The 54,951-nt window shown below is 70.6% G+C and carries 57 protein-coding genes (1 of these 57 only partly in view); 28 read left to right on the top strand and 29 right to left on the bottom strand.

Annotated features, from left to right (window positions below):
- The 3 genes from DFR72_RS32715 to DFR72_RS32705 all read right to left on the bottom strand — a co-directional run.
- Positions 1-332, bottom strand: the beginning of a protein-coding gene (locus DFR72_RS32715; RefSeq protein WP_342768698.1) for a cobalamin B12-binding domain-containing protein. Its footprint begins 685 nt before the window's first position; the window shows 332 of its 1,017 coding nt (coding positions 1-332); it begins with the start codon at positions 330-332; its stop codon lies beyond the left edge, outside the window.
- Positions 333-337: 5 nt separating this feature from the next.
- Positions 338-1,798, bottom strand: a complete 1,461-nt coding sequence (locus tag DFR72_RS32710; RefSeq protein WP_245983712.1) for a PP2C family protein-serine/threonine phosphatase — start codon at positions 1,796-1,798, stop codon at positions 338-340.
- Between the two features lie 80 nt (positions 1,799-1,878).
- Positions 1,879-2,709: a PhzF family phenazine biosynthesis protein gene (locus DFR72_RS32705; RefSeq protein WP_090070397.1), complete on the bottom strand. Its 831-nt coding sequence runs from the start codon at positions 2,707-2,709 to the stop codon at positions 1,879-1,881.
- Positions 2,710-2,842: 133 nt separating this feature from the next.
- Between DFR72_RS32705 and DFR72_RS32700 the strand changes: the two genes are divergently transcribed.
- Positions 2,843-4,075, top strand: a complete 1,233-nt coding sequence (locus DFR72_RS32700; protein ID WP_090070399.1) for an extracellular catalytic domain type 2 short-chain-length polyhydroxyalkanoate depolymerase — start codon at positions 2,843-2,845, stop codon at positions 4,073-4,075.
- A gap of 46 nt (positions 4,076-4,121) precedes the next feature.
- On the opposite strand, the gene DFR72_RS32695 is transcribed toward DFR72_RS32700, so the two are convergent.
- Positions 4,122-4,970: an endo alpha-1,4 polygalactosaminidase gene (locus DFR72_RS32695; protein WP_090070401.1), complete on the bottom strand. Its 849-nt coding sequence runs from the start codon at positions 4,968-4,970 to the stop codon at positions 4,122-4,124.
- Positions 4,971-5,143: 173 nt separating this feature from the next.
- Between DFR72_RS32695 and DFR72_RS32690 the strand changes: the two genes are divergently transcribed.
- The 12 genes from DFR72_RS32690 (at position 5,144) to DFR72_RS32635 (ending at position 16,344) form a co-directional block, all read left to right on the top strand.
- Entirely contained in the window at positions 5,144-6,412 is a 1,269-nt protein-coding gene (locus tag DFR72_RS32690) for an ABC transporter substrate-binding protein (protein ID WP_090070402.1), read from the top strand.
- On the top strand, positions 6,409-7,296 hold the full coding sequence (locus DFR72_RS32685) for a carbohydrate ABC transporter permease (RefSeq protein ID WP_090070404.1): 888 nt from the start codon (positions 6,409-6,411) through the stop codon (positions 7,294-7,296). The genes DFR72_RS32690 and DFR72_RS32685 overlap by 4 nt, the downstream gene beginning before the upstream one ends.
- Positions 7,293-8,099, top strand: a complete 807-nt coding sequence (locus DFR72_RS32680) for a carbohydrate ABC transporter permease (RefSeq protein ID WP_090070405.1) — start codon at positions 7,293-7,295, stop codon at positions 8,097-8,099. The genes DFR72_RS32685 and DFR72_RS32680 overlap by 4 nt, the downstream gene beginning before the upstream one ends.
- A gap of 23 nt (positions 8,100-8,122) precedes the next feature.
- Positions 8,123-9,034, top strand: a complete 912-nt coding sequence (locus DFR72_RS32675; RefSeq protein WP_090070407.1) for an SIS domain-containing protein — start codon at positions 8,123-8,125, stop codon at positions 9,032-9,034.
- Positions 9,031-9,918 (top strand): 1-phosphofructokinase family hexose kinase, encoded by an 888-nt coding sequence (locus tag DFR72_RS32670; protein WP_245983711.1) that lies wholly within the window; start codon positions 9,031-9,033, stop codon positions 9,916-9,918. The genes DFR72_RS32675 and DFR72_RS32670 overlap by 4 nt, the downstream gene beginning before the upstream one ends.
- 3 nt (positions 9,919-9,921) lie before the next feature.
- Complete coding sequence (locus DFR72_RS32665) at positions 9,922-10,743, top strand: class II fructose-bisphosphate aldolase (protein ID WP_090070408.1); 822 nt, start codon at positions 9,922-9,924, stop codon at positions 10,741-10,743.
- A 3-nt stretch (positions 10,744-10,746) separates the two neighbouring features.
- On the top strand, positions 10,747-12,033 hold the full coding sequence (gene melA, locus DFR72_RS32660; RefSeq protein ID WP_090070410.1) for an alpha-galactosidase: 1,287 nt from the start codon (positions 10,747-10,749) through the stop codon (positions 12,031-12,033).
- A complete protein-coding gene (locus DFR72_RS32655) occupies positions 12,033-12,959 on the top strand; it encodes a carbohydrate kinase family protein (RefSeq protein ID WP_090070411.1) in 927 nt (308 codons plus the stop codon). Before melA ends, DFR72_RS32655 begins: the two co-directional genes overlap by 1 nt.
- Before the next feature lie 53 nt (positions 12,960-13,012).
- The gene (locus DFR72_RS32650; RefSeq protein ID WP_090070413.1) at positions 13,013-13,771 is read left to right on the top strand and encodes a DeoR/GlpR family DNA-binding transcription regulator; all 759 of its coding nucleotides are present in this window, start codon (positions 13,013-13,015) and stop codon (positions 13,769-13,771) included.
- Between the two features lie 161 nt (positions 13,772-13,932).
- Positions 13,933-14,625 carry a GntR family transcriptional regulator gene (locus DFR72_RS32645; RefSeq protein ID WP_090070414.1) on the top strand — a complete coding sequence of 231 codons (693 nt, stop codon included), beginning with the start codon at positions 13,933-13,935 and terminating at the stop codon, positions 14,623-14,625.
- 124 nt (positions 14,626-14,749) lie between these two features.
- Positions 14,750-15,304: an RNA polymerase sigma factor gene (locus tag DFR72_RS32640; protein ID WP_090070415.1), complete on the top strand. Its 555-nt coding sequence runs from the start codon at positions 14,750-14,752 to the stop codon at positions 15,302-15,304.
- An 11-nt stretch (positions 15,305-15,315) separates the two neighbouring features.
- Positions 15,316-16,344, top strand: a complete 1,029-nt coding sequence (locus tag DFR72_RS32635; protein ID WP_245983710.1) for a hypothetical protein — start codon at positions 15,316-15,318, stop codon at positions 16,342-16,344.
- Positions 16,345-16,385: 41 nt separating this feature from the next.
- On the opposite strand, the gene DFR72_RS32630 is transcribed toward DFR72_RS32635, so the two are convergent.
- Positions 16,386-17,228: a helix-turn-helix transcriptional regulator gene (locus tag DFR72_RS32630; RefSeq protein ID WP_090070419.1), complete on the bottom strand. Its 843-nt coding sequence runs from the start codon at positions 17,226-17,228 to the stop codon at positions 16,386-16,388.
- 85 nt (positions 17,229-17,313) lie between these two features.
- On the opposite strand from DFR72_RS32630, the gene DFR72_RS32625 reads away from it, so the two are divergent.
- A complete protein-coding gene (locus DFR72_RS32625) occupies positions 17,314-18,081 on the top strand; it encodes an SDR family NAD(P)-dependent oxidoreductase (RefSeq protein ID WP_090070421.1) in 768 nt (255 codons plus the stop codon).
- 56 nt (positions 18,082-18,137) lie between these two features.
- Here the strand turns inward: DFR72_RS32625 and DFR72_RS32620 are convergent, their stop codons facing one another.
- The 3 genes from DFR72_RS32620 to DFR72_RS32610 are packed head-to-tail and all read right to left on the bottom strand — an operon-like array spanning position 18,138 to position 21,489.
- Complete coding sequence (locus DFR72_RS32620) at positions 18,138-19,418, bottom strand: dihydrolipoamide acetyltransferase family protein (protein WP_090070423.1); 1,281 nt, start codon at positions 19,416-19,418, stop codon at positions 18,138-18,140.
- Positions 19,415-20,413 carry an alpha-ketoacid dehydrogenase subunit beta gene (locus DFR72_RS32615; RefSeq protein WP_090070425.1) on the bottom strand — a complete coding sequence of 333 codons (999 nt, stop codon included), beginning with the start codon at positions 20,411-20,413 and terminating at the stop codon, positions 19,415-19,417. The genes DFR72_RS32620 and DFR72_RS32615 overlap by 4 nt, the downstream gene beginning before the upstream one ends.
- Positions 20,410-21,489 carry a thiamine pyrophosphate-dependent dehydrogenase E1 component subunit alpha gene (locus tag DFR72_RS32610; RefSeq protein ID WP_090070427.1) on the bottom strand — a complete coding sequence of 360 codons (1,080 nt, stop codon included), beginning with the start codon at positions 21,487-21,489 and terminating at the stop codon, positions 20,410-20,412. The genes DFR72_RS32615 and DFR72_RS32610 overlap by 4 nt, the downstream gene beginning before the upstream one ends.
- A gap of 161 nt (positions 21,490-21,650) precedes the next feature.
- Here DFR72_RS32610 and DFR72_RS32605 point away from each other — a divergent pair, with 161 nt between their 5' ends.
- A complete protein-coding gene (locus DFR72_RS32605; RefSeq protein WP_090070429.1) occupies positions 21,651-22,088 on the top strand; it encodes an Lrp/AsnC family transcriptional regulator in 438 nt (145 codons plus the stop codon).
- 88 nt (positions 22,089-22,176) lie between these two features.
- Positions 22,177-23,094: an NADP-dependent oxidoreductase gene (locus tag DFR72_RS32600; RefSeq protein ID WP_090070541.1), complete on the top strand. Its 918-nt coding sequence runs from the start codon at positions 22,177-22,179 to the stop codon at positions 23,092-23,094.
- A 6-nt stretch (positions 23,095-23,100) separates the two neighbouring features.
- Here DFR72_RS32600 and DFR72_RS32595 read toward each other — a convergent pair whose 3' ends face one another.
- From DFR72_RS32595 to DFR72_RS32575, 5 genes are read right to left on the bottom strand one after another with little or no spacing between them, the layout of a single operon-like run.
- A complete protein-coding gene (locus tag DFR72_RS32595) occupies positions 23,101-23,490 on the bottom strand; it encodes a MerR family transcriptional regulator (protein ID WP_342768696.1) in 390 nt (129 codons plus the stop codon).
- Between the two features lie 10 nt (positions 23,491-23,500).
- Positions 23,501-24,367, bottom strand: a complete 867-nt coding sequence (locus tag DFR72_RS32590) for an ATP-binding cassette domain-containing protein (RefSeq protein ID WP_090070432.1) — start codon at positions 24,365-24,367, stop codon at positions 23,501-23,503.
- Positions 24,364-24,762: a GntR family transcriptional regulator gene (locus tag DFR72_RS32585; RefSeq protein WP_211335626.1), complete on the bottom strand. Its 399-nt coding sequence runs from the start codon at positions 24,760-24,762 to the stop codon at positions 24,364-24,366. Before DFR72_RS32585 ends, DFR72_RS32590 begins: the two co-directional genes overlap by 4 nt.
- A 45-nt stretch (positions 24,763-24,807) precedes the next feature.
- Positions 24,808-25,800 (bottom strand): ABC transporter permease subunit, encoded by a 993-nt coding sequence (locus DFR72_RS32580; RefSeq protein WP_090070436.1) that lies wholly within the window; start codon positions 25,798-25,800, stop codon positions 24,808-24,810.
- Positions 25,797-26,492, bottom strand: a complete 696-nt coding sequence (locus DFR72_RS32575) for an ABC transporter ATP-binding protein (protein ID WP_245983709.1) — start codon at positions 26,490-26,492, stop codon at positions 25,797-25,799. The genes DFR72_RS32580 and DFR72_RS32575 overlap by 4 nt, the downstream gene beginning before the upstream one ends.
- A gap of 250 nt (positions 26,493-26,742) precedes the next feature.
- Between DFR72_RS32575 and DFR72_RS32570 the strand changes: the two genes are divergently transcribed.
- The 3 genes from DFR72_RS32570 to DFR72_RS32560 are packed head-to-tail and all read left to right on the top strand — an operon-like array spanning position 26,743 to position 29,811.
- Positions 26,743-27,876 carry an acyltransferase family protein gene (locus tag DFR72_RS32570; protein ID WP_170176514.1) on the top strand — a complete coding sequence of 378 codons (1,134 nt, stop codon included), beginning with the start codon at positions 26,743-26,745 and terminating at the stop codon, positions 27,874-27,876.
- A 19-nt stretch (positions 27,877-27,895) separates the two neighbouring features.
- Positions 27,896-29,185, top strand: a complete 1,290-nt coding sequence (locus DFR72_RS32565; RefSeq protein WP_342768695.1) for a sensor histidine kinase — start codon at positions 27,896-27,898, stop codon at positions 29,183-29,185.
- On the top strand, positions 29,182-29,811 hold the full coding sequence (locus DFR72_RS32560; RefSeq protein ID WP_090070442.1) for a response regulator: 630 nt from the start codon (positions 29,182-29,184) through the stop codon (positions 29,809-29,811). The genes DFR72_RS32565 and DFR72_RS32560 overlap by 4 nt, the downstream gene beginning before the upstream one ends.
- Positions 29,812-29,826: 15 nt before the next feature.
- Here DFR72_RS32560 and DFR72_RS32555 read toward each other — a convergent pair whose 3' ends face one another.
- Both DFR72_RS32555 and DFR72_RS32550 read right to left on the bottom strand, forming a co-directional pair.
- Positions 29,827-30,858, bottom strand: coding sequence for a flavin-containing monooxygenase (locus DFR72_RS32555; protein ID WP_090070444.1), 1,032 nt, complete (start codon positions 30,856-30,858; stop codon positions 29,827-29,829).
- 55 nt (positions 30,859-30,913) lie between these two features.
- Complete coding sequence (locus tag DFR72_RS32550; RefSeq protein ID WP_090070446.1) at positions 30,914-31,750, bottom strand: helix-turn-helix domain-containing GNAT family N-acetyltransferase; 837 nt, start codon at positions 31,748-31,750, stop codon at positions 30,914-30,916.
- 99 nt (positions 31,751-31,849) lie between these two features.
- Between DFR72_RS32550 and DFR72_RS32545 the strand changes: the two genes are divergently transcribed.
- Together DFR72_RS32545 and DFR72_RS32540 are read left to right on the top strand one after the other, a co-directional pair.
- Positions 31,850-33,181: an FAD-dependent oxidoreductase gene (locus DFR72_RS32545; protein ID WP_090070448.1), complete on the top strand. Its 1,332-nt coding sequence runs from the start codon at positions 31,850-31,852 to the stop codon at positions 33,179-33,181.
- Positions 33,171-34,358: an MFS transporter gene (locus DFR72_RS32540; protein WP_090070450.1), complete on the top strand. Its 1,188-nt coding sequence runs from the start codon at positions 33,171-33,173 to the stop codon at positions 34,356-34,358. Before DFR72_RS32545 ends, DFR72_RS32540 begins: the two co-directional genes overlap by 11 nt.
- Here DFR72_RS32540 and DFR72_RS32535 read toward each other — a convergent pair.
- The gene (locus tag DFR72_RS32535; RefSeq protein WP_090070452.1) at positions 34,355-34,756 is read right to left on the bottom strand and encodes an arsenate-mycothiol transferase ArsC; all 402 of its coding nucleotides are present in this window, start codon (positions 34,754-34,756) and stop codon (positions 34,355-34,357) included. The genes DFR72_RS32540 and DFR72_RS32535 overlap by 4 nt on opposite strands.
- A 29-nt stretch (positions 34,757-34,785) precedes the next feature.
- Positions 34,786-35,427 (bottom strand): arsenate reductase/protein-tyrosine-phosphatase family protein, encoded by a 642-nt coding sequence (locus tag DFR72_RS32530; protein WP_090070454.1) that lies wholly within the window; start codon positions 35,425-35,427, stop codon positions 34,786-34,788.
- Positions 35,428-35,512: 85 nt separating this feature from the next.
- On the opposite strand from DFR72_RS32530, the gene DFR72_RS32525 reads away from it, so the two are divergent.
- Genes DFR72_RS32525 through DFR72_RS32515 form a run of 3 tightly spaced genes read left to right on the top strand, consistent with a single transcriptional unit; the run spans position 35,513 to position 37,901 of the window.
- Positions 35,513-35,842 carry an ArsR/SmtB family transcription factor gene (locus DFR72_RS32525; RefSeq protein WP_245983708.1) on the top strand — a complete coding sequence of 110 codons (330 nt, stop codon included), beginning with the start codon at positions 35,513-35,515 and terminating at the stop codon, positions 35,840-35,842.
- Between the two features lie 24 nt (positions 35,843-35,866).
- Positions 35,867-36,940, top strand: coding sequence for an ACR3 family arsenite efflux transporter (gene arsB, locus DFR72_RS32520; protein WP_090070459.1), 1,074 nt, complete (start codon positions 35,867-35,869; stop codon positions 36,938-36,940).
- On the top strand, positions 36,927-37,901 hold the full coding sequence (locus DFR72_RS32515) for an ArsO family NAD(P)H-dependent flavin-containing monooxygenase (RefSeq protein ID WP_090070460.1): 975 nt from the start codon (positions 36,927-36,929) through the stop codon (positions 37,899-37,901). The genes arsB and DFR72_RS32515 overlap by 14 nt, the downstream gene beginning before the upstream one ends.
- On the opposite strand, the gene DFR72_RS32510 is transcribed toward DFR72_RS32515, so the two are convergent.
- Positions 37,891-38,244 (bottom strand): ArsR/SmtB family transcription factor, encoded by a 354-nt coding sequence (locus DFR72_RS32510; protein WP_090070461.1) that lies wholly within the window; start codon positions 38,242-38,244, stop codon positions 37,891-37,893. The two genes, DFR72_RS32515 and DFR72_RS32510, sit on opposite strands and share 11 nt — an antisense overlap.
- Positions 38,245-38,323: 79 nt before the next feature.
- Between DFR72_RS32510 and arsM the strand changes: the two genes are divergently transcribed.
- Complete coding sequence (gene arsM / locus DFR72_RS32505) at positions 38,324-39,082, top strand: arsenite methyltransferase (protein WP_090070462.1); 759 nt, start codon at positions 38,324-38,326, stop codon at positions 39,080-39,082.
- On the opposite strand, the gene DFR72_RS32500 is transcribed toward arsM, so the two are convergent.
- From DFR72_RS32500 to DFR72_RS32480, 6 genes are all read right to left on the bottom strand, one after another.
- Complete coding sequence (locus DFR72_RS32500) at positions 39,072-39,695, bottom strand: DUF1345 domain-containing protein (protein WP_090070463.1); 624 nt, start codon at positions 39,693-39,695, stop codon at positions 39,072-39,074. The two genes, arsM and DFR72_RS32500, sit on opposite strands and share 11 nt — an antisense overlap.
- Positions 39,696-39,762: 67 nt before the next feature.
- Positions 39,763-40,557 (bottom strand): alpha/beta fold hydrolase, encoded by a 795-nt coding sequence (locus DFR72_RS32495; protein WP_090070465.1) that lies wholly within the window; start codon positions 40,555-40,557, stop codon positions 39,763-39,765.
- Positions 40,558-40,566: 9 nt separating this feature from the next.
- On the bottom strand, positions 40,567-41,400 hold the full coding sequence (locus DFR72_RS32490; protein WP_090070467.1) for an alpha/beta fold hydrolase: 834 nt from the start codon (positions 41,398-41,400) through the stop codon (positions 40,567-40,569).
- A gap of 80 nt (positions 41,401-41,480) precedes the next feature.
- Positions 41,481-44,231: an ATP-binding protein gene (locus DFR72_RS32485; RefSeq protein ID WP_090070469.1), complete on the bottom strand. Its 2,751-nt coding sequence runs from the start codon at positions 44,229-44,231 to the stop codon at positions 41,481-41,483.
- Between the two features lie 184 nt (positions 44,232-44,415).
- Positions 44,416-44,565: a hypothetical protein gene (locus DFR72_RS45855; RefSeq protein ID WP_170176513.1), complete on the bottom strand. Its 150-nt coding sequence runs from the start codon at positions 44,563-44,565 to the stop codon at positions 44,416-44,418.
- A gap of 245 nt (positions 44,566-44,810) precedes the next feature.
- The gene (locus tag DFR72_RS32480) at positions 44,811-45,653 is read right to left on the bottom strand and encodes a MerR family transcriptional regulator (protein ID WP_090070470.1); all 843 of its coding nucleotides are present in this window, start codon (positions 45,651-45,653) and stop codon (positions 44,811-44,813) included.
- Positions 45,654-45,800: 147 nt separating this feature from the next.
- On the opposite strand from DFR72_RS32480, the gene DFR72_RS32475 reads away from it, so the two are divergent.
- On the top strand, positions 45,801-47,342 hold the full coding sequence (locus DFR72_RS32475; protein WP_090070472.1) for a hypothetical protein: 1,542 nt from the start codon (positions 45,801-45,803) through the stop codon (positions 47,340-47,342).
- A gap of 58 nt (positions 47,343-47,400) precedes the next feature.
- Here the strand turns inward: DFR72_RS32475 and DFR72_RS45850 are convergent, their stop codons facing one another.
- Together DFR72_RS45850 and DFR72_RS32470 are read right to left on the bottom strand one after the other, a co-directional pair.
- Complete coding sequence (locus DFR72_RS45850; RefSeq protein ID WP_170176512.1) at positions 47,401-47,565, bottom strand: hypothetical protein; 165 nt, start codon at positions 47,563-47,565, stop codon at positions 47,401-47,403.
- A gap of 109 nt (positions 47,566-47,674) precedes the next feature.
- A complete protein-coding gene (locus DFR72_RS32470; protein ID WP_090070473.1) occupies positions 47,675-48,577 on the bottom strand; it encodes an NAD-dependent epimerase/dehydratase family protein in 903 nt (300 codons plus the stop codon).
- Positions 48,578-48,804: 227 nt separating this feature from the next.
- On the opposite strand from DFR72_RS32470, the gene DFR72_RS32465 reads away from it, so the two are divergent.
- Positions 48,805-49,443 carry a TetR/AcrR family transcriptional regulator gene (locus DFR72_RS32465; protein WP_090070475.1) on the top strand — a complete coding sequence of 213 codons (639 nt, stop codon included), beginning with the start codon at positions 48,805-48,807 and terminating at the stop codon, positions 49,441-49,443.
- Positions 49,444-49,557: 114 nt separating this feature from the next.
- Here the strand turns inward: DFR72_RS32465 and DFR72_RS32460 are convergent, their stop codons facing one another.
- Complete coding sequence (locus tag DFR72_RS32460; RefSeq protein WP_090070548.1) at positions 49,558-50,220, bottom strand: TetR/AcrR family transcriptional regulator; 663 nt, start codon at positions 50,218-50,220, stop codon at positions 49,558-49,560.
- Positions 50,221-50,321: 101 nt separating this feature from the next.
- Between DFR72_RS32460 and DFR72_RS32455 the strand changes: the two genes are divergently transcribed.
- Positions 50,322-50,807, top strand: a complete 486-nt coding sequence (locus tag DFR72_RS32455; RefSeq protein WP_090070477.1) for a YybH family protein — start codon at positions 50,322-50,324, stop codon at positions 50,805-50,807.
- Positions 50,808-50,942: 135 nt separating this feature from the next.
- On the opposite strand, the gene rph is transcribed toward DFR72_RS32455, so the two are convergent.
- Both rph and DFR72_RS32445 read right to left on the bottom strand, forming a co-directional pair.
- Complete coding sequence (rph, locus tag DFR72_RS32450) at positions 50,943-53,534, bottom strand: rifamycin-inactivating phosphotransferase (RefSeq protein WP_090070479.1); 2,592 nt, start codon at positions 53,532-53,534, stop codon at positions 50,943-50,945.
- A 230-nt stretch (positions 53,535-53,764) separates the two neighbouring features.
- The coding region (locus DFR72_RS32445) for a penicillin-binding transpeptidase domain-containing protein (RefSeq protein ID WP_114773843.1) at positions 53,765-54,951 on the bottom strand (1,187 nt) is incomplete at its 5' end.

Below are 54,951 nucleotides of genomic sequence, written 5' to 3'. Positions count from 1 at the left end.
AGCACTTCCGCGAGCAGGCGCGCGGGCAGCGCGTGCCACTCGCCGTCCACGCAGGCCACCGTCACGCGACCGTGCTCCGGTCGCCGCCGGGGCTTGGTGATCGACAGCGCGGTGACGGCGCGGTCGTTGATGGCGGTGATCGCGTGCTCCTGCGCCACGCTGATCCGGTTCGCGGCCCACTCGCGGCCGACCCGGTGCTGCACCGCGCCGATCACCTCGAGCAGCACGGTCTCGTGGCCCAGTTCGGCGGCGGCGCCCAGCACGACGTCCGCCGCGCGGTGCTCGTCGCCGGCGAACGCGGCTTCCCACAGGGCGTCGGCCGTGGTCACCACCGAGTTCAAGAAGACCTCCTGCGCGGCGCGGTGATCGAGAGGACCGCCATGTCGTCGTGCTCGTTCTGGCCGACCCACTGAGCGGCGAGCATGTGCACGTGCTCGACCAGCGCCTCGGCCGGCATGCCACCGCAGGCCGTCAGGGCGCGGCGCAGACGTTCCTCGCCGAACTCCTCGTCGCCCAGCGGGCCGCCGTGGGCCTCGGTGATGCCGTCGGTGTAGAGCAGGCACGAGTCGCCGGGCGCCAGCACCACCTCGTCGGTCGACGTCATGATCCGCGGCAGGATGCCGACGAGCGTGCCCTTCGTCCTGGCCGCCTCGACCTCGCCGTTCGCCCGCACGATCAGCGGCGGCAGGTGCCCGCCCGAGGTCAGCTTCACGCGGAGACCCTCGTCCACCGGCCGCACGGTGCCGACGACGGTGGTGATGAAACGGGACTTGTCCGTCGTGAGCAGCGCCTGGTTGAGGGCGTGCAGCATCTGGTCGTGGTCGGTGACGACCTGCAGGAGCGCGTGCACGGCCGTGCGCACCTTGCCGGTCTGCGCCGCCGCGTCGAGTCCCTTGCCGCAGACGTCGCCGAGCACGACGAACAGCTCGTCGTCCGGCAGTTCGTGCACGTCGTAGAAGTCGCCTCCGACGCGTTCGGTGTCGGCCGCCGCGCGGTAGCGGCCGGCCAGTTCGACGTGCTCGTAGCGGCGCAGCGTGGGCGGCAGCAGGTCGTTGGTCAGCCGTTCGGTGATCACGGCCTGCTGGGTGAACAGGCTCGCCGCCGAGATCGCCACTCCCGCCCGTGAGGCGAACAGCCGCGCGAACGCCTCTTCGTCCTCGGTGAAGTGCGCGTCGCGGCGCATGAGGATCAACGCACCCGCCGGCACGCCGTGCCCGGGCAGCGGCGTCACGACGATCGACGACACGTCGCCCGCCAGCCACTCCGGCGCCGCGGCCGGGTCGATCCACCGCGACGGCACCGGCGGGAACCCGCGCAGCGCCTCGCTGAGCCCGATCACGGCCTCGACGTCGACGTGCCGCAGTTCGTAAGTCGGCGCCTCATCCCGGCGGCAGCGCGTGACGGGGTGCCCGTCGCCCGACCGCGGCGCGATCACCAGAACCTCGTCCGCGAGGTGCTCGGCGGCCATCTCGGCCACGACGGTCATGCAGCGCTCGGGGTTGAGCGACGTCATCAGGGCGCTGGACACCCGTGACAGCAGTGCGGCCCGTTCCCGTTCCAGCAGCAGCTCGGTCTCGTCGAGCAACCACCAGGTGACCGAGTCGTCCTCGTTGTCGACCCGGTGCGTGGTGTAGCTGCGTTCCGCGATGTGCACGGACTCGCCGTGCCGCCATTGCGACGGCGAGACCTGTTCGGGGACGAGCGATTTTGCGGCGTCGTTCATGCCGTGCACCGCACCGGCGGCGTCAACGACGAGCGCGGGACACGGTGCACGCAACCAGCTGGATACCGTGACCACGTTCGAATTGTCTCACCCGATGCCGATCAAGAACAACGTTTGAGACCCCGCCGGGCGGGGTAGTGATCCTCATGGGACGGTCACAAGATCACCCGGCCGGTGATGCCGGTCACGGAGTTCCCGCCCACCCAGATCTCGCCGCCGTCCTGCGAGAGGTGCACCCGGCCCCGGCGGCCGAGCGCGGTGCCCTGGGCCGCGACGTAGCGCTGCTGGGCGATCCCCGCCGGGATGAGCCACTGCGCGATCGACGCGTTGAGGCTGCCCGTCACCGGGTCCTCCTCGAACCGGCCGCCCTCGTTGATGAACGCCCGCACCTCGAACGCCGCCTCGCCGCCGTCGGGGTGCGGCCCGACCACCCCGATGCCCGTGAACTCACCGAACCGCTGGTAGTCGGGCCACAACGCCAGCACGGCAGCGGCGGAGTGCAGCAGCACGGCGACCCACCCGGGCCCGTTGTCGGCCCATTGCGCACCGGCGATCTCCTCCGGCTCGATCGCCAGCGCCGCGGCGAGAGCCGAGTGGTCCGCGACCGGACCGCCGCGCAGCAGCGGTGGGGCGGCGAACGCCAGCCGCGAGCCGTCGCGGCGCACCTCCACCAGCCCGGCACCGCACTCCTGCACCAGCCGGTCCGGGTCGCGCGGGGTGTTTCCGGCGGCCAGCCACGCGTGGGCGGATCCGAGCGTGGGGTGGCCCGCGAAAGGCAGCTCGCGGCTCACCGTGAAAATTCGTAGCCGATAGTCGGCGGCGGGGTTCTCCGGAGGGAGGAGGAACGTCGTCTCCGCGAGGTTCGTCCAGTTGGCGAACGCCGCCATCTGCTCGGTAGTGAGGCCTTCCGCGTTGTGGACGACCGCGAGCGCGTTGCCCCTGGTGAACTCGTCGGTGAACACGTCGACCTGGCTGAACGTCCGCATCCGGCCAAGCTAGTCAATGGTTTCGGTCTACGTCTGGTGAGCGCGCGAGGTGGGGGCCTCACACGTGGTGCCGTCCGGTTACCGGCTCTTAACCTCGATCACATGTCCTGCCTGCGATGACGGAGGCGAACACATGCGATTGAGGAACGCGCTCGTGGTACTCGCGGCGGTCACAGGTCTGGCCGCCGCATCCCTGTCGATCTCGCTCGCGGCGGTCCCGCCGCCGCAGCCCGGCACGCTCACCAGGTACGACATCACCGGTACCTACGTCAGCGGTGTGTCGTCCGGCGGCTACCTCGCCAACCAGCTCCACGTCGCGTATTCGAGCGTCTTCCAGGGCGCGGGCATCTTCTCCGCCGGCGCCTACGACTGCGCGCAGAACAACCTGAACACCGCGCTGTACGCGTGCATGGACACCTTCCAGGCGCGCAAGACGCCGGCCGAACTGGAGCAGCTGACCAGGAACCGGGCGGCGGCGGGCACTCTCGACCCGCCGCAGAACCTCTCGGGCGACCCGGTCTGGCTGTTCCACGGCAGCGCGGACGACACGGTCGCCCGTGTGGTGAACGACGATCTCGCCACCTACTACCGCGACTTCGGCGCACGGGTCGCCTACAACAACACCACCGCCGCCGGGCACGCCTGGGTCAGCCCGATCGGCCCGAACGCCTGCGGTGCCACGGCTTCGCCGTACGTCAACAAGTGCGGGATTGACGTGGTCAGGGAGATGCTGGGACACCTGACCGGTCCGGTGAACGCGGCCGCCTCGGCGTTGTCCGGCAAGCTCGTCCAGTTCGACCAGAACGCCTACGTGCCCGGCGGCAACGCGGCGTCGGTCAGCATGGGGCGTGAGGGTTTCGCCTACGTGCCACGGTCCTGCGAGACGGGGCCGTGCAAACTGATGGTCACGCTCCACGGCTGCTACCAGTACTTCGGGCTGGTCGGCAACGCGTTGTTGGTGTCGGCGTACCTCAACGAGTACGCCGACACCAACAACATGATCGTGCTCTACCCGCAGGCCACCACGATGACCGGGAACCCGCGCGGCTGCTGGGACTGGTGGGGTTACCAGTCGCCGCAGTACGCGCTGAAGACCGGCCCGCAGATGACGGCCGTCATGAACATGGTCAAGGCCTTGAGCGCCGGAGGACCACCGCCCACCACAACGACCACGACCACGACGACCACGCCGCCGGTCTCTGAATGCGTCACCGCCAGCAACTACGCCCACACCGTCGCCGGCCGCGCCTACGTCACGCTGGGCCAGACCTACGCGCTGGGCTCCCACCAGTCGCTGGGACTGTGGAACACCTTCACCACCAGCACCCTCCGGCAGGCCTCGCCGAACCACTGGGTGAAGTGCTGACCGGCTGAGTTCCGGGGTGGCGGCGCGCACCGCCACCCTGGCCCCGTCAGCAGTGGTCGAACGCGTACCCGGACTGGCCCGGCCCGACGAGGTAGCGATCGCGCAACGTCGTCGTGGCAGGGGTGTCCGGGTCGTTGCACACGTCCTCGAACGTGCCGCGCAGGTCATCGGTGTACTCGATGTCCATCACGTGCTCGAGGTACACGTCCGAATAGGACGAACACTCCTCCCACCGGTGGCACTCCTCGGAGACCGCGAAGTCGAACCCGACCTCGGAGCGTCCGCGGGCCGCCTGTTCGGAGGAGTTCTTCTGGCCGATCGCGAGGCCCTTGGCGTGCGAGCGGTCGGCGAGCAGCTTCGCGTAGGCGAGGTTGTTGTTCACGCTCAGCTTGCCGCGGGAGCGCAGGTACGAGTCGAGGTTGTCCACCTCGACGGCCTTGAAGCCCTTGGCGGCGCACTGGTCGATGGTGCGGCCGATGATCGAGGCGAGCTCGGTGCGCTTCGCGGCGGTCGACGTGTCGAGCAGGAACTCGTCCGGCCAGTTCGGATCGATGATCGGCCTGCCGGACGAGTCCTTGAGCACCAGGTGGCCGCGCTGGTTCAGCCAGACGTCGCGGTCCCCGGGCTGGGACTGGAACCCGTTGACGTAACAGATGTTGTACACGCCGGCGGCGGGCGAGGCGGTGCTGTCGCGGGTCACCAGGTTCACGCCCTGTGGCGGCGTGTACGCGGCACCGAGCTGGTAGTCGAGCACCGCGCCGACCGGGGGCAGTTCGACGGCCGCCGCCGAGATGCCGTCTGCCTGACTGGACGACGCCAGTGGCCCGGCGACGCAGGCCGCGAGGGCGAGTGCGGCGAGGGCGGTCCCGGTGAGGGCGCGCGCAGGGGAGGTCATAAGCGCCTGACTCCTTGATCGCTCACGAAAGGTGATTGGGTCTGAGCGACTGTAGCGAAAAGGCGCTCTGATGGCCAGAAAGCAATCTCATTCGGTCACAATGCTTGCTTGTTTGAGCGATTTCCGCTTAGGGTCCCCGACCACAGAGCCGCCCCCACCCCTGAGGAGTCGACATGGCACACGGCAGAGGGCTGAGTCGCCGGACGGTGCTGACGATGGGCGCCGCACTCGTCATGACGGCGGCCTGCGGAACGGGTTCCGGCGGCGACGGCAAGGTGAAGGTGTGGCACGGCTACACCGACAAGGAGGCCGCGGCGTTCGACAAGCTCGCCGCGCGCTGGAACACCACGCACCCAGACCGGCAGGTCGAGCTGGTGTTCAACGGCGGCAACGACAACGCGCTGCAGAAGACGCTGGCGTCGTTCGCGTCGGGCAACCCGCCGGAGGTCGCCTACCAGTACGGCTCCTCGATCACCGGGCTCACCGGCCGCCCGCAGACCCAGGACCTCACCGACCTGCTGCGCGGCGACGCGGCGTTCGACTGGGACGACCTCTTCCCGGCGGGCCGCGAGGCCGCGACCGTCGACGGCAAGATCTACGGCGTCCCCGCGCTCGTCGACAACCTCTCGCTCGTCTACAACAAGAAGCTGTTCGACGAGGCCGGGATCGCCCACCCCGCGGAGACCTGGACGTGGGACGACTTCCGGTCCGCGGCACAGAAGCTCAGCGGTGACGGCCGGTTCGGCTGGGCGTACGTCAACGACGGCACCGAGGACACCGTGTGGCGGTTCCTCGCGCTGCTCTGGCAGGCCGGTGGCGACCTGCTGTCCGCGGACGGCAAGAAGGCCGCGTTCGCCTCGGACGCCGGTACGCAGGCCATGCAGCTGTTGCGCGACATGGCCGTCACGGACAAGTCGGTGTACCTGGACGCGGGCGACCAGCAGTACCTCAACCTCTTCAACTCCGGCCGGATCGGGATGCTGTGGACCGGGCCGTGGGACCTCGGCTCGATCAACGAGGACGTGTCGTACGGCGTGCAGGTCCTGCCGGGCAAGGTCACCCACGCGACGATCGCGGGCCCGGACACGTTCGTCGTGTTCGGCGAGAACGGCCGCACGAACGCCCTGCCGTTCCTGAAGTGGCTGCTCTCCGCGGAGATCCACCTCGAGTTCGCGATGGAGACCGGTCACCTGCCGATCCGGCAGTCCGAGGTGGACCTCTCCGGCTACGCCGAGTTCGAGGCCAAGTACCCCGGCACCAAGGTGTTCGTCGACAACCTCGCGAAGAACGTCACGAAGTCCCGTCCGAACATCCCGCAGTACCCGAAGATCTCCCAGGTGCTCGGCACCGCCGTGCAGTCGGTCCTGCTCGGCCAGGCCGAACCGCGGGCCGCGCTCGACCAGGCCCGCGGTGAGGTCGACCAGGCGCTGGCGGGCTCATGACGCTCGACCGGCGCAAGCTCGCCGACCACGCGGCAGGGTGGGGGTTCGCCGCCCCCGCCGTGGTGCTGATAGGGGTGTTCGGGCTCGTCCCCGTCGTGTGGTCGTTCCTGCTCTCCTTCCAGCACACCGATCTCACCTCGCCCGGGACGTTCGCGGGTGGCGACAACTACGCGAAGCTCGTCGCCGACCCGCTGTTCTGGGACGCCGCCCGCCGCACGATCGTCTACGTGGCGCTGTTCGTGCCGGTCACGCTCGCGCTCGCGCTGCCGATCGCGGTGATGCTCAACCAGGGGATCCGCGGCGTCGTGCTGTACCGGCTCGCCGTGTCCGTGCCGCTGGTGACCTCGACGGTCGCGACCGGCATCATGTTCAGCTGGCTGGCGAACCCGCAGTTCGGGCTCGTCAACGCGGCGCTCGACGCCGCGGGCCTGCCGAAGCAGGGCTTCTTCTCCGATCCGAGCCAGGCGTTGTTCGCCGTGGTGGCGATGACGGTGTGGGGCTGGCTCGGGTTCGCGGTCATCATCTACCTGGCGGCGCTGCAGAACGTGCCGAAGGACCTGATCGAGGCGTCCTCCCTGGACGGCTGCGGTCGCGTGCGGTCGTTCTGGCACGTCGAGCTGCCGCTGGTGTCACCCGCCACCGGCTTCCTGCTGGTGTGGCTCACGATCAACGGCCTGCAGCTCTTCGACGCCGTGTACGTGACGACCAAGGGCGGGCCGCTGCGCGCGACCACCGTGCTCGTCTACCACCTCTACAACGAGGCCTTCGTGAGCTTCGACGGCGGTTACGCGGCGGCCATCGGCTGCGCGGTGTTCCTGCTGATCGCCGCCTTCACCCTCCTGCAGCTGCGGTTCAACCGCCGGTCCCACTACGAGGTTCGATGAGAAGGCCCAGCGCACTGCACCTGGTCCTGCTGCCGCTGTCGGCGCTGATGGTCACGCCGCTGGTCTGGATGCTGCTGGTGTCGGTGTCCACCCAGGAGGAGTCGCGGCGGTTCCCGCCCGGCCTGCCGGGCGGCATCGAGTGGGAGAACTACCTCGCGGCGATGCGGGACGCGCCACTGGGTTCGTGGCTGGTCAACAGCTTCGTCGTCTCCGTCGTCTGCGTGGCCGGCAACCTGCTGCTCTGCTCGCTGGCGGGCTACGCCTTCGCGCGCATCCGGTTCTTCGGCGGCAGGGTCGCGTTCTTCCTGATGCTGGCGACGCTGATGGTGCCGTTCCAGATCGTCATGCTGCCGTTGCTGATCATGATGCGGGAGCTGGGGCTGGTCGACACGCTCGGTGCGCTGATCGCGCCGAACCTGGCCACCGCGTTCGGCGTGTTCCTGATGCGGCAGTTCTTCACCACGCTGCCCCGCGAGCTGGAGGAGGCCGCGCGGATCGACGGCGCGAGCAGGCTGAGGACGCTGCTGCAGGTGCTGCTGCCGTTGATGCGGCCCACGCTCGCGACCCTCGCGGTGCTCACGTTCCTGCAGACCTGGAACGACTTCCTGTGGCCGCTCATCGTCGTGCAGAGCCCGGACACCATGACCGTCCAACTGGGACTGCAGAGCTTCCAGGGCGCGCACACCACGAACTGGCCGAAGCTCATGGCCGGCACGGTGCTCAGCCAGCTGCCCGTCCTGCTCGTCTTCTTCTTCGCCCAGCGGTTCTTCGTGCGGTCGGTGGCCGCAGCGGGCATCAAGTGACTGAACAACCAAAGGAATCCGCCATGCACAGCACCTCCGCCGCGCAGCTGCACACCACGGCCGAGATCGCGTCCCAGCCCGCCTGCTGGCGCCGGGCGATCGCGCTCGTCACCGATCCCGGGGTCGTGGCCGCCCTCCCCGCGCCCGGCGAACGCGTCGCGGTCGTCGGCTGCGGCACGTCGTGGTTCATGGCCCAGGCCTACGCCCGGCTGCGCGAGGACGCGGGGCTGGGCGAGACCGACGCGTTCGCCGCGTCCGAGTTCCCGTTCGGCCGCACCTACGACCGGGTCGTCGCGCTGACCCGGTCGGGCACCACCACCGAGGTGATCGACGTGCTGCGGCGGCTGAACGTGCCGACCACGGCCATCGTCGGCACCCCCGGCACACCGGTCACCGAACTGGCCGACCACGTCGTCGCGCTGGAGTTCGCCGACGAGCGCTCGGTCGTGCAGACCCGGTTCGCCACCACCGCGCTCGTGCTGCTGCGCGCTCATCTGGGCGAACGGCTCGACCGCGCGGTCCTCGACGCGGAGCAGGCCCTGGCCGAACCGCTGGGTGCGGACCTGGTGGAGCGCAACCAGTTCACGTTCCTGGGCGGTGCGCCCTGGACGACCGGTCTCGCCGCCGAAGCGGCGCTCAAGATGCGTGAGGCGTCGCTGAGCTGGGCCGAGTCCTACCCGGCCGCCGAGTACCGGCACGGGCCGATCGCCATCACCGACGAGGGTTCGCTGGTCTGGGTGCTCGGCACCCCTCCCGAGGGCCTCGACCTCGACGTCGCCGGGGCGGGCGGCCGGTGGATCGCCCGGGACCGCGACCCGCTCGCCGAGCTCGTCGCGGTGCACCGGCTCGCCGTGGAGGTCGCGCTGCTGCGCGGGCTCACGCCCGACACCCCGCGCAACCTCACCCGGTCGGTGATCCTGAACGGCACGCCGTGAGGGCGTTGACCGTCACGCTCAACGCGGCGCTCGACGTCACCTACCGCGTCGCCGCGCTCGTGCCGGGCGACACCCATCGTGTCTCCGAGGTGGCCGTGCGCGCCGGTGGCAAGGGCGTCAACGTGGCGCGGATGCTGCGGACCCTCGGCGTGCCGGTGCTCGCGACCGGGCTCGTGGGCGGGGCGGCGGGTGCGGCGTTGCGGGAGGACCTGAGCCGATCCGGCGTGCCGCACGCGATGTTCGCGATCGCGGGGGAGACCCGGCGCACGGTCACCGTCGTGACCGGCTCCGGCCAGGCGACGCTCTTCGCCGAACCGGGACCGGTCGTGACGCCCGAGGAGTGGTCGGGATTTCTCGGTCACTACTCGGAACTCGTCGTGAACACAGACGTCGTGGTGCTGTCCGGCTCACTGCCGCAAGGGCTCCCGGACGACGCCTACGCGACACTCGTGCGTTCCGCACCCGTGCCGGTGGTGCTGGACGCGGACGGCACGGCGCTGGCCCTCGGAGCCGCCGCCGGGCCCGCCGTCATCACCCCGAACCGCGGCGAGCTCGCGGCAGCGTCCGAAGTGGACGATCCGCTCGCTCTCGGTGCCGCGGCGGCACTGGTGTCCGACGGCGCGCGCGGGATGACCGCCCACACCGCCGATGGCGTGTGGGCGGCGGCTCCGCCGGAGGTGATCAGCGGAAACCCGACGGGTGCCGGTGACGCCGCCGTCGCCGCGCTGGTCGCCGGGTGGCACCTGCCGTGGCCGGAGCGTCTCGCCGAGGCGGTGGCGTTGTCGGCCGCGGCGGTGCGCGCCCCTCTCGCCGGCGACTTCGACCGCGCCTTCTACGACCAGCACCGGGCGGACGTCACGCCCAGACCAGTTCCAGAGGACTAGAACATGCCCTTGGGGAAGCTTCGCGAGATGATCGGCGGACCCGCGCCGGTGCCCGCGTTCAACGTGATCCAGGTCGAGCACGCCGAGGCGATCGCCGCCGCGGCCGAGGAGACCGGAGCACCCGTCGTGTTGCAGATCAGCCAGAACGCCGTGCGCTACCACGGTTCCCTGCGCCCGATCGGTGCCGCCGCGCTCTCCGTCGCCGCCGCGGCGACCGTGCCGATCGCGGTGCACCTCGACCACGCCACCTCGGAGGAGCTCGTGCGGGAGGCCGTCGAGCTCGGGTTCGGGTCGGTGATGTTCGACGCCTCCGCGTTGCCGCACGACGAGAACGTGGCCCGCACGGCGGAGGTCGTGCGCTGGTGCCACGAGGCCGGCGTCGGCGTCGAGGCGGAACTCGGTGAGATCGGCGGGAAGGACGGCGTGCACGCACCGGGTGCGCGCACCGACCCCGACGAAGCGGCCGCGTACGTCGAGGCGACCGAAGTGGACTTCCTCGCCGTCGCCGTGGGCACCTCGCACGCGATGCTGAGCCGCGACGCCCAGCTGGACTTCGAGCTGATCGCGTCGCTGCACGAGGCGGTGCCGGTGCCACTGGTGCTGCACGGGTCGTCCGGTGTCGCCGACGAGAACCTCGCGGCGGCCGTGCGGGCGGGGATGTGGAAGATCAACATAGCCACGCAGCTCAACAAGCACTTCACCGCCAGCGTGCGGACCGCCCTCGACGACGACCCCGCTCTCGTCGACCCGCGGCGCTACCTCGGCGCCGGCCGTGAGGCCGTGTCCGCCGAGGTCGCCCGGCTCATCCGCGTACTGAAAGGCTGATCCATGCTCACCATCGCCTTCGTGGGCGCGGGCTCCGTCGAGTTCACCCGGCAGCTCCTGCGCGACGTGCTGTCGTTCCCGGAACTGGCGGACGTCACCATCTCGCTGCACGACGTCGACGCCGAACGGCTGGACGTCGCGGCGGCGCTGGCCCGCCTGGCCGGGGCCGCGCACGTCCGCACCTCGCTGTCGCGGCGGGAAGCGTTGGAGGGCGCCGGCGTCGTGGTCAACATGGTCGCGATCGGCGGCCACGCGGCGACGCTGACCGACTTCGACGTGCCGGAGTCGTTCGGGCTGCGCCAGACCATCGGCGACACCCTGGGGATCGGCGGGATCTTCCGCGGGCTGCGCACCTTCCCGTTCCTGGACGGGCTCGCGGCGGACGTGCTCGCCGTCTGCCCGGACGCGTGGCTGCTCAACTACACCAACCCGATGGCCATGAACATCCAGTACCTCGCGACCGTCGCGCCGCGGCTGAAGGTGGCGGGGCTGTGCCATTCCGTGCACTGGACCATCCACGACCTCAGCGCGCTCGTCGGAGTGCCGCACGACGAGGTGGACTTCCTCTCCGCCGGCGTGAACCACCAGGCGTGGATCCTGCGGTGGCAGCACGGGGGACGTGACCTGTACCCGGCGCTCGACGCCGCGATCGAGGCCGATCCTGGGCTGGCCCGGCGGACGCGCGTCGACCTGTACCGCCGGTTCGGTTTCTACCCGACGGAGACGAGCGAGCACTCGTCCGAGTACGTGCCGTGGTACCTGCGGCACCAGTCCGAAGTGGAGCGGCTGCGTCTGCCCGTCCGCGACTACGCGACGATCAGCGCGGAGAACGTGGCCACGTACGAGAAGACCCGTGCCGCACTGGCCGCCGGTGAACCACCGCCGCCGTTGTCCGACGACGCCGTCGAGTACGCGCCGCAGGTGATCCACAGCCTGGTCACCGGGCAGCGCCGGACGATCCAGGTGAACGTCGCGAACCACGGCCTGATCTCCAACCTGCCGCAGGGAGCCGCCGTGGAGGTGCCCGCGACGCTCGACCGGCTCGGCGTGCACCCGCACCACGTTGGCGCCCTGCCCCGTCAATTGGCGGCCCTGAACCGCAACTTCCTCAACGTGGTCGACCTGACCGTGGCGGCGGCGGTCGAGGGCGACCCCCGGCACGTCCGGCACGCGGCCCTGTGCGACCCGGCGACGGCCGCCGCGCTCACCGTCACCCAGATCGACGACCTCGTCGCCGCGATGACCGCAGCACACGGCGACCTGCTGCCCGCCGCGCTGCGAGGCGCCTGATGGACCTCCTCGTGATCGGTGACGCGAACCCGGACGTGCTCGTGTTCGGCGCCCCCGCCACTCCCGCGTACGGGCAGGCGGAAACGCTGGTGGAACAGGGAGTTCTCACACTCGGCGGGTCTGCGGCGATCGTCGCGCACGGCGCCGCGCGACTGGGGCTGGAGGTCGGTCTCGCCGCGATGGTCGGCCGGGACGCGGCGGGCGACTTCGTGCTGGACGCGCTGAAGTCCGCAGGCGTGGACATCAGCGCGTGCGTCCGGCACGAGTCGTTGCCGACGGCGTTGACCGTGTGCCTCAACCAGGCCGGCGGAGACCGGGCGATCCTGACGGCGCCGGGATGCCTGGCCGCCTTCGGTTCCGAGCACGTTCCGGCGATCTCGGCCCGGCACGTGCACGCGGCGTCGTACTTCCTGCAGCCGCGCCTCGCCGCCGGTCTGCCCGAGGTGTTCCGGGCGGCGCGCGCTCGTGGTGCCACCACCTCGCTCGACACGAACGACGACCCGTCCGGAACGTGGAAGCTGTCCGAGGACCTGGTGGAGCAGTGCACCTTCGTGCTGCCGAACCAGGCCGAGGCGGCCGCGCTCACCGGTGCCGGGGACCCGCTGCCCGTGCTCGCCTCCACCGGCACGATTCCGGTCGTCAAGGCGGGCAGGGACGGGTGCGTCGCGCTGTCCGGCGGCGAACGGATCACCGCACGCCCGCCCGTCGCGGAACCGGTGGACACGGTCGGCGCGGGTGACTCGTTCGACGCGGGCTTCCTGGCCGGCTGGCTGCGGGACGGCGACCTGCGTGCGGCACTGGCGCTCGGTGCGGCGGCGGGAGCGCTGTCGACGCGCGGCGCCGGGGGAGTCGCGACGCAGCCGACCTGGGCCGAGGCGACGAACCTGGCGCGGAGCGTCGAGATAACGAGCACGCAAAGTGCGTGATTTGTGCTCAAGTGGTGCCAAACCGAGCACGATTCGTGCGTTATGCTGATCGGATGCGTCAAGAGCAGCGCCTGGCGGCGATCCTGGGGAAGCTCGCGGACGCGGGCTCGGTGACGGTGACGGGGCTCGCGGAGGACCTGGCCACGTCGGTCGCGTCGATCCGCCGCGACCTCCAGTCGCTCGAGGAGCAGAAGCTGCTCAAGCGGACCCACGGCGGCGCGGTGGCGGTGGAGGTCATCTACGAGCTGCCGCTGCGCTACCGGGTGGGCCGCCGCGAGGAGAAGCGCCAGATCGCCGAGGCCGCCGCGAAGTTCGTCACCGAGTCCGTCCACTCGGTGGGCCTCAACGGCGGCACGACGACCACCGAACTGGCCCGCCTCCTTGCCGGCACCAGGCAGCTGAAGGTCGTGACGAACGCCCTCAACATCGCCTCGGACCTGTGCCCCCGCCCCACGATCGACCTGGTCGTCACCGGCGGCGGCGTGCGCCCGGAGAGCTACGAGCTGGTCGGCCCGATCGCCGACCGGGCCCTCGCCGGCATCAGCCTGGACCTCGTCTTCCTCGGCGTCGACGGCATCGACGCGCGCGGCGGCATCACGACGCACGACGAGGTCGAGGCGCACACCGACCACTGCCTGCTGCGCACGGCGGACCGCGTGGTCGTGCTCGCGGACGGGTCCAAGGTGGGCAAGCGCGCGTTCTCCCGCATCGCTGGGATCGCCGACGTCCACGTGGTGATCACCGACTCCTCGGCGCCTGCCGCGGAACTGGACCGGTTGCGGGCGGCCGGTGTCGAGGTGGTCGTCGCCTAGGCCCTGTCCCGCAGGTCCCTCTTCGGCGCGGCGGCCACCGCCTGCGCGACGATCCCGCTTTCCCCGCGGCAGCGCCGGACCGAGCCCGCGATGCTCGGCCGGGTGAGCGCGCTGATCAACGCCGAACGGCTTCCGCACCGTCGAGCCCATAAAGTGACCGCATGACGGGCGCGGACTGGATTGCCTCACTGACCGCCGACGGCGATGCGCTCGGCAGGGTCAGCACAGCGGAACGCGTAGCCGACTTCGTCCGGACCCGTGTCATGGAGGGCGACCTCCCGCCGGGCACCCGCCTGTCCGAGGAAGCACTGCGCACCGCACTGGGCGTCGCACGCAACACGTTGCGAGAAGCGTTCAGGCTCCTTACGCGCGAACGTTTGCTGGTGCACGAGCACAGCCGAGGCGTCTTCGTGCGCACCCCCGGCGTGGCGGACATCCTGGACCTCTACGCCGCCCGGCGCGTGATCGAGGGCGGTGCGCTCAGCGCGTGGCGCACGGCGCCGGAGGAGAAGCGGCAGGCGGTGCGCGACGCCGTGCGGTTCCAGCGGGAGTCCGCGCAGGCGGAGCGCTGGAGCGACGTCGCCACCGGCAACGTGCGGTTCCACCTCGCGATCACCGGCCTGGCCGGCAGCGCCCGCCTCGACGAGGAGGTGCGGCGGCTGCTCGCGGAGATGCGCCTGGTGTTCCACCACATGGGCGACCAGCGCGAGTTCTACGAGAACTACGTGCAGCTCAACCGCGACATCCTCGAACTCGCCGACGGTGGTGCCGTCCGCGAGGCGGAAGAAGCGTTGCGGAAGTACTTCGACGTCGCCGAACAGCACCTGCTCAGGCGAATGCGGGCGCACGGCTAGCAGCCCGCCGGCTCCTCCAGCTCCGCTGACCTGCGATCTTCGTCCGCGGCCGAAGCAACCTGAACGGTTTCGGCGCGCGTTGGCAAAGACGGGGTGTAAGGCGAAGCGAAACCCGAGGAGCTTCATGTCGTCAGACGCGGAACTGATCGGCAGATCGCTGAGCGGAGACACCGATGCCTTCGTCGAAGTGGTCAGCCGGCACGAGACCGCGATCGGGAACTACCTCGCGCGCCGAGTAGGACGTCAGACCGCCGAGGACGTGCTCGGTGAGGTGTGGGTGGCGGCCTTCGAGTCGCGGGCGAGCTACGACCGCTCGCACCCCGGGGCCCGGCCCTGGCTGTACGGCGTCGCGCTGAACAGGCTGCGACGGCATTGGCGGTCCGGACCGGCGGAGGAGCCGGCCCCGGACATCTCCCGCTTGGCGGACGAGTGGGACCCCTGGCCCGAAGTGGACGCCCGCGTGGACACGCAGGCACTGCTGCGGCAGGCACTGGCACGGCTCAAGCCGGACGAGCGCGAAGTGCTGGGCCTGGTCGCCTGGGAGGACCTGACCGTCGCCGAAGCAGGACGGGTGCTCGCCATCCCGGCGGGCACCGCCCGTCGCCTGCTGCACCAAGCGCGCAAGGCACTGCGTGACGCACCCGAGGTGGTCGCGCTGCTGCAAGTCCCGACAACGTGAGAAGACACCCCATGGATGAGATGGATCTGATGAAGAAGCTGCGTGACGTGCCGTCCCCCCGCCCTGAGGCGTACGACAGTGCCCGCACGGCGCTGAGCGCCGCGATGGCCGAGCCCACCGCCACGGTCGTGCGGCCGAAGCGCTGGTTCTCCTGGCCCAAGGCCGGTATCGCCGCCGTCGGCGCGGCAGCCGTGGCGACGGCGGTGGTGATGGCCACGACGAGCGGCAGTGCTCCGGTCGCTCCGCCGGTCGCGGCCCCGCAGGTGGTCGACTCCCCGCTGGTCAAGCTGGCCTCCGACGTCAAGGCGGGTGCGCAGCCCGGTGACGCGTCGCTGATCATCCGCTCGACGATCGCGCCGGACAACTCGCCCTACGTCTTCTACACCGTCTACACGGACAAGGGGCAGACCTTCCACGGTGACTCGGCGAAGACCCTGTCGGCGGCGGCCGCCAAGGGCCAGGACCTGGCCACCGAGTACGACGCGACCGTGATGGCGGCGGCCCGTCTCGCCGCGGACGGTGATGTGGAGAAGGCCAAGAACGCGATGGTCAACGTCTCGCCCGGCTGGGCGCTCGGCAAGAGCACCGCCGAGCAGGAGAAGGAGTGGGCGCAGCGCCAGGAGGCGACTGCCGAGGTCTTCCGTCTGAAGGGCCTGCCGGTGCCCGCGCCCAAGCCGCGCCCGACCGGCAAGGAGCTGGAGGACGGCGTCAACAACGCTCTGTGGAGCAACACCACGTACGCGCTGTTCATCGGTGCGGCCAACGCCGAGGTCCGCGCGGGCGTGCTGAAGCTGCTCGCCACGATCAAGGACGTCACCATCGGCAGGACCGACGCCGAGGGACGGCCCGCGCTGACCCTCACCGCGGGGCCCGCCCTGCAGGGCGGAAACGGTACGCACGTGCTGACCGTCAACGCCGACAACGGCCTGCCGATCCGTTCCGAGACCATCCCGGCGGCGGGATCGGACGGCAAGCCCTTCGTGGCCGACTACAGGTCGTCACGCGTGACCCTCGCCGACGTGGCGGCGGGCAAGATCTGAACCACCAGTCCTAAGAGGACCGAGAAGATGTCTCGGTCCTCTTAGTGCTGCCCGGTCGTGAACTCCTCCGCTCCCAGCACGTCCAGCAGTGCCAACGCCTCCGCGTCGCGCGATCCCGGTGGCGCGCTGTAGAGCACGAGGTTCTGGTCGCGGTCCGTGAGCGCGAGCGAGTCGCAGTCGACGGTGATCTCGCCGACGCGCGGGTGCCGGAACGTCTTCGTGAGCACCACCGCCGCCTGCACGTCGTGCCGTTCCCAGAGCCGGGCGAAGTCCGGACTGCCCGCGCGCAGCTCGTCGACCAGCTCGGACACCGCGGGATCGGCCGGGTACCGCGCGAGCGTGCTGCGCAGCTGCATGACGACGTGGTGCCGGAACTCGGTGGCGTCCGAGACCCCGTAGAGCGGCCGCTCTTCCAGGAACGCAAGGCGCGCGAGATTGCGTTCCCGCGGTGCGAGTTCGCGGAAGTCCTCCATCAACGCGGCCGTGAGGTCGTTGCACGCCAGCACTTCGAAGATCGCCGAGGTGACGAACCCGGCCGTGCGCGGCAGCCGTTCGAGCAGCGTGAGGATGCTCGGCCGGACGTCACGCCGATGCCGTCCGGTGCGACTGGGCGCCGTGCCCGCGAGCACGTGGAGGTGGTCGGACTCGGCTTCGGTGAGCAGCAACGCCCCGGCGATCCCGGCGAGCACCTCGGCGGACGGCCGCGGCGCCCGCCCCTGTTCGAGCCGCACGTAGTACTCGGTGGAGATGTGCGCGAGCACGGCCACCTCCTCCCGCCGCAACCCGGACGTCCGCCGCCGAGGCCCCGCGGTCAACCCGACGTCCTGCGGCCGCAACCGCTCACGACGGCTGCGCAGGAACGCTCCGAGCTGCTGCTTGTCCATACCCCGAGTATGAGCCGACGGTGGCCGCCCAGCCTGGTACAGCCTGTGCCTGCCTACGCCGCCGAACACGGCCGACGGTGGTGCCATGACGAACACCAGTGGACTTCTCGCCGGCAAGACCGTGCTGATCACCGGCGCCAGCAGGGGAATCGGCGAGGCCGCGGCCCGCCTCTTCGCCCACGAAGGCGCCTCCGTGGTGCTGGCCGCCCGCAGCACCGGCACGCTGACCCGCATCGTCGCCGAGATCCGAGCCGACGGTGGCACCGCGGACGCCATCACGCTGGACCTCGCCGACCGCCACGGCATCCGCACCGCGATCGACCAGGTCGGGCAACTGCACGGACGCCTCGACGGCGCCTTCAACAACGCCGCGGTTGTCCAGCAACCCGGCCCGCTCGACACGACCAGCGACGACGAGATCGACGAACAGTTCGAGGTGAACTTCCGCGCCCACTGGACCGCCATGACCGCCGAGGCCGCCCTCATGCGCCGGCACGGCGGCGGTGCCATCGTGAACACCTCCAGCATCGGCAGCCGCCGCGCCAACCCCGTCCTGCCCGCCTACGGCGCCATGAAGCGCGCACTCAACAGCCTCACCGAGACCGCGGCCGTGACGTGGGCCAAGGACGGCATCAGGGTCAACGGCATCACCCCCGGCGGCACCGCCACGGCGATGATCGACCAGTGGGAGGCCGCGACCCCCGGCGTCAAGGCGCACATCACCGCCACCAGCCCGGTGGGACGCATGGCCGAGCCCCGCGAGGTCGCCGAGGTGGCGGCGTGGCTGTTGAGCGACCGGGCTTCGATGGTGAGCGGTGCGCTCGTGCCGGTGGACGGCGGAGCGGGAGCCTGACGGGAACTCCAGTCCTGCAGGGAAGGCGGACGGTGATCACCGTCCGCCTTCCGCCGCTACAGGTCCGCCATCGCCGACACAGGAGCTTCGACGCAGTCGGCGACGAACCGCAGGAAGCCACCCGCGGTGCCGCCGTCGCACACGCGGTGGTCGAACACGAGCGACAGCTGCACGATGTGCCGCGCCACGATGTCCCCGCCGACCACCCAGGGCCGGGGCAGGATCCGGCCCATGCCGAGGATGGCGACCTCGGGATGGTTGATGATCGCGGCACTGCCGTCGACCCCGAGCACGCCGTAGTTGTTCAGCGTGAACGACCCAGAGCTCAGCTCGGCCGCGGTGGCGGTGCCCTCGCGTGCGGCGGCGGTGAGCCTGCGGATCTCGGTGTCGAGGCCGCGCATGCTCAGGCGGTGCGCGTCCTTGATCGCCGGGACCACGAGGCCGCGCTCGGTCTGTGCCGCGAGGCCCAGGTTGACGCCGTCGAGGTGCGTGATCTCGCCGCGCTCGGTGTCGACCCGGGAGTTCAGCTCCGGGAAGCGGGCGAGGCCCGCCACGACGAAGCGGGCGACCATGGCCAGGATTCCTGGTGCCGCACCGGACTCCTTCAGTTCGGCGCGGAGTTCCAGCAGTGCGGTCGCGTCGACGTCCACCCAGGTCGTCGCTTCCGGGATCTCGGTGCGGCTGCGGGTCAAGGTCGTGGCGACCGCCTTGCGCATGCCCGTCAACGGCACGCGGGTGCGGATCGGCAAGCCCGTGCGCTGGTCCACGTCGCTCGCGACCACCGCCGGTGCGGCGAAGGCGGCTTCGACGTCGCGGCGCGTGATCAGGCCGTCCGGGCCGGTGCCCGTCAGCGACTGGAGGTCTACGCCGTTGTCGCGGGCGAGGCGGCGCACTATCGGCGACTGCACGGCGGGGCGTTCCCCGTTGCGCGCCGGCGGCCTCACGGAGGAGCGTTCCTCGATCCGCGCCGACGGCCTCGCGGCGGAGCGGGGAACCGCTTTCCGCCGGCGGCGGGACGTGGTCGCCTCGGAGGTTCCGTAGCCGATCAGGACGTTGCCGGAACCGGCGCGCTCCTCCTCGGCGTAGGTCTCCAGCCGTGCGGCGTCGACCGAGATCAGCGGGGAGCCCACCTGGAGGGTGGCGCCTTCCTCCCCGTGCAGGCGTGCCACCACACCGCCGAACGGTGAGGGCACCTCGACCATCGCCTTGGCCGTCTCGACCTCGGCGACGGGTTCGTCCACGGCGACCGCGTCACCGGTCTTGACCAGCCACCGGACCAGCACCGCCTCGGTCAGTCCCTCGCCGAGGTCGGGCAGGTCGAACACCTGGGAGCTCATGCGACGTCCTCCCACTGCAGCGTGTCGACGGCGTCCAGGACCCGGTCCACGCCGGGCAGGAAGTGGTGTTCCAGCTTCGGCGGGGGATAGGGGACGTCGAACCCGGTGACCCGGCGGACCGGCGCCTCCAGGTGGTGGAAGCACTGTTCTCCCACCCGTGCCGCGATCTCGGACGCCACCGAGGCGAAACCGGGTGCCTCGGCGACCACCACGGCCCGGCCGGTCCGGCGGACCTCGGCGCACACGGTCTCGTCGTCGAACGGGACGATGGACCGCAGGTCGACCACGCCCAGGTCCCGGCCCTCGGTCGCGGCCTGCGCGGCGGCGGCCAGCGCGACCGGCACCGACGGCCCGTAGGCGATCAGCGTGGCGTCCTTGCCGGGACGACGGACCACCGCGCGCCCGATCGGCGGGACGGCGGCCGACACGTCGACCTCCTCCTTCGAGAAGTAGTGCTTCTTGGGTTCGAGGAAGATCACCGGGTCGGGGCTGGCGATCGCCGCGCGCAGCAGACCGTAGGCGTCGGCGTTGGTGGCCGGCGCGACGACGGTCAGGCCGGGCGTGTGCGCGTAGTAGGCCTCGGACGAGTCGCAGTGGTGCTCCACACCGCCGATCCCGCCGGCGTAGGGGATGCGGATGACGATGGGCAGCCGCACCTTGCCGCGCGTGCGGTTGCCCATCTTCGCGACGTGGCTGACGATCTGCTCGAAGGCCGGGTACGCGAAGGCGTCGAACTGCATCTCGACGACCGGGCGCATGCCGTTCATGGCCATTCCCACCGCCATGCCGACGATTCCCGACTCGGCCAGCGGGGTGTCGAACACCCGGTTCTCGCCGAAGTCGCGGTGCAGTCCGTCGGTCACCCGGAACACCCCGCCCAGCTGGGCCACGTCCTCGCCGAACACCACGACGGAGTCGTCCTCGGCGATGGCGTCGCGCAGCGCGGTGTTGATCGCCTGCGCCATGGTCATCTTCGGGGTCGTCGCGGAGCTCATCGGGCCTCCTCGAAGTCGAGCTCGGCCCGCAGAGCCGCGCGCTGTCCGGCGAGCTGCGGCGTGGGGGTGGCGTAGAGGTGGGCGAACAGTTCCCCGGGGTCGGCCGCCGACTCGGCGCCGACGCCGGTCCGGACCGCTGCCGCCATCGCCTCGGCGGCGGCGGTGATCTCCTGCTCCCGTTCGTCGTCGAGCGCGCCGACGGCGGTCAGGTAGGTCCGCACCCGCAGGAGCGGGTCACGCGGAAGCCAGTCCGCGACCTCGTCGTCGGTGCGGTAGCGGCTGGCGTCGTCGGCGTTGGTGTGGGACTCGATGCGATAGGTGTCGGCCTCGACCAACGTCGGCCCCTCACCCGCACGTGCCCGCGCGACGGCCTCGCCGAGCACCTTCTCGAGGGCCGGCAGGTCGTTGCCGTCGACGCGCACGCCGGGCATGCCGTACCCGATCGCCTTGACCGCGAGCGACGGCGCGACGGACTGGCGGGCGAGCGGCACCGAGATCGCGTACTTGTTGTTCTGCACGAAGAAGACCACCGGGGCGCGGAAGACGGCGGCGAAGTTGCAGGCCTCGTGGAAGTCGCCCTCGCTGGTCGCGCCGTCCCCGCACAGCGCCATCACCACCGTGTCCTCGCCCTTGAGACGCGCCGCGTGACCGACGCCGACCGCGTGCGGCAGCTGGGTCGCCAGCGGCGTCGCCTGTGGCGCGACCTTGTGCCGCACCGGGTCGTAGCCGCAGTGCCAGTCCCCGCGCAGCAGGGTGAGCACCTCGACCGGATTCACCCCGCGTGCGGCGATCGCGGCGGTGTCGCGGTAGGTCGGGAACAACCAGTCGCCGTCCGAGAGCACCGACGCGCACGCGACCTGGCAGGCCTCCTGACCGCGTGAGGACGGGTACACGGCCAACCGTCCCTGACGGACCAGCGCCCCGCATTGTTCGTTCAGCCTGCGCGCGAACACGAGCCTGCGGTACCCGTCCAGCAGCGCCTCGGCGTCGGGCGCCGACGTGCCCCGGACCAGCCGCCCGGACTCGTCCAGCCACCGGGCCGGGGTGATGGCCGCCTTGAGCTGACCAGCACTCATCCGCACCTCCTGCGAGCAGTTTCAGTTGGTCGGAATGTTGCCTAGAGTTGTGGCCGTTCGGCCACATCCGCGCGCGAGTGCGAGACGAATGGTCAACTGCTCCGATTCAGCAGGTCCAGTTGGCTCGCCAATGTGCGCATTCGACCTGGGAAGCGAGACACGTGGACGCGGAGTTGGACGAGATCGACCGCCGGATCCTGCGTGAACTGGAGGCGGACGGCCGGTTGTCCGGGCGGGCCCTGGCCGAACGCGTGACGATCTCGCGCGCGAACGCCTACGCCCGTTTCGAACGCCTGGTGGCCGACGGGGTGATCACCGGTTTCACCGCGCGCGTCGACCCGGTCAAGGTCGGGCTCACCACGTCGGCCTACGTGGCGATGACGGTGCGCCAGAACAACTGGCGCGATCTTCAGACGCAGCTCCGCGCGATCCCCGAGGTGCGGCACATGGCGCTCATGGGCGGCGAGTTCGACGTGATGCTGCTCGTCAGGGCGGAGGGGAACAACGCGTTGCGGCGCGTCGTGCTCGAGCAGCTGCAGACGATCCCCGGCGTCCTGTCGACCAAGACGTTCCTGATCTTCGAGGACGCTGACAACTGAGTCGCCCGTCACATCGGGTGGAAGCTGACGCCGGTGTCAACGAATAGCGTCGAACCGTCCGCAACACACGGTGAAGGAGCTGTTCGTCATGAGCAAGGCGTTGGGGTACAAGGCTTTCGGCGGTGCCGAAGTGCAGGGGTTCTTCGAGCGGCCGACTCCCTCTCCGGGTCCCGCCGAGGTCCTCGTCCGCGTCACGGCCGCGGGAGTCAACCCGCTCGACCACAAGCTGCGGTCCGGGCACGCCGAAGCCCTCAACGGCCACCTGCCCTTCCCCCAGGTCCTGGGAATGGAGGCGGCCGGCACGGTGCTGGAGGTCGGTGCCGGCGTGACCGGCCTGGCCGTCGGCGACCGGGTCACCGGCTTCGCGCTGACCGGCGCGGGCACGTACGCGGAGACGACGCTGCTGCTCGGCGAGTCCACGGCCCGCATCCCCGACGCGCTGCCGGACACCTGGGCGGCGACCATCCCCGTCGCCGGCACCACCGCGCTGGACGTGCTCGACCAGCTCGACCTGCCCGCCGGGGCGTCGCTGCTGGTGAACGGGATCGGCGGTGGCGTCGGCATCGCGCTCGCCCAGCTCGCCCGCGACCGGAACCTGGTCGTGACGGGCACGGCCGGCACGGCGAAGCGGGACCTCGTCACGGCCACAGGTGCGACCTTCGTCGACTACACCGGGGGTGACGTCGCGGGCCGGCTCCGCGCGCACGCCCCGAACGGCTTCGACGCCGTGGTCGACAACGTCGGCGGCGAGTCCCTGCGCGAGGTCGCCCCGCTGGGAGCGCGGCTCATCTCGGTCGGCGACCCGTCGGTGACCGAGCTCGGCGGCGTGCCGGTCCACCGCCGCGTGGACCGGCGAGGCCTCGAACGCGTCGCCGAACTCATGGTCACCGGGCGGCTCGACCCGCACATCACGCGGACCTACTCGCTCGCCCAGGCGCAGGAGGCGCTGGCACTCGTCGAGTCCCAGCACGCCTCGGGCAAGGTCGTCCTCGACCTCAGCCTCTGACCGCGTTCACCCGGCCTCCACCCGGTACCGGGTGTTGATCTCGATCAGCTCGTCGAGGGAGGCCCTGGCCTCGACGAGCCGCGTGATGTCCGCGGTCAGCCGGTCGCGTTCTCCCAGCATCGTGGTGAAAGCGTCCTCGGCGACGGCCTTGTCGTCGGTGTACACGCACGGCAGCAACCGGGCGATCACCTTGCTGTGCAGGCCCGCGTCGAACAACCGGCGGATCATCTCGACCCGCCCGACCTCCGTGGCCGCGTAGTGCCGTTGCCCGCCGGAGGACCGCGTGCTGTGCACCAGGCCCTGCTGCTCGTAGTAGCGCAGGGACCGGGGGCTGACTCCCGTTCGCCGGGCGAGTTCGCCGATCTTCATCGTCGTGGCGGGAAAGGTCGTGGTCACCTCGCCCACCCTAACCGCGTTCGGCGGAGGACCGCCGTTCGCGCGAAGCCCGCAGGTACCCCATGACCAGGGACTCCAGGTCGGGCTCGGCACCCGCCCAGCCCTCCGGTGTCGGCCTGGCCTCCCGCAGCAGCAGGGTGGACTGGCGTTCGGTGCGGGTCGCGCTGATCAGCGTTCCCTCCACAGCGGACTCGTCCGCGGGCGGGCCGACCAGGATCCTGTGCTCTGCCAGTACTTCCTCGATGTCGCCGCTGACCTGGACCCGGCCCTCGTCGACCAGCAGGAGGTGGTCGCACACCTCGCGCAGGTCGCTGAGCAGGTGCGAGGACATCACCACGGTGGTTCCGCGGTCGGCGACCTCGGCCATGATGATCCGCAGCGTCTCGTCGCGGGCCAGCGGGTCGAGGTCGGCCAGCGGTTCGTCCAGGAGCAGCAGGCGGGGGAGCCGTCCCAGTGCCAGCGCGATGGCCACCTGGGTCAGGCCTCCCGCGGACAGCGTGCCGACCTTCGCGTCCTGGTCGACACCCGCCTGCAGCGCGAGCACCTCGTGGGCGCGCTCGGCGGACCAGCGGTCGTTCATGGACGCGCAGTAGCGCACCAGCTCGCGCACCTCGAGGTCGCGGTGGAGCGGGCGGTTCTGCGCCAGGAACGAGACGTCCTGGTGGATGCGGCCCCGCACTGGGGTGCCGAACGCCGTCAACTCGCCGGTCGTCGGACGGACGAGGCCCGCGGCCATCCGCAGCAGGGTGCTCTTGCCGGCGCCGTTCGGGCCGACCAGGGCGACGACCTTGCCCTCGGGGATGGTGAAGCCGCAGTCGCGGACCGCCCAGTGGGTGCCGTATCGCTTGCCCAGGGCGGTGGCGGTCAGGGGGTTCATGATCGTTCCTCGGCAGCGTAGTGCTCGTCGCGGACCGCGGCGTACAGGGCGTCGACGTCCTCGACGACGAGGCCGCCCTCCCTGGCCCGGCTCATCCAGCCCGCGAGTTCCTTGCGCAACGGCGCGTCGTCACCGGTGGTGGCCTCGGAGGACAGCGACTTGGTGATGAAGGTGCCCAGGCCGCGGCGGGCCTCCACCAGTCCGTCCCGTTCCAGCTCGCGGTACGCCTTGAGCACGGTGTTGGGGTTGACGGCGGTCGCGTCCACCACCTCCCGTGCTGAGGGCAGCCGGTCGCCGGGGTTCAGCAGTCCCAGCCGCATGGCCTGTTTGACCTGCTGGATGATCTGCACGTAGGTGGAGACCCCGGAGCGCCGGTCGATCCGGAACTCGATCACATCGGTGAGCATAGGTGCTTCCCCGGACCGGAGCCTCCACCGTGCTCAGCTCTGCCGCCGCAGCGCCCAGGCCGTACCCGCGAGCAGCAGGGCCGCGAGCCCGCCGTAGACCGCCGCGTCGGCCAGGTGCACCTGCCAGGCCTGGCTCTCCGGGATGAAGACCGCGTACCGCTTCGCGAGACCGGACTGCGGCAGGCACGCCAGGAACCCCTCCTGCGTGTTCGGTGTCCCGCCCGGCGTCGTCTTGCAGGCCTGGTTCAGGGCCAGGACCTCGTCCTCGGGCACCGGTCGTCCGGCCGCGTCGAGCCAGCCGTCCTCGATCACCAGGTTTCTGTTCGGGTCCACGTCCAGGCTCGTGCCGGCCGTGACCTCCTTGCGCTGTGCGGGAACCAGGCCGTTCACCAAGCCGGACAGGGCGAAGCGCACGACGATGAACGCGCCGAGCGCCGCGGTCATCGCCACCAGGGTGCGGCGGGACACCACACCCAGGAAGGTGCCGAGCATGAACGCGAACAGCGTGTAACCCACGGGCGAGACGTGCTCGATGCCGAAGTTCACCGCGTTGAACGGACCGTTCATCCACGGCCCCAGCGTGCCGGCCGCGGACAGCCACCCCGAGACCAGGTGCTGCAGCACGACCACCACGACCAGCGCGGGCACCAGCGCGATCACCAGCTTGCTGAACATCCACCGGGTGCGGCTCGCGGACTGGGTGAACGCCAGCACGTGGGTGCCCTGCTCCAGTTCCTTGGCGAACAGGGGTGCCCCGATGAAGACGCCGATCAGGGCCGGCAGGCCGGTGATCGTGAACTGTCCCAGCAGGAACGGGTTGCCCCACGCCTCCCGGAAGGCCTTCTGCGCCCCGTCCGGCGCGGAACACTCCTCGAGGGACTGCGTCACGCACTGGGTGAGCTGCGACGAGGAGATGTCGTCGAGCATGGCCGACCACAGCAGGGCGATGACACCCGAGCCGACGACCAGCAGGCCCAGCAGGGTGATCAGTTGCAGCCGTTGCAGCCGCCACGAAGCCCAGATCATGCCGCTTCCCCCTGTGCCGCCGCGCGCATGTGGTCGAGGGCCAGCTGACCCAGCGGAACGCCGCCCGAACCGAGCCGGTCGACGTCGCCGGCCAGCAGGATCCGTCCTTTGTGGAGCAGGACGAGGTGGTCGCACACGCCTTCGAGCTCCGCCAGCACGTGCGAGGACAACAGCACGGTGATGCCCTGGGCCCTGGCTTCGGTGATCAGCGCGCGCAGCACGGTCTCGCGGGCCAGCGGGTCCAGGTCGGCCAGCGGCTCGTCGAGCAGCAGCAGCCTCGGCCGCTTGCCCAGGGCCAGTGCCAGCGCCACCCGAGTGCGTTGCCCGCCGGACAGGGTGCCGATCTTCGCGTTCACCGGCACGGCCGCCTGCCCGATCAGGTGCTCGGCGTAGCCCTGGTCCCAGGTCGGGTTGGTGCGGGCCCCGTAGGTCAGCGTCTCGGCGACGGTCAGCTGCGGGTAGAGCGGCTTCTGCTGGGCCAGGTAGGACACCGCCGGGTGCAGCCCCTTGCCGGTCGGGCGGTCACCGAAGACGGTGAGGTCCCCGGTCGTCGGCCGCAGCAACCCGGTGATCAGCCCCATCAGCGTGCTCTTGCCCGCGCCGTTCGGGCCGACGAGGGCCACGACCCGGTTCGCCGGGATGACCAGGGACGTCTCCCGCAGAGCCCACCCCCTGCGGTACTTCTTGCCCACGCCTTCGGCGATGACCGGAAGCGTCCGGTCGGGCTGCGTTCGCGAGTTGATGGCCGTGTCCCCTTCGTCGTCGGTGGCGCCAAGGTAACACCTTTCACTAGTGAAGTAGTGGTTTGGTGATCACGGCCTCGTGCGAGCAACCTGGCGCAGGGGTCCTCCGATCGGAGGATGGCGGGGGTCTACCGCGTCCGCGGTGATCCACGCCCGCGTGGTCGATCCGGCGCGCTCCCGCGGGCGGCAGGCTTTCGCTGTGGAAGCACAACCTGACGTCATCAGCACCTTGCGCCCGGTGCGCATCTCCTACATCGACAACCTCCGCGTCTTCCTGACCTTCCTCGTGGTCGTGCACCACTCCGCGGTTCCCTACAGCAATCTCGACGTCTGGCCGAAGTGGCAGCACACCGCCCCGTCTTCCGCGGCGGAGCCGTTGGACCTGTTGCTGGTGGTCAACCAGACGTTCTTCATGGGGTTCTTCTTCTTGCTGTCCGGGTACTTCGCGCCCGGAGCGGTCGACCGAAGAGGGCCGCGCAGGTTCGCGGCCGAACGTCTGAAGCGGCTCGGGATCCCGTTCCTCGCGTTCGTCGTGCTGCTGCGCCCGTTCTTCGTCCTGCCGGACTACGTCAACCTCCCGGCCGAGACCCGGCCGTCCTTCGCGGTCCACTACTTCACCACCTGGGAGGTCGGGCCCGCCTGGTTCCTCGAAGTGCTGCTGATCTTCTCGCTCGCGTACGCACTGCTGCGGCACCTGCGCACGACCGCGGAACCGTTGCGGTCACGACCTTTGCGGCGGCGGGACGTGCTCGGCTTCGTGCTCGTCCTCAGCGTGGTCACCTACGCCTGGCGGATCTTCGTCCCCCACGGCACCGACGAGCCGGTGCTCGGACTGCCCAGCCCCGCCTACATGCCGCAGTACGTGCTGCTCTTCGCCGTCGGTGTCGCGGCGTACCGCCACCGCTGGCTCGCGACGCCGTCGCGGAGATCAGGCTGGTTCGGCGTGCTCCTGGTGGTCGTGTCGTTCGTGCCGCTGGCCCTGGGCGGCTACCGGGGTTTCGGGGCGTCCGGTGCCCTGGCCGGTCACGACCCCGCCCACCTGGCTCTGGCCGTGGCGGAGTCGCTGTTCGCGGTCGGCGTCGTCCTGGTCCTGCTCCGCGTCTTCGAACGCTTCGTCGCCGGTGCGTCGCGGTTCAGCCGCTACCTCGCCGACAACGCCTTCGCCGTCTACCTCGTGCACGCGCCGGTCATCGTCGGAGCTGAGGCGTTGCTGCTCCAACTCGACGCGGCACCCGTGCCGAAGTTCCTGCTGACCCTGGTCATCGCCGCGATCGGAAGCTGGGCGATCTCGGGCGCTCTGCGCCGCGTGCCCGCCGTACGGGCAACGGTGTGACTCGGCCGGGCGTGCGATCATGCAGGTCGTGGGCGTCGAGGCCGAGTTGCGCGAGGAGTTCGACCGCTGGGAGCGCCGGGAGACCGCGGTTCTGAAGGCACTCCCGTACCCGCTGCTGGCGGTCAGCGTCGTGCTCACCCTCCTGCAGTCGCTCTGGGACGCCCCGGTGCACCTCCCGGCGGTGCTCGGGCTCTCGGTCGTGCTCATCGCGTGGGTCATGTGGTTCCACACGTTCCACCCGGAGTTGCACGGCAACGGCCCGCTCATGGGCCTGTACTACACGGGGCTCGTGGCCTTGACCGGCTGCCTGGTGCTGCTCACGCCCTGGTTCGGCTTCTTCGCCTTCATCGGCTACGCGCACGCCTTCCAGTACCTGAAGGGCCAGTGGCGCTACGTCGGTGTGGTCGTCACGTCCGCGGTCTCGTCGGTCTCCTACGTGGGAGGGTCGGGCAACATCACGGCCGACGAGTGGTGGAAGTGGCCCGCCGTCAGCGTGCTCACCGCGGTGATCGCCACGGCGGCCTTCTACGCCGACGTGATGTCCGACCGGCGCAACCACGGGCAGAAGCGAGCGCTGGCCGAGCTGCACAAGGCCAACGCCGAGCTGGAGACCGCACTGGCGGAGAACGCGCGCCTGCACTCCGAACTGCTGGTGCGGGCCCGCGAGGCCGGTGTGCTCGACGAGCGGCAGCGGATGGCGCGGGAGATCCACGACACCCTCGCCCAGGGCCTGGCCGGCATCCTCACCCAGCTCCAGGCGGCCGAGCAGGCGCCGGGCGAACCGGCGGTGTCGCGCCGGCACGTGGCGAACGCGATGGACCTGGCCCGCGAGAGTCTCACCGAGGCCCGCCGGACGATGCGCGCGGTGGGACCGTCCGCACTGGTGGAGTCCCTCCTCCCGGACGCGATCGGCGACGTGGCCAAGCGCTGGTCGGAGGTGCACCGCGTGGAGGCCGTGCTGACCACGACCGGCGACGCCCGCCCGATGCACACCGACGTCGAGGTGGCGCTGCTGCGCACCGCGCAGGAGGCTCTCGCCAACGTCGCGAAGCACGCACGAGCCGGTCGGGTCGCCCTGACCCTGTCGTACATGGAGGACCTGGTGACGCTCGACGTGCTGGACGACGGAGTGGGTTTCCTGCCCGGGACCAAGCGCGCTGGCGGCTCCGCGGACGGGGGCTTCGGGCTCGCCGGCATGCGGCAGCGGGTGCAACGCCTCGCGGGGCGGCTGGACGTCGAGTCCGAGCCCGGCGGCGGCACCGCGATCACGGTGACGGTGCCGGCGATCCCCGCCGGGAGCACGAGTTGATCTCACTGCTGATCGTCGACGACCACCCGGTGGTGCGGGACGGCCTGCGGGGCATGTTCGGTGCCGATCCGCGCTTCGAGGTGGTCGGCGAGGCCGGTGACGGCGCCGAGGCCGTCGCGGTCGCGGAGCGCCTCCGTCCTGACGTGATCCTCATGGACCTGCGGATGCCGGGGACCGACGGGGTCGCCGCCATCAGGGAACTGGCGAAGCGCGGGGTGCCGTCACGGGTGCTGGTGCTCACCACGTACGACACGGACAGCCACGTGCTGCCGGCCATCCAGGCGGGCGCCACCGGCTACCTGCTCAAGGAGACGCCGAGGGAGGAGCTCGTCCGAGCGGTGGAGGCCGCGGCACGCGGGGAAGCGGTGCTCTCCCCGGCTGTGGCGACCCGGCTCGTGGGGCAGGTGCGCACACCGGCCCCGGCGCCGCTGTCGGCGCGGGAACGGGAAGTGCTGGAGCTGATCGCCCAGGGCTCGACGAACCGCGAGGCGGCGAAACGGCTCTACATCAGCGAAACGACGGTCAAGACGCACCTGCTGCACGTCTACGCGAAGCTCGGCGTCAACGACCGGGCAGCCGCCGTGGCCGCCGCTTTCTCCCGCGGCTACCTCACGCCTCAGGACTGACGGCGGCTACGGGCGTCAGCTGTTCTCCGTGCGTCTGAGCAGGCGGCGCACCACGTGGGCGGCGTCGCGGCCGACGCCGCGCAGGGTCGCCGACGAGAGACTGCGTTGCCACTCCAGTCCGACGAAGCCCAGACCGGGGTGCCGGCGGGACACGCCGCGGTCGTGCTCGGTGCCGAGCCCGCGCAGGTACGGCAGGTCGGGGCGGTACCCGGTGGCCAGGACGAGCGCGTCGACGTGGTCGCGCCGCTCGTCCGGCCAGATGACCTTCGAGCCCTCCAGGGCGGTGAACATCGGCCGGCGGTCCGGGCGGTGTCGTTCGAGGGCGGCGCGGTAGACGCCGGTGTCGAGCACCGGGGTGGTGAAGCCGTCGGGCAGCCACGGGCCGATCGGGAGGTGGTCGAGGCCGGTGCGGTCCAGCCAGAAGTGCAGGTCGCGCCCGAAAGGGCGTTGGGCGGAGAACTTCACCGGCTTGCGGGTCGCGAGGGTGACGTGGGCGTGCTCCGCGAGTTCGGCGGCGATCTGGACCGCGGAGTTGCCGGCGCCGACCACGACGACGCGCCGGCCGTGGAACGGTTCGGGGGAGCGGTACCGCGCGGCGTGCAGGACGGTGCCGGGGAAGTCGTCGAGGCCGGGCACGGCAGGCCGGTGCGGGTTGCCGAAGCCGCCGGTGGCGGCGATCACGATCGGTGCGGTGAAGCTGGCGCCGTCCATCGTCGTGACTCGGAAGCCGTTGTCGCGCAACACCTCGGCGACGCGATGGCGGCTGCGGATGTCGACGTTCAAGTGTGCGGCGTAGGCGCGGAGGTAGTCGGCGACTTCGTCACGGTGCGGGTAGCGCTCGGGGTCGCCTGGGAACTTCAGGCCTGGCAAAGCGCTGTACCTGGCTGGTGAGAACAAGGTCAGGCTGTCGTAGTAGTGCGGCCAGGAGCCGGCGGGTTCGTCGCCGGCTTCGAGCACGAGTGGTCGCAAGCCTTGTGCAACCAGGGCATGAGCTGCGGAGAGACCGGACTGGCCGGCGCCGATGACGATGGCGTCGTGGCTGTTCATGGGCACCTCGAAGTAGCCGTCGCCGTGTCCGGCGACGGTGGTGGGTGGTCGGGGTCTAGCCGGCGGCCCGGCGTTCGAGGAAGACGGTGTCGCGCCACACGCCGTGGTGCCGCGCGATGCGTTCGCGGACGCCGAGGGTGCGGAAGCCTGCCGCGTGGTGCAGGGCGAGGCTCGCGCGGTTCTCGGGGAAGATCGAGGTCTGCAACGTCCACAGGCCTGCCGCGTCGGCGGCGGTGACCAGCTTGTGCAGCAGGGTCTTGCCGACGCCCCGGCCGCGGAAGTCCGCTGCGACGTAGACGGAATGCTCGGCCACGCCCGCGTAGCAGTCCCGTGTGGACACTGGCGTGGCGGCCGCCCAGCCCGCCACCGCGCCGTCGGTCTCGGCGATCCAGCGGTGCTCGCGCAGCCACTTGGCGTCGAGCGCTCTGCGTTGGGGCACTTCGGTTTCGAACGTCGCGTCGCCGGTGGCGATGCCCTCGGCGTAGATGCGGCGCACAGCGGCCCAGTCGTCGTCGCGCATCGCACGGACCGTCACGTCGAGCGGCAAGTTCTCCGGGCAGCACGGACGGGGCGCGAGCACGCCCATGACGATGTCGGCCGCGTGCGGCAGGCCGGTGCAGCACGACGGGTTCACGGTGACGTGGGTGGCGGTGCCTTCCTTGTGCATCCGCAGGAAGCCGACCTCGGCCAGCTTGCGCACGTGGTGCGAGCAGGTGGACTGGCTGATGCCGGCCAGCTCCGTCAGCTCGCCGACGGTCATCGACCGGCCCGAGGTCGCCACGGCGTGCAGCAGCCGCACGCGGGTCGGCTCGGCGAGGCAAGCGAACCAGTCCGCGTAGGTCGCGGCGTCCTCGGCGGGCAGCACGGACGGCATGGCCGCTGTCGTCGTCATGGGGTGAAGTATCGACACAGATCGATGGTTGCGTCAATCGATCCCGGTCGATACAGTCCGCGGTGTTGATTCGAAATCCGTCGATACAAGGGGTGCGTCGTGAGTGAGTTGCCAGTCGTCGTGGTCGGTGCCGGGCCTGCGGGGTTGTCCGCGGCGGCGCACCTGGTCGAGCGGGGCGAGCGGGTGCTCGTGCTGGAGGCGGGCGACCGTGCGGGTGCGGCTGTGTCGCAGTGGAACTACGTGCGGTTGTTCTCGCGGTGGAGCGAGCTCGTCGACCCGGCCGCCGAGCGGCTGCTCGTCCCGGCCGGGTGGGTGCGGCCGGACGGCGACGTCTACCCCACCGGCGCGGAGTGGGCCGACCTGTACCTCACCCCGCTGGCCGAGGTCCTCGGTGACGGGGTGCGGTTCGGCGCGAAGGTCGTCGGGGTCGCCCGGCGAGGACGCGACCGCGTCGTGGACGCGGGCCGCGAGGACGAGCCGCTGACCGTGCACGTCCAGACCGCCCACGGCGAGGAGCGGATCGCGGCCCGCGCTGTGATCGACGCCTCCGGCACCTTCGGTTCGCCGAACCCGCTGGGCGGCGACGGCCTGCCCGCGGCGGGGGAGGAGGCAGCGGCGGCGCAGATCAACTACCGCGTGCCCGACCTCGCCGCCGAGCGCACGCGCTACGCGGGCAAGCGGATCGCGGTCGCGGGCAGTGGTCACTCGGCGCTCACCGCGTTGATCGCGCTGGCGGAACTGGCCGAGCGGGAGCCCGGCACGAAGATCGTGTGGCTGCTGCGCCGAGGTGCCGTGGGCAACGTCTTCGGTGGCGGCGAGTCCGACCAGCTGCCCGCGCGCGGCGCTCTCGGTCTGCGGGCGAGGAAGGCGGCCGAGGCCGGGTACGTCGAGACCGTCACCGGGTTCCGCACGGCCGCGGTGGAACGGGGCGGCGACGGCAGGCTCGCCCTGGAGTCGTTCGACGGTCACCGCGTCGAGGGAGTCGACGAAGTCGTGGTGCTGACGGGGTTCCGGCCTGACCTGTCGTGGTTGTCGGAGGTCCGGCTCGACCTCGACCCGGTGCTGCAGGCGCCGTCGAAGCTCGCGCCGTTGATCGACCCGAACGTCCACTCGTGCGGCACCGTCTACCCACATGGTGAAAACGAGCTGCGGCATCCCGAGCCGGGTGTTTACCTGGTGGGCATGAAGAGCTACGGCCGTGCGCCGACGTTCCTGTCGCTGACGGGCTACGAGCAGGCGCGGTCCGTCGTGGCCGCGATCGCCGGTGACCACGAGGCGGCCGGGCGCGTCGAGCTGGTGCTGCCCGAGACCGGGGTCTGCGGCGGTGCCGGCGTGTTCGACGCTCCCGCGGAGCAGAAGAACAGCGGCGGCTGCTGCAGCGCGCCGGAGACGGTCGACGTGACGATCGGACTCGTGCCCAGTGCACGCTGACACGACGGCGCGGCCCGGCATCGACGCCGGGCTGCGCCGCGTGCTGATCGTCCTGTGCACCACCGAGATCATCAGCTGGGGAGTGCTCTACTACGCCTTCCCGGTGCTGCTGCCGACGATCAGCGCCAGCACCGGGTGGTCGCTCGCGGCGATCACGGCCGGGTTCTCCGCCAGCCAGGTCGTCGCGGGCCTGGTGGGAATCCCGGTCGGGAGACTGCTCGACCGGCACGGTCCGCGCGCCATCATGACCACCGGATCGATCGTCGCCGTGCTCGCGCTCGCCGCGCTGGCGACCGCGGACTCGCTGGTGTGGTTCACGGCGGCGTGGCTGCTGGCCGGTGTCGCCATGGCCGGGATCTTCTACGCACCCGCGTTCGCCGCGCTGACCCGCTGGTACGGGCCGCGCCGGGTGTCCGCGCTGACCGCCCTGACGCTGGTCGCCGGACTGGCCAGCACCGTGTTCGCGCCGCTGACCGCTGTGCTGAACGAACGACTCGACTGGCGCGGCACCTACCTGGTTCTCGCCGGATTCCTCGCTGTCACGACGATCCCGCTGCACTTGTGGGGCCTGCGGCTGCCATGGCCGGCGGTGGAGCACGAGACCGCCCACGCGCCGTCGGCGGTGGCGCGCAGCAGGCCGTTCCTGGTGCTCGTGGTCGCGATGAGCCTGGCCGCGTTCAGCGTGTACGCGGTCGTGATCAACCTCGTCCCGCTGCTGACCGAACGCGGCATGACCACCTCGGCCGCCGCGGTCGCACTCGGCCTGGGCGGCGTGGGCCAGGTGCTCGGCCGGCTCGGCTACGCCAGGCTGGCCGCGAGGACCTCGGTACGCACTCGCACGGTGCTGATCCTCCTGGTGAGCGCGGTGGTGACCGCTCTGCTCGGCGTGGTGCCCGGTCCGGCGCTGCTGCTGATCGCGGGCTCGGTGCTCGCCGGTGTCACGCGCGGGATCTTCACGCTCGTCCAGGCGACCGCGATCACGGACCGCTGGGGAGCCGTCCATTATGGACAGCTCAACGGCCTGCTCACCGCGCCCGTCATGCTCACCGCGGCCATCGCGCCGTGGGCGGGCAGCGCGATGGCGGCGTGGCTGGGCGGCTACCCGGCCGTGTTCGTGGTGCTGGGCGTGATCGGGGTGCTGGCGGCCGGGTTGTCGACCGCCAGCGTGCCGCGTTAGCCGAGGAGCTCCGCGACCAGCCCGCGGACGCGGCGGTCGATGTCGTCGCGGATCGGGCGCACGGAGTCGATGCCCTGTCCGGCGGGGTCTTCGAGCTGCCAGTCCAGGTAGCGCTTGCCGGGGAACACCGGGCAGGTGTCGCCGCAGCCCATCGTGATCACCACGTCGGACGCCTCGACGTCCTCCGTCGTGAGCTTCGACGGGACCTCGGCGGTGATGTCGAGTCCCCACTCCGCCAAGGCCGCCGCGGCGGCGGGGTTGACCTTCTCGGCGGGTTCGGAACCGGCCGAGCGCACGCTGATCCGGCCCATGCCGTAGTGCTGCAGCAGTGCCGCGGCCATCTGGGAGCGGCCCGCGTTGTGCACGCAGACGAACAGCACCTCGGGGGTCTTGGACACGGTGGTTCTCCTTGTTCCCAGCGGGATTCTCAGTCGTGGAGCAGTTCGGACAGCAGGCCGCGGACGCGGCGGTCGATGTCGTCGCGGACGTCGCGGACGGTGTTGAGCGAGGCCCCGGCCGGGTCGGCGACGTCCCAGTCGAGGTAGCGCTTGCCGGGGTAGACCGGGCAGGTGTCGCCGCAGCCCATGGTGACCACGACGTCGGCGGCGCGCACGACCTCGTCGGTCAGCGGCTTGGGGAACGCCTCGGTCAGCTCGATGCCGAGCTCGGCCAGCGCGTCGGTGACGGTCTGCGGGATGGTGCCGGTCGGCTTGCTCCCGGCCGAGCGGACGGAGACCTTGCCGAACGCGTGGTGCTCCAGCAGCGCGGCGGCGATCTGCGACCGGCCCGCGTTGTGGACGCAGATGAACAGCACCTGCGGCACGGTGATGGTGGTCAGGCCGTCGGCGCGGCCCTGGTCGGTCAGCCGCTGGCGGGTGAAGCGCGCGGTCAGGACCGGCAGGTAGGTGGTGACACTGGCATTCTCGGCGAGCAGGTCGTAGGTCTCGTCCACGACCTTGGCGACGGTCTCCCGGGAGAACACACCGTGGAAGCGGTCGGAGAGCTCGTCGGTGATCCGGAGCAGCTGGGCGGTGAGCTCGTGCTGGGGGAGTCCGCTGGTGCGGGACATCAGATCTCCTTGGACCGAAGTTCGTCGATGCAGATCACACTCCGTGTATCGACTTTTGTCAATCCAAGCCGCTATGGTCGTCGTCATGACGAGCCCGGAGAAGACGCTGCTCGACTCGGCGACCGCCGCCCGCCTGTTCAAGGCGCTCGGCGACCCGATCCGCGTCGAGCTCGTCAGCCTGGTGCGCCGGACCGAGGGCCAGGAGGCGTGCTTCTGCGATCTGGCCGACCAGTTCGACATGCCGCAGTCCTCTCTCAGCCACCACCTCAAGATCCTCGTCAACGCCGGTGTGCTCAGTCGTGAACGCCGCGGTACCTGGAGCTGGTACCGCATCGACAACTCCGCGATCGACACCCTCGCCGCCGTGCTCGCGCCCGGAGGTCCGTTGCGCGACACCAGCGCCTGCTGCGACTGACCCGACCACATCTGAAGGAACCCGTTGAACACCAGGGAAACCGCGGCACCGGACGTGCTGCACCGACTGTCCTTCCTGGACAGACTGCTGCCGGTGTGGATCGGCGTCGCCATGGTCGCCGGACTGCTGCTCGGCCGGTTCGTCCCCGGCCTGCAGGGCGTGCTGGACGCGGTGGAGGTCGACGGCGTCTCGCTGCCGATCGCCCTCGGCCTGCTGCTGATGATGTACCCGGTGCTCGCGAAGGTCCGCTACGACAAGCTCGACACGGTCACCCGCGACAAGCGCACGATGGTGCTGTCGCTCGTGCTGAACTGGGTCCTCGGCCCCGCGCTGATGTTCGCGCTGGCCTGGATCTTCCTGGCCGACCTGCCCGAGTACCGCACCGGCCTCATCATCGTCGGTCTCGCCCGCTGCATCGCCATGGTCATCATCTGGAACGACCTGGCGTGCGGCGACCGCGAGGCCGCCGCGGTGCTCGTGGCGCTCAACTCCGTGTTCCAGGTCGTCATGTTCGGCGTGCTCGGCTGGTTCTACCTCGACCTGCTGCCCGGCTGGCTCGGCCTGGACACCGCATCCGTGGACTTCTCCGCGTGGGAGATCGCCAAGTCCGTGCTCATCTTCCTCGGCATCCCGCTGCTGGCCGGCTACCTCAGCCGCAAGCTGGGGGAGCGGTCGAAGGGCCGGGACTGGTACGAGTCGAAGTTCCTGCCGCGCGTGGGCCCGATCGCGTTGTACGGCCTGCTGTTCACGATCGTCGTCCTGTTCGCGCTGCAGGGCGAGACCATCACGAACCGCCCGCTCGACGTCGTCAGGATCGCGCTGCCGCTGCTCGTCTACTTCGCCATCATGTGGGCCGGTTCCTACGCGCTCGGCAAGGCGTCCGGACTCTCCTACGAGCGGACCACGACGCTGGCGTTCACCGCGGCGGGCAACAACTTCGAGCTCGCCATCGCCGTCGCGATCGGGGTGTTCGGCGTGACCTCCGGTCAGGCGCTGGCCGGTGTGGTCGGGCCGCTGATCGAGGTGCCCGTGCTCGTTGCGCTCGTGTACGTCAGCCTCTGGCTGCGGCGTCGCTGGGTGACCCGTGCTCGAGTCTGACGTCGTGGTGATCGGCGGCGGTCAGGCAGGGCTGGCCGCCGCCTTCTACCTGCGCCGCGCGGGCATCGGCCACGTGGTGCTCGACGCGCAGCCGATGCCGGGCGGAGCGTGGCCGCTCACGTGGAACTCGCTGCGCCTGTTCTCCGTCGCCCGCAACAGCTCGCTGCCCGGCCGGCCCATGCCGTCCTTTCCGGACGGTTACCCGACCGCGCAGCACGTCGTCGACTACCTCACCGACTACGAGAAGCGCTACGACATCCCCGTCCACCGGCCCGTCCAGGTCACCTCGGTGACCCGCGACGGCGACCGGCTGCTGGTGCGGACCGACTCCGGCACCTGGTCCGCGCGGTACGTCATCAGCGCGACGGGCACCTGGTGGCGACCCTTCCGGCCGCTGATGGACCTGCCCGGCCGCCAACTGCACACCGTGGACTACCGCGACCCGCTCGAGTTCGCGGGACAGAAGGTCGTCGTGGTCGGCGGCGGCAACTCCGGCGCGCAGATCGCCGCCGACCTCGCGCCGCACACCGAGCTGACCTGGATGACCCGCCGGCCGCCGCGGTACATGCCCGACGAGATCGACGGCAAAGCTCTGTTCGACATCGCCACCCGGCGCGGCAGTGTCAGCGACCTCGGCGACATCGTGGCCGTGCCGCCCGTCCGCGAAGCCCGCGACAACGGACTGCTCGTCGCCAGCCCGATGGACGCCGAAGCCTTGTCCGATGCGGACGTCGTGGTGTGTTGCACCGGATTCCGGCCCGCCCTGAGCCATCTGGCCCCGCTGCGACTGCGCGACACCGGAGGCCACGTCGCCGTCGAGGGCACGACGGCCGTGGAGGAACCGCGCCTGCACCTGCTCGGCTACGGCGGCTGGACCGGCCCCGCGTCCGCAACCCTCATCGGGGTCGGGCCGACCGCGAAGGCGGCGGTCGCGAAGATCGCGGCGACGCTCAGGCCGTGACCGCGCGCCGTTCGCCCACGCTGCTCAGCACCGCGGCCATGCGGTCGGTCGTCTCCGGGCGCACCCAGTAGTAGACCCACGTACCCCGGCGCTCGCAGTCGACCAGGCCCGCCTGCCGCAGCAGCTTGAGGTGGTGCGAGATCGTGGGCTGGGACAGCTCGAACGCGGGCGTCAGCTCGCAGACGCAGACCCCGGCCTCGGGTCCCGAAGCGATCATCGAGAGCAGCCGCAGGCGCACCGGGTCGCCGAGCGCCTTGAACATCATCGACAGCTCGGCCGCCTGAACCGCTGCCAGCGGGTCCTCCGGCAGCGGTGCGCAGCAGCCCGCCTCTTGCTTCGACATCTTTCAATATTGACGGCACTCGGGCTTTCGCGCAACACTGCATAGACAAACGTCGATACAGCCTGGAGGTAGCCCCGTCATGAGCGAGCAGACCGAGCTTCGCGAGACCGTTCGCGCCCGCTACGCCGCCGCCGCGACCGCCGTCGTCCAAGGTGGAGGCGGCTGCTGCGGGCCGCAGACCGCGCAGGTCGACGAGACCTTCGGCGCCACGCTCTACCCGGCGGCGCAGCGCGACGAACTGCCCGCCGAGGCCGTGGCCGCCTCGCTCGGCTGCGGCAACCCCATCGCCGTCGCCGAGCTCCGCGAGGGCGAGCGGGTGCTGGACCTGGGATCGGGCGGCGGCATCGACGTCCTGCTCTCCGCGCGCCGCGTGGGCGCCACCGGCAAGGCCTACGGCCTGGACATGACCGACGAGATGCTCGCGCTCGCAGTGTCCAATGCGGACAAGGCAGGCGCCACGAACGTCGAGTTCCTCAAGGGGAACATCGAGGCCATCCCGTTGCCCGGCGGCACCATCGACGTCGTGATCTCCAACTGCGTCATCAACCTCTCCGTCGACAAGCCCGCCGTGTTCGCCGAGACCTTCCGCGTCCTGCGCCCCGGTGGCCGCATCGGCATCTCCGACGTGGTGGCCGACGACCACCTCACGCCCGCCGAGCGAGCGGAACGCGGTTCCTACGTCAGCTGCATCGCCGGCGCTCTCACGTTCTCCGAGTACCGCGAGGGCCTCGAAGCCGCCGGGTTCACCGACATCGAGATCACGCCGGCCTACGAGGCGGCCGACGGCATGCACGGGACCATCGTCCGCGCGGTCAAGCCACTCGGCGTCAGCCGCTGATCACGCCGATGGCGATGCCGAGCATCGCGGTGTTGTAGATGAACGACAGCACGCCGTGCGCGAGGATCCGCAGCCGCATCCCGGAGGTCTGCGAGTCGACGTCGGAGACCGCGAAGGTGGTGCCGACGGTGAACGAGAAGTACGTGAAGTCGATGTACGTCGGGTGTTCGGTGCCGGGGAACGCCAGCAGCTTCTCCGGCAGGGCGCTGTAGTAGGCCTGCGCGTAGCGGTCGGCGTAGCCGAAGTGCAGGATCGCCCACGCCAGCAGCACGGCGAGCACGCCGAAGGCCTTGTCGACCACTGCGGCTTGGGTGCCTTCCTCGATGAGCACGATGGTCAGGCCGGACGTGATCCCGACGAGGCTGGTGAACAGGGTGAACAGGGTGCCGCTGCGGCGGCCCAGGGCGGTCTTGACCCAGGCGCCCTGGTCGTCGCCCGCCCGCTTGCCGCGACTCAGGCGGATGACGCGGATCATGAGATAGACGACGGCGATGAGGTCCCACAGCGCGATCCACCTGGTGTCGTTCACGTCCGCGAAGAAGATGGGGACGCCGAGCAGGGCGAGTGTGCCCTCGAGGATCCGGGACAGCACGATGGACGGACTGAAACGCATGACTTTCCTTCGTCGGAACGGCAGGGGCGGCCCCGCGACCTGAGGATCGCGGGGCCAGGGGGAGACGTCAGCGCGCGGCGCGGAGGACGAGGTCGACGACCGCGTCCGGACGCGAGACCGCCACGGCGTGCGAGGCTTTCTCGACGGTCACGGTGGCGCGTGAACCGGCCCGGTCGGCCATGAACCTCTGCGCCCGCAAGGGGATGTTCTTGTCGGCGCCGGCGAGCAGGAACCACGAGGGGGTGCTCGCCCAGGCGGGTGCGCCGGACGCCTCGTTCAGGGCCGCGTCCCGGATGGGGCGCTGGGTGGCGGCCATCAGGGCGGTCTGCCGCGCCGGGACGTCGGCCGCGAACTGCTGCCGGAAGAGCGAAGGCTTGATGCTCAGGTCCGTCGAGCCGTCGGACAGCGCGACCGGCGCCAGCGTCTCACCCAACGTGCTGCCGGGGTACTTCGCGGCGAGCTGCGCCGCGGCCTCACCCTCAGCGGGGGCGAAGGCGGCGACGTACACCAGTGCCTTCACCTTCGGGGAACGCGCCTTGGCGTTGGTGATGACGGCACCGCCGTAGGAGTGACCGACGAGCACGACAGGCCCGTCGATGGCGGCGAGGTGCGCGTCGAGGGTCTCGGCGTCGGAGGCGACTCCGCGCAGGGGGTTGGCCACGGCGACGGCGGTGAAGCCTCGCCGCTGCAGCCGCTCGATCACGGGGTTCCAGCTCGAACCGTCCGCGAAGGCGCCGTGGACGAGGACGATCGTGGGCTTCTGCCCGGTTGCGACGGCGTTCGACGTGCCGAACAGAGCGAGCCCGGCGACAGCGGCGAGTGCGGCCAGCAGAGCGGTGATGCGGTGCTTGCGTCTGTGCATGTCCGGTTCTCAGTCTGTGAGGAAGGCGAGCAGGGCGGCGTTGACCTCGGCCGCGTGGGTGAGCAGAAGGCCGTGCGGGGCGCCGTCGATCTCGACGTAGCGCGCGTCGGGCAGGCGGCGGCGGAACTCGCGGGCGGTGGCGTCGATCGGCAGGATGCGGTCGGCGGTGCCGTGCAGGATCAGCGACGGCACGTCGATGCTCTTCACGTCGTCCCGGAAGTCCGTCAGCCACGCCGGGACGCACGCGTACGCCGCCACGGGCGCCGAGGCGATGGCGGTGGCCCAGTTCGCCCGCAGCGCGGCATCGCTCAGCCGGGAGCCGAGCGTCTCGTCGGTGTTGAAGAAGTCGACGAAGAAGTTCTCGTACCAGGCATAGCGGTCGGCCTCGGCCTGCTCGGCGATGCCGTCGAACACCGACTGCGGCACGCCCGCCGGGTTGTCCTCCGTCTGCAGCAGGAACGGCTGCAGCGCACCGAGGAACGCCGCCTTCGCCACTCGCTGCGAGCCGTAGGTGCCGAGGTAGCGGGCGACCTCACCCGAGCCCATCGAGAAGCCGACGAGGACGACGTCCCGCAGGTCGAGCCGGGTCAGGACCTTGTCCAGGTCAGCGGCGAAGGTGTCGTAGTCGTAGCCCGTCATGGTCTTGCTCGACCGGCCGAAGCCCCGGCGGTCGTAGGTGATGACGCGGTAGCCGGCCTTGACCAGAGCGTCGGTCTGCTTCTCCCAGGACTGCCCGTCGAGCGGGTAGCCGTGGATCAGGACGACCGGCTGGCCGGAGCCGTGGTCCTCGTAGTACAGCTCGACGTCGGTCGAGTTCTCGGTGCCGACGGTGATGGTTCCCATGGTGCCTTCCCGCGCCCGTCCGCCGTGTGCGGACAGGGCATGGCAAGAACCTAGGAAGCGAGCAGGGCCGTTCGCGTCCGTCAGACGACGTCTTCGGCGTACGTCATCGTGCCGCGCAGCACAGCGGCGAGCTCGCCGCGGGACGTCACGCCCAGCTTGGGGAACATCCGCTGGAGGTGCGTGCTCACCGTCCTGGGCGAGACGTACAGCCGCTCGCCGATCTCCCGGTTGGTCAGCCCCTGCGCGGCGAGCTGGGCGACGTGCAGCTCGGTCGAGGTGAGCCGGTCGACGGCGGCCGGGTCCTGACGGGGCGAGGAAGTGCCGGCGGCGCGCAGCTCCTGGCGTGCCCGCTCCGCCCAGGCCGACGCCCCGAGCGCGTCGAAGACCTCGCAGGCGGCCTGCAGGACGACGCGGGACTCCGCGGGCCGGCGGTGCCGCCGCAGCCACGCGCCGAGGGCGAGGTGCACCCTCGCCCGTTCGAACGGCCAGTCGACGGGGACGGCGTCGAGGGCCGTCCGGTAGAGCTGCTCGGCGGCGTCCGGCGGGCTGAGCAGGGCGTGTGCGAGGCGCAACCCGCACAGCAGGGCGGGTGAGGGGGTCTGTTCGGCGAGTGGGGCCAGCTCCCGCAGGACCTTCCGCGCCGCTTCGGCGGACTCGCTGCGCACGGCCGCCTCGACCAGCTCGGCGACCCCGTAGAAGCGCAGCCAGGGGTGGAAGGCGGGGTCGGCCGGCTCGAAGACGCGGCGCAGGTGCCCGAAGGCGTCGCCGTAACGGCCCTGGCAGAGGGCTGCCTGCCCGCGGGCCATCTGCACGATGGCCAGCGCCGGGCGCGCGTTGCCGGGAAGCGCGGTGCGTTCCGCCTCTGCCGCCCAGGCCTCCGCGTGTGGGTCGCCGCAGACGGCGGCGAGCTGTGCGCGGATGGCGTGCACCATCGCGTGCACGAGGGGCTGACCGGTCTCGCGGGCCAGCTCGGCGGCCTCCTCGGCGGCGAGGTGAGCGGCGCGCACGTCACCGAGCCGCGCGGCGCTGCCCGCCTGGACGCACAGGGCCCTGGCCAGCATCGACAGCCGGCCCTGTGCCCGCAGGGCGTCCAGCGACCTCGAGGCCAGCCGGCTCGCCAGGGCGGGCGCACCCACCGTCACCGCGGCAGCGCCCAGGAGCTGATCACCTTCGGCGTCCTCGGACGACCGGTCCAGCTGACCGGTCAGGGCCTCGAGGACGGCTCGTCCGCGCTCGACCGGCGCGCAGTACGCCCGCAGGGCCACCAGGTCGGCGTTGCCCGCGTCCACGGGCATCCGGTCGGCGGCGGCGGCGACCCGCCGGCGAGCAGCCGGGCCCGGCTCTCCCCAGAAGCAGTGCAGGACCGCGCCCCACAGCATGCGCAGCCCCAGCACGGGCTCGCCACCGGCGGCGATCCCGACGGCCAGCTCGGCCAGTTCGGCGGTCGCGGTGCCCTCGCCCTGCGCGGCCCCCTCGACCAGGGCGATGCCGACCCAGGCCGCACGCCCCTGGTCCCGGACCGAGAGGTCCAGCGAGCGCGCCTGGGCCAGCAGGTGCGCGGCGACGTCGCATTGACCCGACTCCAGGGCGAGCTCGGCCGCACGCAGCAACCGGTCCGCCCGAGCGGAGGGGTCCGCGGTCAGCTCCGCAGCTCGCCGCAGCGCGGCCAGTGCCGCGGCGACACCACCTCGCCGCAGAGCCCTGCCGGCCGTGGAGTCCAGGTCTCGCGCCGCTTGCTCGTCGGAACCGGCGGTGGCGGCAGCGCGGTGCCACGCCTGCCGGTCGGGCTGCCCCTGGAGCTCGCAGGCGAGAGCGGCGTGCGCGGCCTGCCGTTCCGCGGCAGTGGCCGCGTGGTGCATGGCCGAGCGGACGAGCGGGTGCCGGAAGACCAGGTCCCAGGGCTCCACCAGGCCTGCCTTGACCGCCGGTTCCAGGGCGCCGACGTCGACCGCTCCGCCGAGCATCCGGGCAGCGGCGGCGAGGCACTCGTCCATCGTGCCGTCGCCGTTGAGGGCCGCGAGGAGGAGGACCGCCCTGGTGTCGGCCGGAAGACGGGAGACCCGGGCCGTGAAGGTCCGCTCCAGCCGCTCGGTCAACGGCAGCGGACCCGGCGTGAGCGCGTACGCCCCACCGACCGACTGCAGCGCGACCGGCAGCTCGGTCAACGCCAGCGGGTTCCCGGCCGCCTCCACCAGCAGCCGCCGCCTGACGTGCTGCCCCAGGCCGGGCGCCACCGCGTCCAGCAGCTCACCCGACACCTCCTCCGTCAGCGGGTCGAGCTTCAGCACGGGCAACCCGGCGCCGCCGAGCCGGTCGTCGAGGCTGCGGGTGACGGCGACCAGCGCGAGCGGGTCGGACTCGATCCGCCGCGCGACGAACCCGAGCACGTCGAGACTGGCCCCGTCCATCCAGTGAGCGTCCTCGACGACCACCAGCAACGGCGCCTTCACCGCCGCGTCCGACAACAGCGTCAGCGCGGCCAGCCCGACGAGGTAGAGGTCGGGCACGACCTCGTCGGCGAGCCCGACGGCCGCACGCAGCGCAGCACGTTGCCGTCCGGGCAGGTCGTCGATCCCGTCCCGCAACTGGTGGACCAGCTGGTGCAGACCGGCGCAGGGCACGTCCTCTTCGGACTCCACCCCCACCGCCGTGATGACCCGCGTCCCGCGCTCCGACGCCTGCGCCGCCGCCTCGGCGACCAGCGCCGACTTGCCGATCCCAGGGGCACCGAGGACGACCACCGCGCCACCCGACCCGGAGGCGGCCTGCTCGACCAGGGCAGCCAGTGCCCGGCGCTCCGCCTCGCGACCCAGCAGCGCCCGTCGTTGCATGCCGCGCTCTCTTCCCGTGTGACTCCCCGCTGCCGGCAAGCGCCGCGGCCACGCCCAACGGGCCGGCCCTGCGAGGGCTTCAGTGCCCGCAGGATATTTGAGCACCGGGGTTGAACATCGCACGGGCTTGTTGCGGGAGGAGGCGGCGAGCTTCAAGTGAAGATGACGGGACGTGGTCGCCTTGTCAGTTCTCGGAGGAGGTCCGCGGTGCGGCCGGCGGCTCCTGGAAGAGGTCCGTCCACGTCGGCTGGTCCAGCTGCGACGAACCGGGCGCCCCGTGCGGGCGGTGCGTCTCGGGGTGGCTGAACAGGGTGTCCGGCGCGTGCAAGGTCATGAGGGTGCTTCCGATCGTTCCAAGAGTGCTGTGTGGCCGCGTAATACCCACCGTCCTCCGGGTTCAACCCGGTGTCCCCCAATCATGATCGAGCGGGCCAACCGGCCCGCGCATCGCACACGTCGCGGGATACCCCGAGCCGTTCTGGCGACCCGATGGCGTCACCGCGGCGGCGTGGCGAGGACGACTGCCGAACTCGTTCTCGCTTCTCGCGCAACGGGAACGATATCGCCGGCCATGCCGGGTCAGCTGTCCACGGCGTGGTCCTGGGCCATGAGCCTTCCCGTGAGTTCCACGCAGCGGAGCCGGGCGGGGGAGAAGCCGTAGGGCATCTTGGTGATGGCTTCGGAGACGCTCATCAGCGCGGGCTCCTCGCCCGTCAGATCGGCGTCGTAGGTCTCGAAGAGCTTCTCCTCGTCGGCGTCCAGTCCGTCTGCCTCGATGACCTTCACAACGGCTTTGTGGTGGGCGTACCGCTGTGCGGCGAGTTCTTCGACGCGGGGATCAAGGGGGTCGACGCCGTCGTCGAGGCCGGCCTCGGCAGCGTCGAGACGGTCTTCCTCGGCTCGCAGGTCGGGGTAGGTGGCCAGCACGATGAACGAGCTCGCCTGGATGGCAGCACCAAGCGGGCCGAACATCCGCTCCGTGACCAGCAGGGCGTCCAGGTCGGAGCGACGCAATGCGCCCTGAGGCAGGTGGCTGAGCCGGTCCGTCACCAGTTCGGAGAGCAGCCCGAGCGGGCTGCCCACGGCCCGCAGGCGCTCGACGACGGCGCGCTGGCGTTTGATGCCGGCCTCCTTGGCGGCCAGGGTCTCCTCCAGCCGGCCCAGACTCTCCTCGATGTCCCGGTCTTCGCGGAAGGCGGCCCGCATGTCGTCCAGGCTGATGCCGGCCTCCGCCATCCTGCGGATCCACAGCAACCGGATCATGTCGTCGTAGCCGTAACGGCGCCGGCCGTCCGTGCCGCGCTCGGGCTCGGGCAGCAGACCGATCTCGTGGTAGTGGCGGATCGCGCGCGGCGTGGTTCCGGCGAACGCGGCCGCATCACCGATCTTGACCTGCTGGGGAGGCGTGAAGGAGGGGTGCATCGAGGAAGGGACCTTTCGTGCCGTGGTACCTCCACGACATCACATACCGCTACGGCATGTGCAACACGCGCAGGCTTCTGGTGACGCCCGCGACATCATCGACGCCGAACTCCACTTGGGTGCCGCTGAGGCGCCAGAATCGTCTGCATGCTGACCCCGCCGCAGATCCGTCGCAGACTGGGTGAAGGTGCCGTAGCGGCCGTGCAGGGCGGCCGGCTCGTTCTGGACGAGACCGCGTCCTGGCTCACCTCGGTGACCGCACGTGAGTTCTTGCGGATCGACCACGATGCTCGCCAGTTCCGCTACGAACGGCCGACGCTGGGAAGGCCGGAGGAGTGGACGAGTGAGGTTCTGGCGAGTCCGTTGCCCGTCGTCGCGGTACTGGCCAGCATGCACCCCGACGGATACGTGCGTGAGCGCGCCGTTCGGTCCTTGGTCACCTCCTTCGACGCGTTGAGCGATCGTGCCCTGGCAGTCCGAGTCAACGACCACGTTCGAGTGATCCGCGAGGTGGCTGCGGGCGAGGTGCTGCGACGACGGACGTTGGATCACGCCGGCCACGTGGTGCCGCTACTGCGTCGGATCGAGCAGCGAGGCCGGGGCTTCGAGGTCTCGGCGCTGTACCTGCACGCACTGGTCACCGAGCACGGCGAGGCGGACGTGTGGGCCCACTTCCGGAGGTCCACGGACCACGACCTTCGCCGTGCCGCCTTCCGGCACAGCTTCGACTCCGGACTGCTCGGGTTGCCGGACGCGGTCGTGCTGCTGCCCGGAGAGAGGGACCAAGTGGTCCGCCGGCGGCTCATCGAGGTCATCGCCGACTCGGCGACTCCTGATGTGATCGCCAGGGTGCTGCTTCGCGACCGGTCCGCCGAGAGCCGCACCCTGGCATTGGTGAAGCTGACGGCCGCGCAGCTCGACCCCGCCGACGTGGAGCGGCTTCTGCTCGACTCCTCTGTGCTCACCCGGTTGTGGGCTCGTCGTCGCTGGCAGGAGATGGGACGCGATCCAGCCGTTGTCTATGCCACGTGCGCACATTCCACCGCCAAGCCCGTCGTGCGCGCTCGCGCCTACATCGGGCTCGCCGAGACCGGCACCGCCATCGAACGGCAGGAGATCGTCGGCCTCGTCCGCAGCACGGAGCTTCCGCTGCGGAAGGTCGGCCTGTCGTTGCTCCGGGGCGGTGCCACCGCCGAGGACATCCCGTTGTTGCTCCGGTCGGTAGCCGGTGACCACTCGCGAGTGGCCCGGCTGGCCAGCGAGGTCCTCGTCAGCAGCCCTCGGCTGTGGTCTCTCACCGATCTGGCCCCGCTCAAGTCAGCAAGGGATCCGGAACTTCGCCGCCGGGCATGGTGGCTTCACCGCCGCCGCGGCGGGTGGGAAGCGGTCATCGCTGATCTCGAGCTCCTCCACGACTCAGACCCGCGGTTGGCCGCCTTGGGCCGGCAGCGCGAGTTGCCGATGTACCTGCAGCCGACCGCCACCCAGCAGCGCCGCATCACGGAGCTGCTCTCCACCGTCCCCATCGGGCGCGATCAACGCAGCTCCATCGCGTTCGCTGCAGGACTTCCCGACCTGCCCCGCCCCTCCGCGGCGCAGGACTGCGCACCGGTCCCGCACTCCGAATCGGTACCAGCCACGTCTCGCAGGCAGTGGTGGCGCATCTGGAACCGGCCGTCGAGCATGTGACAGCCAGCTTGGCCAAGGGGGTTACCGACCGGCGATCGGTACCCTTTCCTGCCTTGTGTCAGCGGCGGCGCAGTGACTGCCTCACCACGTAGACCCCCAGCAGGCATCCACCGAGGAACAGCAGGATCGGCACGACCAGCGGCAGTTCGAGCAGCAGGGTGGCCACTGTGGCGGCCGCCGCCAGGAACATGCCCACAATGCCGTTGCGACTCCTGGGATCCATCTCGCTCCTCGCGGTCGGTCAATGAGGCTGATTCAGCGCAGCTTCTTTGTACATCCCATCGAGCAGGAGCGAGCGTTGCGGCGCCATAGCTGTTGTGGCGACAGGAGTTTCAGCTCACTTCGTCGCGGACGGCGGTGTCGAGGTCGGTAGGGGTCAGGCCGAAGGTGCCGGCCGTCTCCGTCGCGTCCATGTGGAACGGCGCGTACCACTGGTAGTCCATCTCCGCCATCTCGCGGGCGATCGGCACGACCAGTCCGGCTGCGCGCATGACGAAGCGCGGCAGCTGGATCAGTTTGATCGGTGGTCGGCCCGCTGCGGTGGCGTAGCGACCGGCAAGCTCGCGGATCGTGATGGCGGGCGGGGACGGCACGTGCCAGGCCCTGCCCCACGCCCGTTCTTCCGACGCGAGCGTGACCAGTGCCTGTGCCATGTCGGTGTTGACCGTGAAGGTGTGCGGCATGTCCAGGTGACCGGTGATCCAGGCCGCCTTGCCCTTCGTCAGGGCCGGCTCGACGAGCAGGGAGTAGATGCCGTTGGCGCCCCTGCCGATGTAGTCGGAGCCGCGGACCTCGACCGTGCGGATGCCCGCGGCGAGGGCCTGTTCCCACATCCGCTTGCGCAGCCGTCCTTTGTGTCCGGTGGCGGCCATGGGGGTGCGTTCGGTCATCAGGCCACCGGGCTGCGGGCCGTAGGCGTACATGCTGCCGGTCAGGGCGAGGACGGCGTCGTTCGCCTTGGCGGCGGCGATGGCTGCTGCCTGCAGGGGCGGCAGCAGGCGTTCCCACTCCGTGTAGGAGGGCGGGTTGGCGCAGTGGTAGATCGCCTGGGCGCCGCGGGAAAGTTCGGTCAGGCTGGATGGATCGGATGCGTCCGCAGCGACCCGGTCGATCAACGGGTGCTCGGGCCCCGAGCCGCTGCGGGTGATGATCCGGACGTTGTGGCCGCGCTCGACGAGCAGACGAGCGACGTTGCTGCCGATGGATCCGGCGCCGATGACGACGTGTTCGACCATGACGGTTCTCTCCGTTCCAGAGTCTCGGTCAGTGATCCACGCCGGAGCCGGTGTAGGGCGTCGCGGTCGCCTTCATCGTGATGCGGCAGATGTGGTGAACCATGATCGACCTCTCGCTTTCTAACAACGTTAGATTTTCTAACGTTGTTAACCATGATGCATGCCGTCAGCGCGGTCAAGGGCGGTGGCTAGTGTTCGAGGACACCATCGAGGCGAAGTGACGGACCATGTCAATCAGCACGAGGCGGGCCCGCGAGCGCGCGAACACCCACGAGCGGATCATCGAGGCGGCGCTGCACGTGCTCGAGACCGAAGGCCCTGCGGCTCTGACGATCCGGCGCATCGCCGGCGATGTCGAGTACTCCGCACCCGTCGTCTACCAGCACTTCGCCAACAAGGACGCGCTTGTCCTGGAACTGGTGGCGTACGGCCACCGCCTGATGCTGGCCGAGGTCCTGCACGCCTTCCAGGAGGCCGATGTGGACCTGCGCATGAGACGCATGGCGTCGCAGTACGTGCGGTTCGCCGGCGAGCACCCCCACCTCTACCAGGTCATGAACGCCCCGGCGATTGATGCGGACGAGCGCGGGCGCGCCGCACAGCCGGCCGTCGACGCCCTCAAAGAGTTGCTCACCACGTGGTCCGCCAGACACGGCGTGGTGCTGGCCGATCTCGACGAGGCCTGCGAGACCCTCTGGGGCACGATGCACGGCATCGCCTCTCTCGGCCACCTCGGCCACCTCGGCAACGTCGGCAACGACCGCGCCCGGCGTCTGGCCGAACAGGCCCTGCACGCGATTCTTCTCGGCTGGCGTGCCGAGGCAGCGGCCAATGACCGAGATCAGCGAGAGAACGTGCAGGGCTGACGCCGGCCCGCTCAGGTCTTCCGGCTGGGGTGCCACGCTCACGGCTCAAGCGTCGACATGTATCCGCTCGACCAGCTGTGGATCAACCCCGAGACCGGCAAGGCGCACCTGCGGTCAGGACGAATCGCCTCGGACCGCGGGCAGGCCGGCGGCGGTCGCCGCGACGAAGCGCTGCAGCGTCGGCCGGAAGGGCGGGAACACCGCCGCGATCCCGGGTTCACGGGCGTAGAGCTCGGCGAGCGTCGGTGGTGGCTGGGACAGCGGGTACAGCCTGCCGACGAACGCTCCCGCGGCGAACACCACGGACGAGCCGTCCCTGCCGCTCAACTCCGGGCACACGGCCATGATCTGCTCACCGGTCCGCGCGTACATGTCGATCGCCCACAGCTTGTACGTGTGCAGCACCTCGAGCGAGACGTTGTGCTCCAGCATGGTTTCGGCGTGGCCGATCAGGTCGCAGTACAGGGGCCGCTCAGCGAAGGAGTCCGCCAGCGCCGAGGCCATCTGGTCGATGCCGGACGCGCTCTTGAGCCGGTCACGCACCGCGTCGGCCCAGTCCGTGCCGTCGCGCATGGTGATCTGCAGGTAGATCTCTTCGCGGGTGCCGAAATAGCGCAGGACGTTGGACTTCACCAGCCCGACGGCGGCCGCGACGTCACCCAGGCTGACCTGGGCCACGCCCTTGTCGAGGGCGAGGTCGCGGGCAGCCGCGAGGATCGTCTCCCGCCGCTGCTCCTTCTGGTCCGGGCGTCGTGCCCGCCGGAACGACGCTTCCATGTCGCTGGGCACTCTACCAGGAGGTTTTGTTAAAAGTACGGTGTTCCTTTATTGTCGTGCCGGTCAGCACCACACCCCTGCGCGGCCGGAGGCCACGACTCATGACCCAGCAGCAGCGCTCCCTGTCCGCGACGGTCGACGAGTTCGTCGACGCCTTCAACGTCAACGACCTCGACCGCGTCATGGCCTTCTTCGCCGACGACGCCGAATACGAACCGGGTGACGGCGCGAAGCACAGGGGCAAGGCCGCCATCCGTGCGGAGTTCGCGCCCCAGTTCGCCGGCAGGTACGGCGCGATGCGCTTCGACGTCCACGACAAGCTCGTCGACGAGTCCGGGCGACGCGCGGCGATCCGCTGGGCGTGCCGGATCGACGTCTCCGGGCGGCACGGCCGCGGCGTCTACCCGCTCCTGCGGTTGATCGGGCTGCTGCGGCACGGCCCGCGCATGGTCTGGCAGGGAATGGACGTCTTCCACTTCGACGCCGACGGCTCGATCACCGGCAAGTACTCCTACGCGAACTTCAAGGTGCCGCCGATGAAGCGCGACAGGGGAGAGCCGTGGAGCGCTGCCGCGTCCACCAGGTGACTCCGCGGCGGAAGTGCAGGTGATCGGGTGAACGCAGTCATCCGAATTCGATCTTCGACTCGAACACCGTTGCCCGTGCCGCGCGTGAACCTCACGCGCCAACCCGCCCGTAGCCGCGCTCCGCGCAACGAATCGTCAGGTCGTGGGAAGGATTTCGACGTACCCGTCGGTGCCGTTCACGCGGATCCGTTGCCCGTCCTGGATGAGCCGGGTGGCGTGCTCCAGGCCGACGACCGTCGGCAGGCCGTACTCCCGTGCGACCACCGCGCCGTGGGTCATCAGGCCGCCGACCTCCGTCACCAGGCCGGCGATCGCCACGAACAGCGGTGACCAGCTGGGGTCGGTGTAGGCCGTGACCAGGATGTCGCCCGGTTCGATCTCCGCCTCGGCCATGTCCAGGACGACCCTGGCCCGTCCCTCCACGGTTCCGCTGGACACCGGCAGTCCGACGAGCGCGCCGTCCGGCAGGTCGTCGCGCCGGTACGAGCCGGTGATCGTCTCACCGTCCGAAGTGAGCACTCGGGGTGGTGTGAGTGCCTGGTAGGACCTGAAGTCGTCCCTGCGCCGGCGGATGAGTTCGTCGTCGGCCTCGTTCGTCCGGATCACGTCGCGAAGTTCTCGCAACGTGAGGAAGAAGATGTCCTCCCTGTCGGCGAGCACGCCGGTGCCCGCAAGGCGTTCGGCTTCCTCCAGCAGGGCCTGCTTGTAGACGAAGTAGCGGCTGATCATGAAGTACTTCGGGTACTCGCGGTATCCGGCGAAGGTGCGGACCCGGTCGATCATCCGCTTCGTCTCGCCGGCCTTCCCGTCTCCGCCCGGCAACGCCCGCAGGCGCTCCAGCAGTTCCTCCTCCTTGTCCTCCGCCGTTTTCCGGCCCTGCTCGAAGCGGCGTTCGCCGGCACCTTGCTCGAAGTTCGCGACGTTGGTGAGGATCAGGGGCAGCAGGGTGCTCGGGTACTCGCTCCACCGCGGCCTGGTGATGTCGATCTCGCCGACGCAGCGCATGCCGTACTTGCCCAGGTAGTGCCGGATGGCGTCACGTGCCTGCGGCCCGCCGTCGAGACCGGCCATCTCGTCCAGGAAGTCGTCGCCCTGGACTTCCTGCAGGAAGGCCACCACTTCCGGGTGCGGGCGGATCACGTCGGCGACGTCCAGGAGTTCCAGTCCCATCTCGGCCGTGACGTTGTGGGGCGCGGAGAGGGTGAGGGTGTCGGCCGCGTTCTTCTCGCCGAGCCACTCCCGCAGCTTCTCGTTGAGCCACCGGGTCGCCTGCATCCCCGCCACGATCACCTGGTTGCTGCGCGCATCGAACAGGATCCGGCGCAACTCCGGGAAGTCGGCGAGGACGAAGTCGAGCAACTCGACCCCGGACTTCGCCCGGATCTCGCGCTTCAGCGCGGCCACCGACGTCTCGGCGTCGCCGATCAGCTCGGTGACGACGTCCGGATCGGTGTCGATCGTGGCGGGCTCGGCGCCGGGAATCGGTGGTGCCGCTTGCCCCGCCGGCGCCGGCGGGAGAAAACCGTCGCGTTCGAGGACGGTCCGCAGCGCGTCGCCCATCAGCGGGTCGGACTTCCCCGCCACGTCCAGGAACGCGGTGCGGCTGGCCGGTGCGGTCAGGATGCCGGTGACGTCGACGAACAGGCGCCCGCCCGCCTCGGCCATGGGCCGGGGTGTCGTCAGCTGCCACACGGACAGTCCCAGCGGCCTCATGGCGTCGGTCATCATCTGCTGGTGGCCGACGGACACGTAGACGCGGTTCTGCTCGTCGACGGCCTCGGGGACGGGGAACAGCGTGGTGATCGGCCTGCTCTGCACGAACTGGAAGCCGCCGTCGGCCAGGCACCACTCGATGTCCTGCGGCCGGCCGAAGTGCGCCTCGATCCGCCTGCCGAGCTGTGCGAGCCGCACGACCTGTGCATCCGTGAGCGCGGGCTGTTCCTGCTGAGCCGGATCGATCGCCTGTTCCCGCGTCCCGCCGTCCGGCACGGCCTCGATCGCGAGCTTCTTGGCCGCGACCGCCCTGGTGACGACGCCGCCGTCGCGGACGCGGTAGACGTCGGCGTTCACCCGGCCGGACACCAGCGCCTCACCTAGGCCGAAGCTCGCCTCCACACAGGACACCGTGCGGTCGGACGTGGCGGGATCGGCCGTGAAGAGCACACCGGCCGCGTGCGGGAAGACCATCTCCTGCACGACCACGGCCATGTGGACCTCGCGGTGGTGGAAACCGTTGCGCTGCCGATAGATCACGGCCCGTTCGGTGAACAGCGAGGCCCAGCACCGGCTGACGTGCCGCAGCACCGCGTCCGGCCCGGCGACGTTCAGGTACGTGTCCTGCTGGCCCGCGAAGGATGCCCATGGCAGGTCCTCCGCCGTGGCACTCGATCGAACGGCGTAGGCGGTCCGATCGTCGAGACGGCCCATGATCTCGGTCGCCACGTCGTCGGGAACGATCATCTCCTCGATCGCCTGGCGGATCTCCGCACTGCGCGCCCGGATCGCCTCCCGGTCGTCCGGACCCAGGCGTGCCAACCGATCCAGCCGTTCGCCGATCGACGACGCGTCCCGCACGACCCGCCGGAAGGCTTCTGTCGTCACGCAGAAACCGGCCGGCACGCGGATCCCCTCGATCCGCGACAGCTCTCCCAGGTGCGCTCCCTTGCCGCCGCAGAGCGCGACCTGCGCCTGGCCGATCTCCTCGAACCCCAGCACGTAGCTGCCCATCCGCCGGCTTCCCCCATCCGCCCTGCCGGGCTCGTCATGCACGCCGGGTTCCGCTGTTCCGGCGCAGGCGGGAGATTTTGCGCCACGACAGGGGTCTTGCCGCAAGACCCCTGTCGTGTTATAAGTTGAAGTGGCAGGAAGACATGGTCTTCCTGCCACTTCTGTTCTCGGGGCGTGGTCGCCACCCCGCTGGCGCCGGGCCCGCCACCAGTCCTGGTCACACCAGGGGGTCAGCCGGGGTGCGGTGCGGACGGCACTCCAGGAGCGGGAGGCGGCAAGATCGCGGCAGGGGAGAGCGGCTCCGGCGCGGATGTCGTCGTGGGAGGCAGGACGGGGCCGCTGCTGACGGAGAGCATCACTGGTGCGCCTCGCAGGGAGAGGCCCCGCAGCGACTGGGCGATCACGGCGCCCCGCGGCTTGGGCGAGCTGATGGACACGGTCGTCACCTGGTAACCCGCGTCGCGCAACATCGCCGACGCCTTGCTGATCTCCGAGCCGACGACGTCCGGCACCGTCAGCTCGGGATCGCCGTGCACGTAGCGCTCCTCGACCTGCGGCAGGGGCTTCTCCGGTAGGCCGGCGTGCACCTTCGTCATCGTGTCGAACCAGGTCGCGGCGGGCACGGTGCCGCCGTAGATGTTGCCCTTGGAGCACAGTCGCGGTGGTCCGCCGCCGATGCAGATGCCCTTGGGCGAGGTGCTGTCGTTGAACACCTGGACGGCGCCCGCGTAGTCGGGGGTGGCTCCCAGGTACGCCGCGGACTTGTACTCCTCGGTCGTCCCGGTCTTGCCCATCATCGGACGCTTCCACCCTGCCTGGCGCGCTGCCTGTGCCGAGCTGCCGATGCCTTTGCTGTCGTCGCCCAGGCCGGCGGCGAGTGCGTTGGCCAGCGGTTCCGGGACCGCCTGCTCGCACGGAGGTCGTTTCAGCTCAACGGGTTCGCCGTCCCGGTCGAGCACCCGCCGGATCGGGGTGGGTTTGCACCACGTGCCGCCGCTCATGATCGTCGCGGCGACGTTCGCGAGTTCGAGGGTGCTCGACGGTGCGGGGCCCAGGGTGAAGGAGGCGTTGGCGTCGGCGGTGTAGTACTGCTTTTGAGAAATCCGCAGATCCTTGGGGCCCTTCGTGGTGGGCGGTACTCCGGCGATGTTCGTGGCCATCGTCCTGCGCATGCCGAGCCGGGACGCCATGTCCACCACCGCATCAAGCCCGGTCTTCTCCTCCAGCATCACGAACGCCGTGTTGGGTGACGTCGCGAGCGCTTGTCGCAGCGGCATTTGTGGCGGGTAGCGGTCGTTGTGGTTGGACAGGCAGTACCAGCGGGTGTTCGGTTCGCCCGTGGCGGGACAGGAGGTGGCGCCGCCCTTGAAGACCTTGGAGGTGTAGGAGTTGGGGGAGGGGATCACCGTGTCGATGC

The organism is Lentzea flaviverrucosa (assembly GCF_003350445.1).
Lineage (GTDB): Bacteria > Actinomycetota > Actinomycetes > Mycobacteriales > Pseudonocardiaceae > Lentzea > Lentzea californiensis.
The sequence above is the reverse complement of the archived record's forward strand: the minus strand, read 5'-3'. Positions and strand labels throughout refer to the sequence as shown.

Coding starts and splice junctions, on each gene's coding strand:
- DFR72_RS32640 (WP_090070415.1), top strand. CDS start 14,750: ATGTCGTCAGACGCGGAACTGATCGGCAGATCGCTGAGCGGAGACACC.
- DFR72_RS45855 (WP_170176513.1), bottom strand. CDS start 44,565: ATGACCTTGCACGCGCCGGACACCCTGTTCAGCCACCCCGAGACGCAC.
- DFR72_RS32480 (WP_090070470.1), bottom strand. CDS start 45,653: ATGCACCCCTCCTTCACGCCTCCCCAGCAGGTCAAGATCGGTGATGCG.
- DFR72_RS32580 (WP_090070436.1), bottom strand. CDS start 25,800: ATGATCTGGGCTTCGTGGCGGCTGCAACGGCTGCAACTGATCACCCTG.
- DFR72_RS32525 (WP_245983708.1), top strand. CDS start 35,513: ATGACGAGCCCGGAGAAGACGCTGCTCGACTCGGCGACCGCCGCCCGC.
- DFR72_RS32555 (WP_090070444.1), bottom strand. CDS start 30,858: ATGAACAGCCACGACGCCATCGTCATCGGCGCCGGCCAGTCCGGTCTC.
- DFR72_RS32695 (WP_090070401.1), bottom strand. CDS start 4,970: ATGACCTCCCCTGCGCGCGCCCTCACCGGGACCGCCCTCGCCGCACTC.
- DFR72_RS32530 (WP_090070454.1), bottom strand. CDS start 35,427: ATGTCCCGCACCAGCGGACTCCCCCAGCACGAGCTCACCGCCCAGCTG.
- DFR72_RS32550 (WP_090070446.1), bottom strand. CDS start 31,750: ATGACGACGACAGCGGCCATGCCGTCCGTGCTGCCCGCCGAGGACGCC.
- DFR72_RS32475 (WP_090070472.1), top strand. CDS start 45,801: ATGCTGACCCCGCCGCAGATCCGTCGCAGACTGGGTGAAGGTGCCGTA.
- DFR72_RS32465 (WP_090070475.1), top strand. CDS start 48,805: ATGTCAATCAGCACGAGGCGGGCCCGCGAGCGCGCGAACACCCACGAG.
- melA (WP_090070410.1), top strand. CDS start 10,747: ATGCTCACCATCGCCTTCGTGGGCGCGGGCTCCGTCGAGTTCACCCGG.
- DFR72_RS32700 (WP_090070399.1), top strand. CDS start 2,843: ATGCGATTGAGGAACGCGCTCGTGGTACTCGCGGCGGTCACAGGTCTG.
- DFR72_RS32675 (WP_090070407.1), top strand. CDS start 8,123: ATGCACAGCACCTCCGCCGCGCAGCTGCACACCACGGCCGAGATCGCG.
- DFR72_RS32470 (WP_090070473.1), bottom strand. CDS start 48,577: ATGGTCGAACACGTCGTCATCGGCGCCGGATCCATCGGCAGCAACGTC.
- DFR72_RS32625 (WP_090070421.1), top strand. CDS start 17,314: ATGACGAACACCAGTGGACTTCTCGCCGGCAAGACCGTGCTGATCACC.
- DFR72_RS32565 (WP_342768695.1), top strand. CDS start 27,896: ATGCAGGTCGTGGGCGTCGAGGCCGAGTTGCGCGAGGAGTTCGACCGC.
- DFR72_RS32590 (WP_090070432.1), bottom strand. CDS start 24,367: ATGAACCCCCTGACCGCCACCGCCCTGGGCAAGCGATACGGCACCCAC.
- DFR72_RS32650 (WP_090070413.1), top strand. CDS start 13,013: ATGCGTCAAGAGCAGCGCCTGGCGGCGATCCTGGGGAAGCTCGCGGAC.
- DFR72_RS32490 (WP_090070467.1), bottom strand. CDS start 41,400: ATGGGAACCATCACCGTCGGCACCGAGAACTCGACCGACGTCGAGCTG.
- DFR72_RS32645 (WP_090070414.1), top strand. CDS start 13,933: ATGACGGGCGCGGACTGGATTGCCTCACTGACCGCCGACGGCGATGCG.
- DFR72_RS32665 (WP_090070408.1), top strand. CDS start 9,922: ATGCCCTTGGGGAAGCTTCGCGAGATGATCGGCGGACCCGCGCCGGTG.
- DFR72_RS32615 (WP_090070425.1), bottom strand. CDS start 20,413: ATGAGCTCCGCGACGACCCCGAAGATGACCATGGCGCAGGCGATCAAC.
- DFR72_RS45850 (WP_170176512.1), bottom strand. CDS start 47,565: ATGGATCCCAGGAGTCGCAACGGCATTGTGGGCATGTTCCTGGCGGCG.
- DFR72_RS32510 (WP_090070461.1), bottom strand. CDS start 38,244: ATGTCGAAGCAAGAGGCGGGCTGCTGCGCACCGCTGCCGGAGGACCCG.
- DFR72_RS32655 (WP_090070411.1), top strand. CDS start 12,033: ATGGACCTCCTCGTGATCGGTGACGCGAACCCGGACGTGCTCGTGTTC.
- DFR72_RS32690 (WP_090070402.1), top strand. CDS start 5,144: ATGGCACACGGCAGAGGGCTGAGTCGCCGGACGGTGCTGACGATGGGC.
- DFR72_RS32630 (WP_090070419.1), bottom strand. CDS start 17,228: ATGGACAAGCAGCAGCTCGGAGCGTTCCTGCGCAGCCGTCGTGAGCGG.
- DFR72_RS32500 (WP_090070463.1), bottom strand. CDS start 39,695: ATGCGTTTCAGTCCGTCCATCGTGCTGTCCCGGATCCTCGAGGGCACA.
- DFR72_RS32455 (WP_090070477.1), top strand. CDS start 50,322: ATGACCCAGCAGCAGCGCTCCCTGTCCGCGACGGTCGACGAGTTCGTC.
- DFR72_RS32620 (WP_090070423.1), bottom strand. CDS start 19,418: ATGAGCTCCCAGGTGTTCGACCTGCCCGACCTCGGCGAGGGACTGACC.
- DFR72_RS32610 (WP_090070427.1), bottom strand. CDS start 21,489: ATGAGTGCTGGTCAGCTCAAGGCGGCCATCACCCCGGCCCGGTGGCTG.
- arsM (WP_090070462.1), top strand. CDS start 38,324: ATGAGCGAGCAGACCGAGCTTCGCGAGACCGTTCGCGCCCGCTACGCC.
- DFR72_RS32635 (WP_245983710.1), top strand. CDS start 15,316: ATGGATGAGATGGATCTGATGAAGAAGCTGCGTGACGTGCCGTCCCCC.
- rph (WP_090070479.1), bottom strand. CDS start 53,534: ATGGGCAGCTACGTGCTGGGGTTCGAGGAGATCGGCCAGGCGCAGGTC.
- DFR72_RS32485 (WP_090070469.1), bottom strand. CDS start 44,231: ATGCAACGACGGGCGCTGCTGGGTCGCGAGGCGGAGCGCCGGGCACTG.
- DFR72_RS32460 (WP_090070548.1), bottom strand. CDS start 50,220: ATGGAAGCGTCGTTCCGGCGGGCACGACGCCCGGACCAGAAGGAGCAG.
- DFR72_RS32495 (WP_090070465.1), bottom strand. CDS start 40,557: ATGCACAGACGCAAGCACCGCATCACCGCTCTGCTGGCCGCACTCGCC.
- DFR72_RS32705 (WP_090070397.1), bottom strand. CDS start 2,709: ATGCGGACGTTCAGCCAGGTCGACGTGTTCACCGACGAGTTCACCAGG.
- DFR72_RS32680 (WP_090070405.1), top strand. CDS start 7,293: ATGAGAAGGCCCAGCGCACTGCACCTGGTCCTGCTGCCGCTGTCGGCG.
- DFR72_RS32685 (WP_090070404.1), top strand. CDS start 6,409: ATGACGCTCGACCGGCGCAAGCTCGCCGACCACGCGGCAGGGTGGGGG.
- DFR72_RS32600 (WP_090070541.1), top strand. CDS start 22,177: ATGAGCAAGGCGTTGGGGTACAAGGCTTTCGGCGGTGCCGAAGTGCAG.